At 41.5% G+C, this 57,671-nt stretch carries 51 protein-coding genes and 1 tRNA gene (1 of these 52 only partly in view); 10 read left to right on the top strand and 42 right to left on the bottom strand.

All coding sequences use genetic code 11. The features are described from left to right. Positions 1–292: 292 nt before the first annotated feature. The 3 genes from PHU20_RS03380 to PHU20_RS03390 all read right to left on the bottom strand — a co-directional run bounded on the left by PHU20_RS03380 (position 293) and on the right by PHU20_RS03390 (position 1,968). Positions 293–369: transfer RNA gene (locus PHU20_RS03380), tRNA-Pro, on the bottom strand. 62 nt (positions 370–431) lie between these two features. Then, positions 432–1,346, bottom strand: a complete 915-nt coding sequence (locus PHU20_RS03385; RefSeq protein WP_274823930.1) for an alpha/beta hydrolase — start codon at positions 1,344–1,346, stop codon at positions 432–434. Between the two features lie 16 nt (positions 1,347–1,362). Further along, positions 1,363–1,968 (bottom strand): M15 family metallopeptidase, encoded by a 606-nt coding sequence (locus tag PHU20_RS03390; RefSeq protein ID WP_274823931.1) that lies wholly within the window; start codon positions 1,966–1,968, stop codon positions 1,363–1,365. Positions 1,969–2,175: 207 nt separating this feature from the next. On the opposite strand from PHU20_RS03390, the gene PHU20_RS03395 reads away from it, so the two are divergent. After that, positions 2,176–3,324 carry a glycoside hydrolase family 130 protein gene (locus PHU20_RS03395; protein WP_274823932.1) on the top strand — a complete coding sequence of 383 codons (1,149 nt, stop codon included), beginning with the start codon at positions 2,176–2,178 and terminating at the stop codon, positions 3,322–3,324. Positions 3,325–3,386: 62 nt separating this feature from the next. On the opposite strand, the gene PHU20_RS03400 is transcribed toward PHU20_RS03395, so the two are convergent. The 16 genes from PHU20_RS03400 to PHU20_RS03475 form a co-directional block, all read right to left on the bottom strand. Continuing rightward, complete coding sequence (locus tag PHU20_RS03400; protein ID WP_274823933.1) at positions 3,387–4,268, bottom strand: helix-turn-helix domain-containing protein; 882 nt, start codon at positions 4,266–4,268, stop codon at positions 3,387–3,389. Positions 4,269–4,710: 442 nt separating this feature from the next. Beyond that, positions 4,711–4,896, bottom strand: coding sequence for a YgaP family membrane protein (locus PHU20_RS03405; protein ID WP_274823934.1), 186 nt, complete (start codon positions 4,894–4,896; stop codon positions 4,711–4,713). Between the two features lie 24 nt (positions 4,897–4,920). Further along, positions 4,921–5,226, bottom strand: a complete 306-nt coding sequence (locus PHU20_RS03410) for a hypothetical protein (protein WP_274823935.1) — start codon at positions 5,224–5,226, stop codon at positions 4,921–4,923. 151 nt (positions 5,227–5,377) lie between these two features. Next, positions 5,378–8,572: an efflux RND transporter permease subunit gene (locus tag PHU20_RS03415; RefSeq protein WP_274823936.1), complete on the bottom strand. Its 3,195-nt coding sequence runs from the start codon at positions 8,570–8,572 to the stop codon at positions 5,378–5,380. A gap of 91 nt (positions 8,573–8,663) precedes the next feature. Next, complete coding sequence (locus tag PHU20_RS03420; RefSeq protein WP_274823937.1) at positions 8,664–9,740, bottom strand: efflux RND transporter periplasmic adaptor subunit; 1,077 nt, start codon at positions 9,738–9,740, stop codon at positions 8,664–8,666. A 26-nt stretch (positions 9,741–9,766) separates the two neighbouring features. After that, the gene (locus PHU20_RS03425; RefSeq protein ID WP_274823938.1) at positions 9,767–11,071 is read right to left on the bottom strand and encodes a TolC family protein; all 1,305 of its coding nucleotides are present in this window, start codon (positions 11,069–11,071) and stop codon (positions 9,767–9,769) included. A gap of 137 nt (positions 11,072–11,208) precedes the next feature. Continuing rightward, the gene (gene upp, locus PHU20_RS03430; RefSeq protein WP_274823939.1) at positions 11,209–11,862 is read right to left on the bottom strand and encodes a uracil phosphoribosyltransferase; all 654 of its coding nucleotides are present in this window, start codon (positions 11,860–11,862) and stop codon (positions 11,209–11,211) included. 66 nt (positions 11,863–11,928) lie between these two features. Next, positions 11,929–12,831 carry a hypothetical protein gene (locus PHU20_RS03435; protein ID WP_274823940.1) on the bottom strand — a complete coding sequence of 301 codons (903 nt, stop codon included), beginning with the start codon at positions 12,829–12,831 and terminating at the stop codon, positions 11,929–11,931. Positions 12,832–12,902: 71 nt separating this feature from the next. Beyond that, positions 12,903–13,586, bottom strand: a complete 684-nt coding sequence (locus PHU20_RS03440; RefSeq protein ID WP_274823941.1) for a DUF6799 domain-containing protein — start codon at positions 13,584–13,586, stop codon at positions 12,903–12,905. A 368-nt stretch (positions 13,587–13,954) separates the two neighbouring features. Beyond that, the gene (locus PHU20_RS03445; protein ID WP_274823942.1) at positions 13,955–14,575 is read right to left on the bottom strand and encodes a DUF2202 domain-containing protein; all 621 of its coding nucleotides are present in this window, start codon (positions 14,573–14,575) and stop codon (positions 13,955–13,957) included. A gap of 146 nt (positions 14,576–14,721) precedes the next feature. After that, positions 14,722–14,862: a hypothetical protein gene (locus tag PHU20_RS03450; RefSeq protein ID WP_274823943.1), complete on the bottom strand. Its 141-nt coding sequence runs from the start codon at positions 14,860–14,862 to the stop codon at positions 14,722–14,724. Positions 14,863–14,874: 12 nt separating this feature from the next. After that, positions 14,875–16,332, bottom strand: a complete 1,458-nt coding sequence (locus PHU20_RS03455; protein ID WP_274823944.1) for an NAD(P)/FAD-dependent oxidoreductase — start codon at positions 16,330–16,332, stop codon at positions 14,875–14,877. A gap of 196 nt (positions 16,333–16,528) precedes the next feature. Next, positions 16,529–17,605 carry a cytochrome d ubiquinol oxidase subunit II gene (gene cydB, locus PHU20_RS03460; protein ID WP_274823945.1) on the bottom strand — a complete coding sequence of 359 codons (1,077 nt, stop codon included), beginning with the start codon at positions 17,603–17,605 and terminating at the stop codon, positions 16,529–16,531. Positions 17,606–17,607: 2 nt separating this feature from the next. After that, positions 17,608–18,939 carry a cytochrome ubiquinol oxidase subunit I gene (locus PHU20_RS03465; protein ID WP_274823946.1) on the bottom strand — a complete coding sequence of 444 codons (1,332 nt, stop codon included), beginning with the start codon at positions 18,937–18,939 and terminating at the stop codon, positions 17,608–17,610. Between the two features lie 283 nt (positions 18,940–19,222). Further along, complete coding sequence (locus PHU20_RS03470; protein WP_274823947.1) at positions 19,223–20,197, bottom strand: DUF438 domain-containing protein; 975 nt, start codon at positions 20,195–20,197, stop codon at positions 19,223–19,225. After that, positions 20,197–20,907: a DUF542 domain-containing protein gene (locus PHU20_RS03475; protein ID WP_274823948.1), complete on the bottom strand. Its 711-nt coding sequence runs from the start codon at positions 20,905–20,907 to the stop codon at positions 20,197–20,199. Before PHU20_RS03475 ends, PHU20_RS03470 begins: the two co-directional genes overlap by 1 nt. Before the next feature lie 168 nt (positions 20,908–21,075). Here PHU20_RS03475 and PHU20_RS03480 point away from each other — a divergent pair, with 168 nt between their 5' ends. Together PHU20_RS03480 and PHU20_RS03485 are read left to right on the top strand one after the other, a co-directional pair. After that, a complete protein-coding gene (locus PHU20_RS03480; protein ID WP_274823949.1) occupies positions 21,076–21,417 on the top strand; it encodes a hypothetical protein in 342 nt (113 codons plus the stop codon). Positions 21,418–21,500: 83 nt separating this feature from the next. Next, complete coding sequence (locus PHU20_RS03485) at positions 21,501–23,777, top strand: TonB-dependent receptor domain-containing protein (protein WP_274823950.1); 2,277 nt, start codon at positions 21,501–21,503, stop codon at positions 23,775–23,777. Positions 23,778–23,844: 67 nt separating this feature from the next. Here PHU20_RS03485 and PHU20_RS03490 read toward each other — a convergent pair whose 3' ends face one another. Further along, a complete protein-coding gene (locus PHU20_RS03490; RefSeq protein ID WP_274823951.1) occupies positions 23,845–25,155 on the bottom strand; it encodes an OmpP1/FadL family transporter in 1,311 nt (436 codons plus the stop codon). A gap of 484 nt (positions 25,156–25,639) precedes the next feature. Here PHU20_RS03490 and PHU20_RS03495 point away from each other — a divergent pair, with 484 nt between their 5' ends. The 3 genes from PHU20_RS03495 to PHU20_RS03505 all read left to right on the top strand — a co-directional run bounded on the left by PHU20_RS03495 (position 25,640) and on the right by PHU20_RS03505 (position 28,383). Further along, positions 25,640–26,860 (top strand): sulfite oxidase, encoded by a 1,221-nt coding sequence (locus tag PHU20_RS03495; RefSeq protein ID WP_274823952.1) that lies wholly within the window; start codon positions 25,640–25,642, stop codon positions 26,858–26,860. Further along, positions 26,861–27,346 carry a monoheme cytochrome C gene (locus PHU20_RS03500; RefSeq protein ID WP_274823953.1) on the top strand — a complete coding sequence of 162 codons (486 nt, stop codon included), beginning with the start codon at positions 26,861–26,863 and terminating at the stop codon, positions 27,344–27,346. It abuts the gene before it with no gap. A 158-nt stretch (positions 27,347–27,504) separates the two neighbouring features. After that, positions 27,505–28,383: a sterol desaturase family protein gene (locus PHU20_RS03505; RefSeq protein ID WP_274823954.1), complete on the top strand. Its 879-nt coding sequence runs from the start codon at positions 27,505–27,507 to the stop codon at positions 28,381–28,383. A gap of 22 nt (positions 28,384–28,405) precedes the next feature. Here PHU20_RS03505 and PHU20_RS03510 read toward each other — a convergent pair whose 3' ends face one another. The 6 genes from PHU20_RS03510 to PHU20_RS03535 all read right to left on the bottom strand — a co-directional run bounded on the left by PHU20_RS03510 (position 28,406) and on the right by PHU20_RS03535 (position 33,864). Next, positions 28,406–29,206 carry a carbonic anhydrase gene (locus tag PHU20_RS03510; RefSeq protein WP_274823955.1) on the bottom strand — a complete coding sequence of 267 codons (801 nt, stop codon included), beginning with the start codon at positions 29,204–29,206 and terminating at the stop codon, positions 28,406–28,408. Positions 29,207–29,314: 108 nt separating this feature from the next. Continuing rightward, positions 29,315–30,361 (bottom strand): c-type heme family protein, encoded by a 1,047-nt coding sequence (locus PHU20_RS03515; protein WP_274823956.1) that lies wholly within the window; start codon positions 30,359–30,361, stop codon positions 29,315–29,317. Continuing rightward, the gene (locus PHU20_RS03520) at positions 30,361–30,630 is read right to left on the bottom strand and encodes a cation transporter (protein WP_274823957.1); all 270 of its coding nucleotides are present in this window, start codon (positions 30,628–30,630) and stop codon (positions 30,361–30,363) included. Before PHU20_RS03520 ends, PHU20_RS03515 begins: the two co-directional genes overlap by 1 nt. A gap of 52 nt (positions 30,631–30,682) precedes the next feature. Beyond that, positions 30,683–31,024: a rhodanese-like domain-containing protein gene (locus tag PHU20_RS03525; protein WP_274823958.1), complete on the bottom strand. Its 342-nt coding sequence runs from the start codon at positions 31,022–31,024 to the stop codon at positions 30,683–30,685. Positions 31,025–31,352: 328 nt separating this feature from the next. After that, positions 31,353–31,985, bottom strand: a complete 633-nt coding sequence (locus PHU20_RS03530) for a Crp/Fnr family transcriptional regulator (RefSeq protein WP_274823959.1) — start codon at positions 31,983–31,985, stop codon at positions 31,353–31,355. Between the two features lie 376 nt (positions 31,986–32,361). Continuing rightward, the gene (locus tag PHU20_RS03535; RefSeq protein WP_274823960.1) at positions 32,362–33,864 is read right to left on the bottom strand and encodes an aminotransferase class V-fold PLP-dependent enzyme; all 1,503 of its coding nucleotides are present in this window, start codon (positions 33,862–33,864) and stop codon (positions 32,362–32,364) included. A gap of 282 nt (positions 33,865–34,146) precedes the next feature. Between PHU20_RS03535 and PHU20_RS03540 the strand changes: the two genes are divergently transcribed. After that, complete coding sequence (locus PHU20_RS03540) at positions 34,147–34,827, top strand: hypothetical protein (protein WP_274823961.1); 681 nt, start codon at positions 34,147–34,149, stop codon at positions 34,825–34,827. A 221-nt stretch (positions 34,828–35,048) separates the two neighbouring features. Here PHU20_RS03540 and PHU20_RS03545 read toward each other — a convergent pair whose 3' ends face one another. The 8 genes from PHU20_RS03545 to PHU20_RS03580 all read right to left on the bottom strand — a co-directional run bounded on the left by PHU20_RS03545 (position 35,049) and on the right by PHU20_RS03580 (position 44,005). After that, positions 35,049–35,924, bottom strand: a complete 876-nt coding sequence (locus PHU20_RS03545) for a sugar phosphate isomerase/epimerase family protein (protein WP_420828660.1) — start codon at positions 35,922–35,924, stop codon at positions 35,049–35,051. A 244-nt stretch (positions 35,925–36,168) separates the two neighbouring features. Continuing rightward, positions 36,169–36,999: a DMT family transporter gene (locus PHU20_RS03550; RefSeq protein WP_338040873.1), complete on the bottom strand. Its 831-nt coding sequence runs from the start codon at positions 36,997–36,999 to the stop codon at positions 36,169–36,171. Positions 37,000–37,275: 276 nt separating this feature from the next. Next, on the bottom strand, positions 37,276–37,911 hold the full coding sequence (locus PHU20_RS03555; RefSeq protein WP_274823962.1) for a CatB-related O-acetyltransferase: 636 nt from the start codon (positions 37,909–37,911) through the stop codon (positions 37,276–37,278). A gap of 109 nt (positions 37,912–38,020) precedes the next feature. Beyond that, on the bottom strand, positions 38,021–38,902 hold the full coding sequence (locus tag PHU20_RS03560; protein WP_274823963.1) for an SDR family oxidoreductase: 882 nt from the start codon (positions 38,900–38,902) through the stop codon (positions 38,021–38,023). Positions 38,903–39,098: 196 nt separating this feature from the next. Further along, a complete protein-coding gene (locus PHU20_RS03565) occupies positions 39,099–40,355 on the bottom strand; it encodes a serine hydrolase domain-containing protein (RefSeq protein WP_274823964.1) in 1,257 nt (418 codons plus the stop codon). Between the two features lie 311 nt (positions 40,356–40,666). Further along, complete coding sequence (locus tag PHU20_RS03570) at positions 40,667–41,338, bottom strand: DUF4386 domain-containing protein (RefSeq protein ID WP_274823965.1); 672 nt, start codon at positions 41,336–41,338, stop codon at positions 40,667–40,669. A 20-nt stretch (positions 41,339–41,358) separates the two neighbouring features. Further along, positions 41,359–42,081: a porin family protein gene (locus PHU20_RS03575; protein ID WP_274823966.1), complete on the bottom strand. Its 723-nt coding sequence runs from the start codon at positions 42,079–42,081 to the stop codon at positions 41,359–41,361. 133 nt (positions 42,082–42,214) lie between these two features. Continuing rightward, positions 42,215–44,005, bottom strand: coding sequence for a helix-turn-helix domain-containing protein (locus PHU20_RS03580; RefSeq protein WP_274823967.1), 1,791 nt, complete (start codon positions 44,003–44,005; stop codon positions 42,215–42,217). Between the two features lie 362 nt (positions 44,006–44,367). On the opposite strand from PHU20_RS03580, the gene PHU20_RS03585 reads away from it, so the two are divergent. From PHU20_RS03585 to PHU20_RS03595, 3 genes are read left to right on the top strand one after another with little or no spacing between them, the layout of a single operon-like run. After that, positions 44,368–44,895 (top strand): RNA polymerase sigma factor, encoded by a 528-nt coding sequence (locus PHU20_RS03585; RefSeq protein ID WP_274823968.1) that lies wholly within the window; start codon positions 44,368–44,370, stop codon positions 44,893–44,895. Further along, positions 44,882–45,541 carry a hypothetical protein gene (locus PHU20_RS03590; RefSeq protein ID WP_274823969.1) on the top strand — a complete coding sequence of 220 codons (660 nt, stop codon included), beginning with the start codon at positions 44,882–44,884 and terminating at the stop codon, positions 45,539–45,541. Before PHU20_RS03585 ends, PHU20_RS03590 begins: the two co-directional genes overlap by 14 nt. Next, entirely contained in the window at positions 45,531–45,662 is a 132-nt protein-coding gene (locus PHU20_RS03595; protein ID WP_274823970.1) for a hypothetical protein, read from the top strand. Before PHU20_RS03590 ends, PHU20_RS03595 begins: the two co-directional genes overlap by 11 nt. A 53-nt stretch (positions 45,663–45,715) precedes the next feature. On the opposite strand, the gene uxuA is transcribed toward PHU20_RS03595, so the two are convergent. From uxuA to PHU20_RS03635, 8 genes are all read right to left on the bottom strand, one after another. Next, on the bottom strand, positions 45,716–46,894 hold the full coding sequence (uxuA, locus tag PHU20_RS03600; protein ID WP_274823971.1) for a mannonate dehydratase: 1,179 nt from the start codon (positions 46,892–46,894) through the stop codon (positions 45,716–45,718). A gap of 20 nt (positions 46,895–46,914) precedes the next feature. Continuing rightward, positions 46,915–47,742, bottom strand: a complete 828-nt coding sequence (locus PHU20_RS03605) for an SDR family oxidoreductase (RefSeq protein WP_274823972.1) — start codon at positions 47,740–47,742, stop codon at positions 46,915–46,917. A gap of 109 nt (positions 47,743–47,851) precedes the next feature. Then, positions 47,852–50,554 (bottom strand): glycoside hydrolase family 2 TIM barrel-domain containing protein, encoded by a 2,703-nt coding sequence (locus PHU20_RS03610; protein ID WP_274823973.1) that lies wholly within the window; start codon positions 50,552–50,554, stop codon positions 47,852–47,854. Positions 50,555–50,571: 17 nt separating this feature from the next. Continuing rightward, positions 50,572–52,200 carry a right-handed parallel beta-helix repeat-containing protein gene (locus PHU20_RS03615; protein ID WP_274823974.1) on the bottom strand — a complete coding sequence of 543 codons (1,629 nt, stop codon included), beginning with the start codon at positions 52,198–52,200 and terminating at the stop codon, positions 50,572–50,574. Positions 52,201–52,208: 8 nt separating this feature from the next. Next, positions 52,209–53,642: a sulfatase family protein gene (locus PHU20_RS03620; protein WP_274823975.1), complete on the bottom strand. Its 1,434-nt coding sequence runs from the start codon at positions 53,640–53,642 to the stop codon at positions 52,209–52,211. Between the two features lie 11 nt (positions 53,643–53,653). Beyond that, positions 53,654–54,436: a sialate O-acetylesterase gene (locus tag PHU20_RS03625; RefSeq protein ID WP_274823976.1), complete on the bottom strand. Its 783-nt coding sequence runs from the start codon at positions 54,434–54,436 to the stop codon at positions 53,654–53,656. A 70-nt stretch (positions 54,437–54,506) separates the two neighbouring features. Next, a complete protein-coding gene (locus PHU20_RS03630) occupies positions 54,507–56,753 on the bottom strand; it encodes a hypothetical protein (RefSeq protein WP_274823977.1) in 2,247 nt (748 codons plus the stop codon). A 42-nt stretch (positions 56,754–56,795) separates the two neighbouring features. Beyond that, on the bottom strand, positions 56,796–57,671 hold the 3' portion of the coding sequence (locus PHU20_RS03635; RefSeq protein ID WP_274823978.1) for a sulfatase. Its footprint extends 720 nt past the window's final position; 876 of the gene's 1,596 nt are visible here — the last part of the coding sequence; the start codon falls outside the window, past its right edge — the gene reads right to left on this strand; the stop codon is at positions 56,796–56,798.

Consider the following 57,671-nt stretch of genomic DNA (forward strand, 5'->3'; position numbering starts at 1 on the left):
GTTTGGCAAACCTCCCAGGACAGGATTTAAAGAATCCTTAAAAACCCTCACTGAAAATAGAAAAGTGAAGGCTAGCGCCTTCTCCCTTTTTTTGTCTCCTTCAACTCACCCAAACTGGGTTTGGCAAACCTCCCAGGACAGGATTTAAAGAATCCTTAAAAACCCTCACTGAAAATAGAAAAGTGAAGGCTAGCGTCTTCCTCCTTTTTTTGCTTCCCATGTTCGCACAAACAGGGTTTGGCTCCATTGGAAACAAAAAAAGTGATTTGCTAATGCAAATCACTTTTCTGCTTGGTCGGGATGACAGGATTTGAACCTGCGACCACACGGCCCCCAGCCGTGTGCGCTACCGGACTGCGCCACATCCCGAATTAGGAATGCAAAAATATAAAAGTTAGACAAATTAACATCTATGTTTTATAGAAATATTTTTACTCCTTAAGACTTTCCATCCATTCGAACATACGTTCGGTCCATCCCCTCAGGAGTTTATCCTTAAGTGCCAAGGAAAATCCATGCCCACCTTTCGGATAGATATGCATTGTTGCGGAAACGCCCTTATCCTTTAAAGCTTTGTAAAACAACAAGCTGTTCTCAACAGGTACCGCCCCATCATCGGTGGCATGGAACAAAAAAGTAGGGGGTGTATTTACGGTCACCTGTTTTTCATTGGAAAAATAATCGATCATTTCCGCGGTTGGGTTATCCCCTAACAAAGCCTTTCTGGATCCGGAATGGGCAAATTCACCGAAAGTAATCACCGGATACCCCAAAACCATAAAGTCAGGTCGGGCACTTAAAAGGTCCACATCATCCATCTTGGCATACACCTGATCTTCAAAATGCGTACCCAATGTCGCCGCCAAATGTCCCCCGGCGGAAAAACCGATAATACCTATCTTTTTGGGGTCTATGTGAAAATCCCCTGCTTTACTACGCACCAACCGCATAGCGCGTTGTGCATCCATCAAAGGCACTTTGTACTTCTCCTTTTGTGAGACATCGGACGGAAGCCGGTATTTTACGACCATGGCGGCAATCCCTTTTCCATTTAAATATTTGGCGATATCGGAACCTTCCCAATCATAGGCCAATACCTGATAACCCCCACCCGGGAAAATGACCATTGCCGTACCTATGGCATTCCGTTCTGAGGGAAGATAGACCTCCAACGATGGCTCTTGAACCTTACGTACATATAAAATATCCTTGTATTCCCGTATTTCCCGTTCGTCGAAAGGTATGTGATTTGGAACATTATCTTTTGGCCATAGTGGCATAATGGTGTCTTGGGCTATCATCATATTGAAAAATAGAAATGGAACACTCAGTAATATAGATTTCATATCCCCTTGATTTGACCTAGTTACATTCCCACTTAAAATCGGCCACCTTATCGTTCGAACCTGAGGTAAGGTTATAATGCCACCATTCGGTTCGTATAGACCAAAAGCCATGTTTTTCCATGGTTTCTTTCAATAATTTCCGGTTATCCAATATATTTTGAGGCAAATCCAGATTGTCATGATAGGCCCTTTTTCCAAAATAATCGAAATCCGTACCCATATCCAATTCTTTCCCATCCAAGGTTACCAGGGTAATATCCACGGCCCCACCTTTATTGTGTATGGACCCCTTTACAGGATCTGCCACATATTGGGGATTCGGAACGATATCCCACATTTTGTATTGCACCGAATTGGGCCTATAACAATCAAAGAATTTTATCTTGACCCCTTTTGTCCTAAACTCCTTATTCGCTTTTAAAAGGGCTTTTGCCGTCTTTACACGGGTGTAACATTCGGCACACTCATACACCTTGGCCTTAAGAAAATTATTGGTCGTGGCATAACGCATGTCAAAGGCAAAACCGTCATCAAAATCTGCCAAACGCACAAAGGTAGTATCTGCCAAACCCTCGAAAGACCTGAATTTTTCCGTAACGTCCTTTTCAACTTTTGTGGTCATTTCAACATCCTTTGGAGGTAGGACGGATTCCGTTTTTCCCTTTATTTCCTTACAATTATAAATTAAGATCAAACTGAAAATTAAAAATAATCGACCCATATTGCTGTTTGAAGATTTGATTCCGTTATATTTAATAGATTGAAATAAGAATGTCCAAGTTACATATAATTCTTTGTTCGATCAAAACCGAAAGATATCAAAGTTCTAATGAAAAAACGCGTTCTTAGTGGTCTTGTCCTTATTCTCGCCCTGGTAAGTTTCCTTTCCTGTAAGGAAAAAAAGGTCACTACCGATCAAACAAGTGACCCTATTTCCTTAAATTGGATGCTCGGGTTCAAAAAAACCACCCTAAATCCGATTATGGTGGCCGACGCCAGTTATACGTTCCTAGACCCGATTTCGAACAAAGAAGTACAATGGCAAAAAGCCGATGTCTTCAATCCGGGCGCCATTGTCAGGAACGACACGGTTTTTTTACTTTTTAGGGCCGAAGACAATCCTAAAGCCATTTTAGGGGAAAGAACATCCCGGATCGGTCTTGCATATAGTACTGACGGAATTCATTTCGACAAATTCCCGACCCCTGTACTCTATCCCGATAACGACACGTACAGCCTGTGGGATCATCCAGGGGGCGTTGAGGACCCACGGATCGTAGAAACCCCTGAAGGTACTTATATCATGCTTTATACAAGTTGGAACAAGAAAGTGGCCCGACTCTCGAGTGCAACCTCCAAAGACCTTAGAAAATGGACCAAACACGGTCCTGTTTTTGAAACGGCCCATGACGGAAGGTTTCTTGATATTTGGAGCAAATCGGGATCCATAGTGACCGAATTGATCAATGGAAAACTGGTCGCGAAGAAAATCAACGGAAAGTATCTTATGTATTGGGGAGAACTCTTTGTAAATCTTGCCCAATCGGATAACGGCATCGATTGGGAACCCATACTCGATAAAAATGGGGAACCCCTTCAAGTCTTTAAACCCTCCCCCTACGAATTCGACAGTCACTTGACCGAACCCGGACCTCCTGCCCTTTATACCCAAAATGGTATTCTACTACTGTACAACGGCAAGAATCTGAACGGGGAAGGTGCCACTGACAAGGTACCCGAGGGCACCTATTGCGGAGGACAGGTACTCTTTGACAAAGACGACCCTACCAAGGTTTTGGCACGATTGGAAAACCCATTTATCTGTCCGGATCTTCCCCATGAAATCACCGGACAATATAAGGCCGGCACAACTTTTATTGAAGGTCTCGTTTATTTTAAGAACCAGTGGTTCCTATATTACGGCACCGCAGATTCCATGATCGGGTTGGCTATTAAAAAAAATTCCGTGGGCATATGAAACCGCATGTTCCACGTAGACCATTTTTAGTCATGAACGGGACCAAAAAGGAGGTATGGAATTTACAGGATGCGTTTAATTCCTGAAAAATCTTCCCGGAACTTGGTTGGGGTCCGATTTTTGTTCTTTTTAAATACCCTATTGAAATTGGCGATGCTGTTGAAACCGCATATAAAGGCTATTTCCGAAATGGCCAAATCGCGCTCGACCAAGAATTTGGAGGCATATCCGATCCGCACCTCATTCAAATAATCCACAAAAGTTTTCCCTGTCCTTTTCTTTATAAACCTATTGAAGGACACACTGCTCATATTCACCAGATCCGCAGCTTCGGTCAATGTTATCTTTCGCGCATAATTCTGTTGTACGAACTCGTATAACTTCTTGATTTTCTTACTGTGTTCCAAATTAGGGGGCTCCGGGGTCAATGTGGAAAGTAAGCGTTGGTTTCTTGATATCGCCAAATCATAAAGGATGGAAAGCATTTCCATGAAATTATCCATTCCATCCATTTTTGCGACTTTCAAAATCCTGTCCTTGATCGACAACGACACTTCTTTGGAAAACAGGATGCCGTGTGTACTTCTATCAAACATTTCCCTTATGGGCCTCATTACACTTCGGTGCAAGAAACCCTCTTCAAACAAATCGATTTGGAACTGGATGGTCACTTCCCTGATTTTCGTATTGGCACATACATGCTTTTCCCATACATGATATAGATTGGGACCTACCAAAACCAATTCGACATCATCTATCTCTTCCATACTGTCCCCAATGATCCTACGTACCCCTTTGCCATTTAAAATGAAATTAAGCTCGTACTCCGGATGGTAATGTATGGGATAATCAAAAAATTCCTTGGTCCTGTCTTCAACCAAAAAACTATCTTCGGAAGACAACGTAACGATTTCCCTGTGTATTTTTTTTAGAATATCCACCATACTTAGGCCAATTTTGAATCAATGCATAACCCCAAGATACCAATACCTAAAAAAGGACCTAACTCCTTCATTTGGACAATGTCTTTAATCTTCGTGAGCCTAAGCAATTTAAAGAATTAATCCCTAAATATCGTATGATAGTGAATTTAGAGTCATGGTTTGACAAAATATGATAACATTCCGAGTCTTTTTATAAACCTATGGAAAATGCCCTTTACATGACCGTAAACCCTATGGATCGTAGGCATGACGAAAGGGCGTAGGTATGTACCCTTGATTTTGCAATACATGGGAATTCGATTCATTTGATTACCTCCCCCCTACCGATGAAGGATTTTTTCAATCAACGTCACGGAGCACCGAACCGAGGAAACATGTTTAAACCGGACATCGACTGATGGGACAATCGTCCCAAAAGGTGTACCGAACAATTTTTGCCTTCTTATTTCTTAACCCCAAGTTTCAATAATATCGATTCCAACAAACACCATTTGGTAAAGGCGGATTGTATCATATTGACACCTATGAACGCCGTAAACCACAACCAGTTGATGTTCACATAAATGGCCAATGCAACACTCAATAAAATAAAACAACCTACGATAACCCTAAAATATGTATTCAACATGAGATTCAATTTTTTTGATTTAATTTATATACTTCGCTCAATTGGAACAACGACCGCCTTAATCGGGTTGTCGGTTTCCAAATTTTCATTGAATGCTTTGATCAATTCAAAAAGCACATCGATCTTATCGGCAGCGGTGAATGAAAAAAACAAACTCGACTCTACGCCTCCTTTTACATTCGGAAACCACGTCGATCTCATCACTAGGGAGATGGGGTTCTTATATCCGTCAATATCAGAACCACTGAAGTTCTCGATCCCGGCCTTTTTAAAAAGGTCCATCACCTGCTTTTCATACTGTTCTACAACAGTAACCATTAATAGCTTCATACGTTTACATCTTTTTAAACATTACTAAATGAATCCATCCAAAACAGGGAACGCGCCCTACAGCTGTGCCCTCAATTTAGGAATACCACCTTTCCTATCTTAGGTAACATCCTTACAAAACCCTAACCTAGGAAACTCCATTTTCTTCCTCTTATTTGTAATTCTTACGTTCGATCATATAATACACCAATGGCACCACCAACAGTGTCAAAACGGTCGATACAATCGTACCTCCCATAAGTGAAATGGCCAATCCTTGGAAAATAGGGTCAAATAGAATCACAAAAGCCCCGATTACCACCGTACCGGCCGTCAACAAAATAGGGGTCGTACGTACGGCACCTGCCTCAATGACCGCCTGTTTAATGGGGATACCTTCCGCCAGACGTAGGTTTACAAAATCGATCAACAGTACGGAATTCCTTACCATGATCCCTGCCAGTGCAATCATACCGATAAAGGACGTGGCCGTAAAAAATGCCCCCAACATCCAGTGTCCCAAAACTATACCCACTAAAGAAAGGGGTATTGCCACCATCATGACCACCGGCGCCTTAAAGTTCTGGAACCAACCTACGATCAAAATATAAATAATCACAATGACCCCTAAAAAAGCGATTCCCAGATCCCGGAATACTTCTAGGGTAATTTGCCATTCCCCATCCCATTTTACCGTATAATCATCCTCAAAATCGGGTTGTTTTATATACAGTTCATCAATGGAATAACCTTCGGGCAGGTTAATCTGTTTCAACTTGTCGGTCATTCCTAAAATGGCATATACGGGACTTTCCAATTCCCCGGCCATATCGGCCATGACATAAACCACCCGTTTTTGGTTTTTACGGTATATACTTTTGGCCCTAGTGGTTGGCCGTATTTCAACCAATTCACCTATGGTTATCATCTTGCCCAATTGTGATTTGACCTTTAACTGGGCGATATCACCAATGGTCGATTTTTCCTTTTCCTCCAAGGCCAAAATCAATCCGACTTGATTTACGGCATCTTCGTCGTACAAGGTGGCAACTGCCCGTTCTGACAAAGCCATATTCATCGTATGGGCAATTTGTTGGGGTGACACCCCGTATAACATCGCTTTTTCCTTATCAATGATGAATTCATATTCCACTTGGTCGGCCTCCACCATCCAATCGACATCTACAACATCATCGGTATTTTTTAGAATTTCCTGAACCTGATTGGCAATATCGACCTGCTTGTCGTAGTCGGGACCATAAATTTCACCTACGATAGTCGACATTACAGGAGGTCCTGGTGGCACTTCAACTACCTTTATATTCGCATTGAATTTCTTTCCAATCCGCTGTATTTCGGGACGTAACAAACTTGCAATTTCATGACTTTGTTCGCTACGTTCGCCTTTGTCGATTAAATTAACCTGAATATCGGCCATATTGCTCCCTCCCCTTAGGTCATAATGTCGCACCAGTCCGTTGAAGGTTATCGGGGCGGAGGTGCCCACATAGGTTTGGTAGTTGACCACTTCGGGGCGTGTGGCCAAATACTGTGCAACCTCCTTGGCGACAACCCCCGTCCTTTCCAAAGTGGTCCCCTCAGGCATATCGATGACCACCTGAAATTCGTTCTTGTTATCAAAAGGCAACATTTTCACGGCCACCGATTTGGTGAAGAACAAACCAACCGATGCCAGTAACAAGAAAAAGGTAATTCCCAAAAACATCCATCTTTTGGTCTTATTCTCTATTAAGGGTTTTTCAAACTTTTCATACATGCGATAAATAAAAGAATCCTGCATGGGCTTCTCTTCTTGGGCTTCTTCCCCTTTTTTCTCCTTTTCCCTAAGAAAGATATATCCCAAATAGGGGGTAATCGTCAAAGCGACGAAGAGTGACAACAACATGGCAATGGAGGCACCTATCGGCATCGGACTCATATATGGCCCCATCAAACCCGATACAAAGGCCATGGGCAATACCGATGCGATAACCGTGAAAGTAGCCAAAATAGTGGGGTTACCTACTTCATTGATCGCATATAAGGCCGCCTGTTTAAAGGGGAGTCGCTTCATTTTAAAATGGCGGTGCATATTCTCCGCAATGATGATCGAGTCATCGACCACTATACCCGTAACGAAAACCAAAGCAAAAAGCGTAATTCGGTTTAATGTATAATCGAGCATATAATAACTCAATAAGGTCAAGGCAAAGGTTATGGGAACAGACAGGAATACCACCAGACCACCACGCCAGCCCATGGCCAGCATTACCACGAAGGTCACGGCAATGATGGCCCCGATCAGGTGCATCAATAATTCCGATACCTTATGGGAAGCTGTTTCCCCATAATTACGGGTAACCTCCACATGGACATCATCGGGAATCAAATTCTTCTTCAAGTGAGTTACCTTATCCAAGATGATATCGGAAATCTTCATGGCATCGGCCCCTTTTCGTTTTGCAATGGAAATGGTGACTGCAGGATACTCCGAATTAAAAGCAGCAGCTTTTTCGCTGGCCTGACCAAAACCCAGGGCCACATAATCCTTAGGAATCTCAGGACCATCTTTGATACTTGCTATTTGCTTTAGGTAAATTGGCCTATTCTGCTGAATACCAACGACTAAATCCCCGACATCTTCCATGGTTTCCAAAAATTTCCCTGTGGTCACCATAAATTCAGTATCACTTTTATCAAAAGAACCCCCGCTCAATTGCTGGTTATTCGCCTTGATCATTTGGGCCACGGTAAGGAAATCCAATCCGCTCTCGGCCATCTTTTCCTTATCCAATACTACCCGTAATTGCCGACTTCTACCCCCGATTTCCTGGGTTGCCGAAACGTCATTGATCTTTTCGATCTCATCGGTCAGTTCCTGTGCAATCTGTTTAATACGATAATCATCGTAAGTTTCGCTCCATAAAGTAAGCGCAAGCATCGGCACATCATCGATAGCCCGTGTTTTCACCAAAGGAAACGTAACGCCCTCTGGCATGATATCCATATGCTTATTGATTTCGTTATAGAGTTTTACGAATGAACGCTCAATATCCTCCCCGACATAAAACTGGACAATGACCATGCCCTTCTCTTCCATCGAGGTCGAATAGACATATTCAACTCCCTTAATATTGGAGATGAGCTTTTCAAGGGGTTTTGTCACCCGGGATTCGACTTCGGTCGGACTTGCCCCCGGATACCCCACAAAGATGTCTGCCATGGGCACATCGATCTGTGGCTCCTCTTCCCTTGGAATTAAAAAGGAGCTATATACCCCGATGACCATGAATACGATCATCAAAAGGACCGTTAATTTGGAACCTATGAATAATTTGGCGATTTTACCAGCTAATCCTTCTTTCATGCTTTTGATTATTAAGTTTTTTGGCGTTCCCTTTTGAAAGGAACCCCTAAATGGGCTTGATTCCCGTCATTTTACGGGCCTTGCGCATTACCTATTGGATATTGATCCTCGCTCCGTTATACAATTTTCCTTCCGAGGAAATTATATATTGTTCCTCTGGTGACAAGCCCGATAGCACTTCTACTTGATCCCCTATGGTCCTTCCCAGCCGCAGCCATCTCAATAAAGCCGTATTGCTCTGGCTCACCGTGTAAATACCGGTCAATTCCCCATTGGTGACAATAGCCTCTTTCGGTATCATCACGGATTGTACATTTTCTTTTGGGGCCAAAGGAAAACGTACCGTAGCGTACATTCCCGATAATATTTTCCCATCGGTCTTATCCAAGACCACTTTCACCATATATTGCCCTCCGGTATTTTTGGCCGAAGTACTGATCTCCATCACTTTGCCCTTTACCGTGGTATTCAAGGATTTCAATACCACCGCTACCTCGGTATCGGGTTTGATATTCAGGATTTCGGATTCGGGCACCATAGCCAATACTTGGAATTTTCCAGGAGACTCAACCTCCAACAACGGCATTCCCGGGTTGGCCATATCACCCTCTTTAATAAACTTATTGGTCACTATCCCATTAAAAGGTGCTCGGATATTGGCATATGAAAACTGTGCATTCACCTCATTTTTCATTTGCCTGGCAGCTTCCAACCGAGCTTTGGCCATATTGTAATTTGCCGTTATGTCATCGAGCTCTTTTTGGGAAGCACTATTTTCTTTGAACAAGGCCGTATAGCGGTTATAATCTTTTTCAGCATTGTCATACGCTGCGGTAGCTTCGGTAATCCCCGCATTGACCTGGGCTAATTTCGCAGACAGATCCGCTTCACTGATACTGATCAACTGCTGTCCTTTGTTGACCCTATCCCCTACGTTCACATAGATCTTATCGACAAACCCCATCATTCGGGTACTCAAATTGGCACTGTTCACGGCCTCTACCTTTCCACTGGTGGATAAGAAAGTAGCGCTGCTTTCATTTGATACCGAATTAACCGAAACATTCACTGCCGGTGAAGTATCGGCCACGGCCTTCTTATTCCCGTCTCCACAACCGGACATTATAACTGAAAGGGAAAACAATCCTATGATTATTATATTCTTCATTTTGATCTTTATTTTTTGCTGTTGAATTATTCTTTGGTTAAAAACCTTACATATGCCACGGCATAATTATGTTGAAAAATGGTTGCATAATATTCCAATTGTTTTTGGGCATATTGTGTTTCTGCCATTAATAGATCCGTGGTTTTTTCCAGACCCTGTTCAAATCGATTGGTCCGAATACGAAGCGATTCCCCGGATTGTGCTAAGGCCAGAGCCGTAAGCTCCAAGTTGTTTTTCGCATCTTGAAGCATACGTTTGGCCCTATTCAGCTCAACCTGACTTTCTGCTTTATATTGATTAAGTTCCAATTTCGATTTTTCATACTCGGCCCTACTTTTCTTTACTTTACCAAAGCGTTTAGAACCTTCGAATAGATCCCACTTCAGCTGGGCTCCGAACATATAGCCATCGGCATCCCCTTGAAACACTTCATCGTCATGCAGTTCATAGGTACCAAAGGCATTCAATCGTGGCAAAAAGCCCATTTTATCGGACCTATACATTTGTTTATAGGCTTCTGCAGCGGAAGACATGGCAAGAACGTCCTTCCTGTTCTCCGGCAAGTTCTCAAAATCGACCTCATGGGCGATAATGGTCAGGGAATCTACCGGTTGTAAAATCCGGTAACTCACATCGTGCATCAAAACCGAAAGTTGGTTCGATGCGTTCATTATATTACTTTGTGCATATTGCAATTGGTTATCGATTTCGGTAACCCGGACCTGAACAGCCAAGACATCCGATTTTTGCAAGTAGCCTTGCTTAAAACTGTTATCCGCCAATCTTTTATTCTCGAGGGCTGCCTCCTTGGCTTTTTGTAAGACCTGTACCGTTTTATAGGACAATTGCAACTGCATATAGGCCTTATCTACCATTAACCGTATATAATCCTGTTTACGTTCTGCTTGGAGTTGGGTGGCCGTTAATTTGGCCTTCGCGGCTTTACGCTGATACAATCCGTCAAAATTCAACAGGGGTTGCTGTACTTCTATCCTAGTGGCATAATCCTCTATTTGGGATGGATCATTGAGCATTTGTGGGTCAAAATCGGCTTGGGTCAGTATTTCTTGGTTCAGTTTTGAACCAAAGGCCATTAGGGGGTTCGTAGTCGCCATGGCCGTGTGCGAGACGCTGATATTAGGGAGTAAAACGGCATTGGTTTGGTTATAATCCCCTTTGGCAGCCAAAACCTCTTGTTCGGATATTTTAAGGGTGTGGTTCCCTTTCAGTACATTGGCAATTACTTCATCCTTGGTTATCAAAACGGTTTCTTGGGCTTGTACCCCCTGAAACGCAATGATAAAGGCAATTATAAAAAGTATGTTCTTCATTACACCATTAATTTGGCGTAAAATTATAAGTAGTCAAAGGACCTGGCAGTAACTTATGTTACCTTGATTTGTAACAAATGTTACCTACGCTGGCTTGACAAGAATCAGCTACAAAGCTGACGCCAAAAAGTATGGGTTTATAACTTAACCCCAAAAGACAAATCACCTGCATCCCCTATACCGGGAAGTATATATCCTTTATTCGAAAGTTGATCATCTATGGCCGCAATCCATAAATGCGTACCTTCCGGAAAGACTTTCTTCACATACTCAACCCCACTCCTGGAACCGATTACCGAAATGATATGTATTTGTTTAGGTTCACCGTGGGTCTTTAATACCTTCAACACATTCTCCAAGGTCTTGCCCGTGGCCAACATCGGGTCGGTAAGTACCAAGGTCTTGTTGCCCAAAGAGGGGGCCGCGAAATATTTGACGATGACTTCAAAGTCGTCCCCACCATTGGGGTGATGTCGATAGGCAGAGATAAAGGCATTCTCAGCACGGTCAAAATAATTCAATAGGCCTTGATGCAATGGTAATCCGGCCCTTAACACCGAACAAAGCACAAGATCATCAATAGGTAAAGAGATATCCTTGGTACCGAAAGGGGTCTGTACGGTTTTGGTATCGTAATTCAGGCTCTTGCTCATTTCATAACAAAGAACCTCCCCAATGCGTTCAATATTCCTTCGAAATCGCATAGGGTCTTTCTGGATTGCGACATCACGGATTTCGGCAACAAATCGATTCAATACGGAAAATTCCGATTCAAAATCATGCAATATCATACACTTAGTATTTAAACCCTAAAATACGTCATAATCGGTAGTTTGCCTTTACAAAAAGGAAAAAAACTACTTGCCTTTATTTGTAAGGAACCAGTAACTGATACCTGCCGACCAATAAAACACATTGGTCAAATCCTCTTCAAAAACGGCATCGTCAGTAGTAAATGTTGCATTACCCTGTGGAAATGCCCATGCAGGGGTAAAGGAAAAAATGAATCGATCATGATAATATTGGATAGGTATACTGATTTCAAAATTCAAAAGCTTAAATTGGGATGCTTCCACCAATTCCAAATTTGTTGCGGGATTCGAATCGGAGGCCATTGTTCCAAGCCCTTTCCCTTTTCTGTTCCCCAACCGACTTGTAGCATAATACTCTTGGTAAAAATACTGGGACCCCATATGGACGCTCATTGTGGGATCGATCAATAAATCGTTATCCACTGCATAAAAAACCCGATCTATCTCCAATCCGGTAAAATAATCCGGTGAACTTGATGTATTGAAATAGCTACTTGCTGTCAGGGTAATTTCCAAAGTTTTCAAGTCGCAACCCAATATTCCCGTAATATCACCGATAGTTTCGGAACGTACGTTATAACTGTTCCCGTTAAAGAAATAAGCCGTTCCTGAAATACCTCCACTCCATTTTTCCGAATCGAAGGTATAACCGGTGCTTATTAAGAAAAGATCGATACGCCCCTCCTCCGATCGGGTCAAGTAAGATGCCGATGCTTGACCAAAAAAGCCCGTAGCATCGTAATATCCCATTGAAGGGAAAATGTAAGGCGCGGAAATCGAATCCCGCCTTCCCATAAATACCGCATCACTGATATAACTTATATCGGCAAGGAAATATGACTGGTCCCGGTTGGATTTATCCGCGGCCATTATCTTATTATTCTGTGCCAATAACGCAATTGGAAGTATGGTAAGAACAAGCAAGGAAACTATGCCCTTCGTTTTCATTGTTCATGATTTTTTTTAATAATAGGGGCCGCCTCATCGACAATTTCGAGGCAGCCCCCCAGAGAAAATCCTCAAGTACTTTTTTTACCTTTCTTTTTCGAAATCACCGGTTTTTTAATACTTGTTTTCTTCATCATTTTTTTGTTGGTCATTTGATTTTTTTGAACCACCATTTTTCGGTACTGCAATAAGTTCCTGAACTTCTCGCCTTCCATATTCAAACATTCCCCCTCTTTCAATTTCATTTGCTTACGGTTTTGTGTTTGATAGGTACCATCCGGATTTACATGGCCGCCATCCGCAAGGTCGATTTGATGCTGTAGTCGATGTTGGTATTGGTTTTGTATCCTATACAGTTCCCCATCGACCATTGTGTACAGTACACGATTGCGATTACCTTCCTCTATTTGGTTTTTTGCCAAGCCACTATTCTCTTCGTATACCTTATATTGAAACTGATATTCATTACGGTATTTTATACCTTCACCATCCAAGCATTCGCCATTTTTTAAGCGTAAACGTTCCCCTGCCATGGTTTGATAAGTACCATCGGGATGTATTATAGTACCATCGGCCAAGGTCTCATTGTCGATTAATCGCAATTGTTCGCGATTTTGGATCTGCAGCATCTCCCCGTCAACCAAGACCAAATTGGTGCGGTCCCGATCTTGAATACGATCCTGATCCCTGTCTTGGGCATTTATCAAAGTGATTCCCAGAATCACCAATACCGCTAAAAACATTGTTTTTTTCATGATATTTATTTTTAGTTAAGAACATTACAAAGTAAGATGACACTACTCAAACCAAAATGACCTTAGTCATGTAAGAAACTTATCTTCAACTATTTAAATCCAATCTGATTATAAACAAAAAAGCACCCATCAAGAGACAGGTGCTTTAATCAACAACCAAACAAAATTGACCAATGGGCACTGATCAATTTATCATTCAAAATCCCAATATATTGCCTTATTGGAACAAGGTGTAAATAATCCCAAGGGTTTACAGTTACATTTGTTACATAAAAAAGACACTTACATAAACTTTGCAGTGCCTTTTTTTCAACAACAAAACAAAGAAATATTATCGGTCATTACCTTTTTAACCTAACCAATTCACCCTATTGACCGCATTGCTCGTTGGCCGCTTCAATTATTGCCGTATATGCTTCCAAGGTCAAAAATAGGGGTTCATAACTTCCGTTCGCACTTTCCAGGGCACCCACGAAACTTCGCAGGTGGTTGCGGGAGCCACATTGCAGGTTCTCGAATACCGCTATCACATTGGTGTTAGTCGTTACATCAATAAACTCCTGCAGATCAACGATATCCAGATCTTCTATGGTCGCACCAACTTGAAGTGCATTTATGGCATCGATTTCCCCTTTTTCTATCAGCTGATCGTACAATCCCTGTAATTCTTCATTTTCAAACTCCCCATACGCCCGCAGGGTATAATCAATTCCATACCAATCCAACAAATCGGCAACGGCATCCATATGGGATTGTTCACTCAATTTAATGCTCGAAAATTGGGTAATTCCGTATAGACCACCCAAATAATCATAGGTATCCCGTGCCATTTTTTCTTCCTCCAACATAAACAGCAATGCCTTTTCATCTTCATCCAATAGGGTACCGACCACTACTTCATCAGTGGTACCATCCGATTCATCATCACTACATGAGAAGCACAGACCGAGAACGACGACGACAAGTGCGCCTATTTTAAATTTCCCCATTATTTCCCGAATGATTTCCATGAATATAAAGTTCCTAAAAACATCTATTCCAGACAGTTACTTTTGTTACACAAAAAAGGCACTTACAGAAAATATGCAAGTGCCTTTTCATCAACAACCAAACAAATCAATGAAAAACAAGGGGGTCATTGATCAACCCTACGGGTTCCCCCATGGCCACCAGCAACAATGACCAATATTTTTAAACTTAAATAGATGAACTTAAAGAATTGAATGATGGGGTTCATCATTATAAATCGTTTAGTCTTTGAAATTCTACGTGTCATTTTGGATATATTTTATTCTGGAATCAGCCACCAAAAAGGCTTCATCTTTGCTTTATATAAAAACGCAAAGTGTAAGGCCAGTTTCAACCAATGTCCGGCCAAACCTATTTCACCGAAGGTTTTGCCCAAACGTCGGCCATAAGTATCCGGGTATTTATTAAAATCAGGAACTATCGGGAATGTCGTAATACTAATACCACTACCTTTGGTCAAACCATACCCGGAAGACGCTATACAGGCGGCCCCCATATTCCCCATTGAACCTTTGTGGCGTAGTGACGGCTTCTTGTTTTTTATGGTGTCTATAATATTATCGGCGACCAATTTAGCCTTAATACCCGATGGCATCCCGGTACGTGGTGGCGATGGCGATATTGGTGTACCGTTTTTACTGACCCTGGGTTTGGAAATGGCATGAGGCGGGGCGAATGCGATGCCTGGAGCGAAGATATTACCGTAAGATGGATTCTGGTAGGTTTCCGGCCAATCCTGCACCGACCATTCCTCATAAGGTTTTGGAGTGTAATCCGCATCAACGATCATGAATCCTTTAAAGAGTTTGTCGGTAATATCTTTATTCTTCTTGTCGAAAGCTTTGAATCCATGTCCTGAAAATGCGGGAATCAACATGGCAAAATCATAGGTTTCCGTGTGGTATTCCCCATCCAGGGTTTCATAATGGGCGATTCCATCCTCAATTTTATTAACACCTGCCCCAATGATCCATTTAATACCACGATCTTCGAACACCATCTCGACTAACTCACTCGACTTCATGATATTACTACCATAGCTGAGCAACATTCCGTCCATACCGAAATCCCCCAATTGGGGTTCGTTGGCAATCCAAGTCAACGCTGCCATATCCCTTACCCCGTGCCTATTCAATTCTTGCTCAACATTCAGTATGTATTCGAAAGCAGCCCCTTGGCAGGTAGATTTGGCATGACCGGTCCCGATCAATATTTTCTTCTTTTTGCCTTGTTTCATCTCTTGGATCAATAGATCCAAGGCATGCCATGCTTCCGTGGCATGGGTATAGGTACATACGGAATACGCTTTATTCGTACCGGGTTGTAGCCCTTGGGTCATATCAAATGCCAATTTTGGGCCTGTGGCATTTATAAGATAATCATAGGGGACCTTTTCTGTAGTTCCGGTACGATCACCGGCAACATATTGGGCCATTATATAGGGGTCTTGGGTTTCCATATCCCCTTCGGGATGAAAAGTGACCGCCTTGGCCTGTTTAAAGGCTATACCTTTCTTTTTATACAAGGGAGCCAAAGGGAAAAGAATGTCCTTGGGTTGCATTCGGCCGATACCCACCCAAATATTCGAAGGAATCCATTGATAATTGCTATTGGGAGCTACAACTGTGACAGTATGTTCCTTTGATAGCTTTCTGCGTAAATGACTCGCAGCGACATGCCCGGATATACCGGCACCCAAAACAACGATTCTAGCCATTTTTGATTTTTGTTCAATAAAATTAATCCCGTTTAAAAATAAATGCCATGATTACGATCATGTGTACCATCCATTCCTATACCGTAAAGATTATATTTTAATTGAACTCATACTGCCACTTTTGTTACACTGATAACCCTATTCCGGATTTTGGCAACAAAGTCGGTGAATAGGTTATTACCGTACTACTCTTGGATTAATGTTCGCCATAGCCTACATCGTCCATTTTACCTTTAAATACACGGTATTGGACCACCATATAGACGATAACCAAAACCAAAGCGATAAAAAACCAATTCATACCCACCGATAACCCATATTCATGGGCGGCCATATTAAATAGGGTCAATGACGGGTTCACCGTATTGGTTGAAGGTAATAATTTAGGGAAAATCGAAGCTACGGTCGATGCCAATCCCCCGAAAAGAAACAGGGAGGAAAACAAAAATCCCATTCCGTCCTTTTTGAATGTCCTTACTTTGAACATACCGAACAACCCAATGAATGTAATTATCGGGAACAACCATAACATCGGATGCTCAAAAAAATTGTGAAAAGGGTTCGGTTCAATGATATGCCAACTCAATAAGGAAACAACGACCAAGGCAAGCAATACGAAATTCAGGACAAACACTACCTTTTTCAATTTACCATTTAGGCTGGAGTTGGTTTTGTATATGATCCAATTGGCCCCATGTATGGTCAATGCGACCACACTAACGACCCCTAGGAACAAAGTAAACCAATCGATTATGCCCAAATGTTCGGCTTGTGGACTGAATTCAGGATTCCACAATGGCAAAAAGAAATAATGGGCCTCTTGGGTAGATACACCATTTTCAACCATACCTAAATTAACACCTCGGACCACATTCCCTAGGGCGACCCCAAAAAACAAGGCCAATAGCAAACTGGCTACTCCAAAAGCCCTATCCCATATCAATTCCCATAAAGCATTATGGACCTGTCCGCGTAACTCCAGACCAATAGCCCTAAAAATGAGCAACCATAAAATCATGATCAATGGCAAATAAAATCCACTGAAAGAGGAGGCATACAAGGTAGGAAATGCAAAAAACAACACCCCACCTGCCGCGATCAGCCAAACCTCATTGGCATCCCAAAAAGGACCAATGGCACTGGTAATGGCCTTCTTGTCCTTTTCGGTTTTGGCAAAAAACAAGTGAATGATCCCTGCCCCAAAGTCATAGCCATCCAAAATAACATAGACGGCCAACATGGTCACTAAAACGATATACCAAAATAATTCCATAATTACTGTTTTATGATATGGGGTCCCTTATTGATTATTTTTCCGGCGAGCATTAGAAATAAGAGCCCCAGTAGCAAGTAAAGACCGATAAATCCTAGCAAAGTGAACAACGTATTCCCGGCCGACACCGTGGGGGAAGCCCCTTCAGTCGTACGCAACAGGTTGTAAACCAACCAAGGTTGCCTTCCCAATTCGGAAGTATACCACCCTGTGGTATTCGCGATATATGGAAATGGAAGCATAAACAACAATGACCACAATATCCATTTCGTTTTATATAATTTCTTTCGATATAATTGAATGGCAGCCAAAAACATCAGTCCTATGAAAATGGTTCCCAACCCGACCATTATATGGTAGGAATAGTAGAGTCCGGGAACATTGGTCGGGTAATCCTTAGGGTCGAATTCGTTCAATCCCTTGATCTCGGCTTCCCAATCCTGATAGGTCAAAAAACTAAGGATATTGGGTACCGCGATTTTATTATCCAACTTTTTCTCCAACATATTGGGTTGTCCTATCAGCACGATTTCGGATCCCCCTTCGGCTGTCTCAAAAATACCTTCCATGGCAGCAAAAGTCACCGGCTGGTGTTTTACCACGTTCTTGGCAACCATATCCCCCGTTGGGAAGGCAACCAGAATACTGGATACAAGTCCGAAAATAACACCGGTCTTTACGAACAATTTACCAAACTCACTATGCTTATTGTTCAAGATGTAAAAAGCCCCTATGGCAGCAACCACGAAAGATGAGGTAATGACCGAAGCCAATTGGTTGTGCAGGTAGGAGGGCCACAACCAGGGATTGGAGAACAGGGCGGAAAAATTATTAAGAACGAATTTCCCGTTTTCCATTATTTCATAACCCACCGGGAATTGCATCCAGGAATGTGTGGCTATAATCAGGAACCCACTGGCCCAAGAACCTAAAAAGACCAAAAAGCCCGATACAAAATGTAATTTATGTCCTAAAAGTTTTTCCCCAAAAAGGAACAATCCCAAAAAAGAGGACTCCAAAAAGAAGGAGAACATTCCTTCCATGGCCAAGGTCTGCCCGATGATACCTCCGGTCAGCTCGGAAAACTTCGCCCAGTTGGTACCGAATTGAAACTCCATCGGAATTCCGGTAACCACGCCCATGGCAAAATTAAGGGCAAAGATCTTCATCCAGAATTTGGCAGCTTCGTTATACTTTTCCAGTTTGGACCGCAAGAACTTCCATTTGAAATAGACGATCATCAGGGAAAGTCCCATGGTCAATTGGGGAAAAAGATAGTGAAAGGTAATCGTGAACGCAAATTGCATCCTATCATAAAAAAGCATGTCTTCCATTCCGGGGATCATTAAAAAGGATTAGTGGTTTCATTCTCCATAGGATGATACCGATGGTTAAATTTCCGATACTTGAAAAAGAATAACCGTAACCCTTGTTACATTGGCGCAAAATTATAAAAAGTTACCCTAGATTATGTCCTCAAGCCTGTTAATTTGAAAATAACTTGGTAAATGCAGAAGATATCAAAACCTCAGGATAAAAGAAGCCCCGTGAAACAAATCACAGGGCTTGGCATCATCGATAATAAATCCTATTTAAAACGAAACAAGGAATAAACACTCAATCCCAATCCAATAATCTTTTTTGTCCTTCCAACTTTTGTATATCGGTAATGTCCTGCGACATTTCAATAACCCCTTTATAGTTTTTATCCGTATCGCGGATGGCAAAGTACCTGATATGTATGACCCTACCTTTAAAATTGAACCAAAATTCAGCGACATCTTTGGTGCCCGCCTTAAATTCATCGACAATTCTAAGCACCATATCAACACTCTTGGGGGGATGACAAAAACGCACTTCCCTTCCTATAATGCCTTTACTTCTAGCAAAAACCCGATCATCGCCCCTATTGTAAAAGATCACTTTATCGTTTTCATCTACATAAGTAATGTCCACGGGTAGAAAGCGCAACAATAAATTAACCTGTTCCGGGGTCATATAACCTTCATCATAATGAAAGGTGTTCTCCAAGGAAAATGATAAATCGCGTTTTTTGGTGTCCTTACTAGGATGTACATAGGTTTCTTCTACAATTGGATAAGGGGATGGCTTCTCCAACAACATCCAACCAATTTCCTCATCCCCTTGATAAAATTCCTTCCATTCATCCTCTGTCAACAATTCCATTGCCGTAGGGAATAAACGCATATCCTCAATACCCATCAATCGCTTTATCCCATCGATAAGGTACGGAAGGTTATCCACTATTTTTTTGGTATTCCTCTCAGCATTGTATGTATTGATCAACCGAATTTGATCTCTTAAATTGTCATGAAAAGACCACATGCCCTGGCTTGGACCATTCCACCCGTGTTTCTCCAAGTAAGGGAATAACTGATTTTCCTTACGTGCGAAACGTTTTTCTATAGTGGTAAGTTGATTGTAAATATTGAAGTACTTCTCAAAATCCGCTACGGGATCGGCTTCATAAATTTCCAATAACAGATCATTGATCAAGGCTCCTTCCTCGTAATAGACTTTTATGGGGTGCCCGTCGGGCAATGTTTCCACAGTGGGTAAAAATGAATTCATTATTCGATGATTTTTAAAGATTTAGGTATTAAAACATGTTTTTCGAAGTGTATATACTTATGTACTTCAAAGTCTAATTGTTGTAGGTTTTGGTATAATGACCTATAGGAATTACAGGCGTCTTCCGGCACGGTATAGTTTGATGATAGGTTTGCTATTTTATTGAACAGATCCACAAGCGGACTTTTTTCAGCAGTAATCACGTCTATTGCACCCCTTAGTGTTTCCATCTGTTTAAAAGTAATTTCGGCACTGGGATTATCCAGACTCAATATATCGTCGATTGCCGGAAAAAAGCGATCCAAAGTACTTGCAATCGTCCTATCGGTCTGTTTTCCCGCCTCCTGAAGAAGTTCGTTTATGGTGATTACCTCACTATGGTTTTCACCATGGACATTGGCAACTTTGGAAGCCAATGGTAGTATTTCCTTAAAACTCCGTTCAATAGTTGGGTGGTATTCGGTTTTTGCCAACTGCATTAAAGAACCGAGGTCATGATCGGTTAAGCTGGGCATACCGACGATTTTATTGTTCAGCGACTCAATCTCGTGCTTTAAGGTCTCAAAGGCTATGCCTTTTTCCTTACATGCAGTTTCCAAGGTCACTCCTCCCCCACAGCAAAAATCTATTTTATATTTACTGAAAATATGGTCTGAACCCAATTTTTTGGAAACCACTTCGGCAACTGTATTTTCCTTTACTATCCCCATAATATGTACAATGATATTCCCTATTTAAGATTAAAAGATATTATTATCTTGTTTACAAAAGTAAAAGTCTGTACAAACCTGAATTATGATAAAAATCAGTTTATGAAGAAAAAGTTGCATTAACTTTGTATTGTGAGCAATCATCCGAGAACCATAACGACTTTTTTCTTGGTTTTAACCCTCGCCAGTAGTTTAAAAGTTGCCGGCACCCTTAGCTATTATGCCTTGTTCACCGATGATTTCATCGACCGATATTGTGTAAACAAAGAACGTCCTGAGTTACACTGCGATGGCAAGTGTTATTTGGCCAAAATGCTTTTACAGGAGTCCAACGATGATCATCCGCCAATAAATATTGAGCTTTTAAAGAATGAGACGATTCTATTTTTGGAAAAAAGCCCTGCCTTTGAGATTATCAGCAACCAAGGATCTGCCATTGCCAATTATCAGTACAATGATCGTTACGAATACTGCTACCTAAAAGAAGTTACCCACCCACCCCGTTTATAACATACATTGCTTTTTATGCTGAACGATACGATCCACCGTATCCTATTTCGGCTTTATCTAAACTTTAATTAAAAGAATCAACAATGAATGTTAAACATTTAATGGTGATTACTTGTACCTTGTTAGGTCACGCAATCAGTGCCCAAAACTTCAAGGGGCAGGTATTCTCCCAAAAAGATCATACACCCGTACAGGAAGTACATATAACTTTGAACGACAAAGCCATTGGCTATACCGATGTAGAAGGATATTTTCATATCACCGTTCCTGAAAAAGGGGCTGAATTAACCATATCCCATCTGGGATTTCATCCGATTAAAAAATTCATAACCCCACAGGAGAAGGTGGACTATTTCTATCTAAAAGAAGCTCCCCTTCAAATTTCCGGAGTGATCGTGAGTGGTGATTCCAAACTGGATCCCGTATTTGCCCTGGAAACCAATGATTATGTAAAGAAAATAGTACAGCCAAGAAATGTAGCCGATCTCTTTAATGGCATAAACGGATTTGCTTTGATAAAAAGGGGCAATTATGCCAATGACCCTAGTTTTAGGGCTTCCCAATACGAACAATTGAATGTTCAGTTTGATGGGGGCACCAAAGCCATGCATGCCTGTCCCAATAGGATGGATCCCATTACCACCCATGTCATCCCAGAGGAAATCGATAGGATAGAAATCATTAAAGGCCCTTATACGGTTCGCAACGGTGCCACCTTCGCAGGTATCGTGAACATGGTAGCCCATTTGCCCGATGCCAGTGATTATGGCTTACATGGCAGTATACAAAGTGGTTACGAGAGTAACGGGGGCTCTTTGGTCTCCATGGCCCGGTTGCAACAAGCCACCGAAAAATATGACGTAACGGGAAATGTCGGCTTTCGGGATTTCGGCAATTACGAAGATGGGGACGGCACTGAGATCCCTTCGTCTTTCCGAAGTTTGGATTACGGACTTAAAGTGGGGTACAATTTCACCCCGAACCAACGTTTACAAGCCCACTGGCGACAATCTTTCGGCAGGGACGTTCTTCATGCCGGTCTACCCATGGATACCGATCTCGATGATAGCAGCATTCTGTCATTGGATTATAAACTATCCGGTTTGAACGGTACCCTTCAGAATATTGAAACCAAACTATATTATAGTTATGTAGACCATATCATGAGCAATACCAACAGGCCCAGCTATATGATGACCCATGCAACATCGGAAATCAATGCCACAACAGCAGGGGGCAAAATCGAATTTAAACTGAAACCCAGTGAAAAATCGATACTCTACACCGGCCTGGATGCCATGTATGTCGCCAGGGATGGGGACCGAACCCGCATCGTACAAAGCTCAATGACGGAATTCGAGGATAAGATTTGGCAGGACTCCTACATCAACGATTTGGGACTTTTTGTTGAGGGAAAACAACCCCTAACGGAACACACCATCCTTACCGCAGGTTTGCGGTATGACCTGGTCACTTCGGAAATAAAGGATCCTGAAGATGACTTTGCAGCAATGTACCCCGATTTGGACAAACGAAACGAACATAACATAAGCGGTACCTTATCTTTGAAATACGTTCCTAGTAACCGGTTTACCATGGAACTTGCCTATGGACGAGGGGTTCGTTCCGCCAATATGATCGAAAGGGTAATCAATCATTTTACCGTTGGTCAAGACTCCTATGAATATATCGGCAACCCCAATTTGGATGCAGAGGTCAACAATCAATTCGAAATCGGGTTTTCGGGTAGACTACCCTTCTCCGATCAGACCAATGATCGTTTTAATTATAGCAGCTCATTCTACTACTCTTTTTATGACCATTATATCGTGGCCGTGATCGATGAAACCCTGACCCGTAAGTACATGCCCACTTCCGAGCCCATCAATCCCAAGGTTTTCAGGAATTTGGACAAGGCCTATAAGACCGGATTTGAAATTTCGGCTGGAATCGACTTTTTCAATGATTTTAATTTTACAACGGAGTTGGCCTATGTCTATGCCAAGAACAAGGATTTGAACGAATCGCTCCCCTTGGTACCCCCCTTGACCACCAGTCTTAAATTGGGGTACGAAGTAGAACGTTTTTGGGTAAATGCAAACTATAGGATTACGTCGGAACAGGATAACATCGCCGCCTCTTTTGGAGAAACGGTTACCCCTGGCTATGAGGTCATGGACCTTCGTCTGGGTATAGTACCTTTAAAGAACTTGACTTTGGGTGTAGCGGCGCTCAATGTTTTTGACGTGACGTATCATAACCATTTGAACTTTTCATTCAATAATCAGGAAGATTTTTCACAAATTCCGATCAACGACCCGGGTCGTAATCTTTCGGCCTTTGTGCAGTACCGATTTTAAAAAATGGAAACGGGGGCCAATGCCCCCGTTTCCTTTATCCTAATTTAAAGGGATCCTTAAAACTATTTTATTTGGCAAACGTATAACTCAAACCTATCTGGATCATAGACGTTGTCATATCATAAGACACGGATGACCCTGAAATGGCCCCATAAGGATTACTTGATGATATCATCATTGGACTTAATAATTCCCCTTCTGTTTCACCATTGCTATCCCCATAATGGTACACAGCATCAAAATTCCATTTGTCACTTATTTCATAACTGAATCCAAATTGATAGGCATTTTTGATTATTGCAGTAGCGGGAATATTAAAAAACGCCACTTCTTCCGGTATAGGGTTCGAACTATAGGTATAGCCAAAACGCAATGGCAGTTTGTTTATTCCCTTGTATTGAAGTCCGACCGATAAAATGGAGATATTCTCCCATCCAAAACCGGCAACCGATGCTGTTTGTGTCCATCCAGTTTCAGAAAAACCGTCGGTATTTTCATAATCCACCCTTCTAAAATCAACAGCTAAATCAACATCCCCTGTTGAATATCCAAAACCAAGGGATAAAATCGCCGGATAATCCATTTGAAAATTATTATTGGAAGTACTACCGTCTAAATACGTATTATCGAACTCAAACTCCCCAAATTTTTGGATTGTTTTATACGAGGCTCCCAATTTTAATCCGAGACCGGAATCATAGAATACCCCAAACTGGGCCCCAAAACCAATGGCTGAAGCTTTATCCGTGTTTGGATATCCGGCCGTAGTTGGGCTTGCAGTTGGGTTAGGCGCCAATTCCAATGCCGCATAATCCAAGTTCGGCTGGATCCCGATAGAAATCTTATCCGTGAGCTCATACGCATAGGATAAACCTACCTGTAATAACATATAATCGGATTCTATACGACCAAAACCACCCATACTTTGTGGCATATTGATAGGGTTGGTCGTACTCTCGGGAAATGTTACCCCAAAACCACTGATTCCAAAGGCAGAGGCCCCAAAGGTGTGTTTACTTCCCTCCTTGCCCCAGACCATGGCCAAGGCAGGCATAGGGGATACACCGCGATCATCTTCAGTGGTACCACTATAAAAATTCCCTGTTTGTTGTCCACTAGTATCAAACTCCGGTACAGTGGAATAAAGTTGGGGAGAAGAAAAGAACAACCCTAAATCAAACTTGATGATTTTATCATCAAAGGTTGCCATAGCGGCAGGATTCCATTGAATGGCTCCTGAAATATCCAAGGGTTGGGCCGTAGCCGCACCTCCCATAGACATATTAACAGCTCCCACGCCCTGCATGATATGACCCGACTGGGCCATTACGGCAGAAACAAAGAACAAGAAAAAGCAATTAACGATTGAATGTTTCATAGAAGTTAGTTATTTAGTGTACCGACCAATGGCAATGGCACTCCACGTCATGGATTGCTGTCCATCATCACCGGTCGATGGTTCAGTGATATATGGATTAAATTTAAAAAACACAACCCTCTGAATTGATGACATTTATCATAGACCTGAATTTCAGGCAATCAATCCCCCGAATAGCCTTATTTTAATGGTATTCCGGGAATCGCTAATAAATGATTTTGGGTTCAGGAGATCGGCAAGTAGAACATTTTTGTAACAATTGTTACAAAAAATATCGCCATATTACAGCCCAAAATCCTGGTTTGGGGTATCGGGCCGTAACCGAATCTAAATGTCTAACCTTTGGGTATGGTTTTAGGTCAATGAGGTAGGTCATAACATAAAATTTATCAACTAGTTACATTTGATTTCCTGTGTAACTTTTGTTACAGAGTTTGGCCTTAAAATATACGTATCTTAAAACACAGAAATTTCAATTCATGCGATGAAAAGAAGAAATTTTATTAAAAGGACTACTTTAGGTTCATTAAGTACTTTGATCGGGGCAGAAATCGTTTTTGCCGATACCATGCCAAAAGGGTATCTCCCCTTGGCTTTTCAGGACCCCGACCCTTTCAAAATGTTCAACAAAAACAAGGAAATGGAAGTGCTCAACGACAAACCTTGGAACATTGAGGCCAAAGCCCATTTGTTGGATGATAAAATTACCCCGAATTCATCGATGTTCATTCGAAACAATGGTTTAATTCCGGAGCAGATCGACGCCAATACCTGGACGTTGACCATAGATGGGGAATCTGTGGACACACCGAAATCCTATACCTTGGAGGAATTGAAAACAAAGTTCAACCAACATACCTATCAATTGACCTTGGAATGTGGCGGTAATGGCAGAAGTGAATTCGATCCACCGGCCAAAGGGAACCAATGGACCGTAGGTGCCGTCTCCTGTGCCAGTTGGACCGGAGTTCGTCTTCGCGATATCCTGGAGGATGTTGGGGTGAATAACGATGCGGTTTATATCGGATACCATGCCGCCGATGTACACCTAAGCAGGGATCCGCAAAAAGAGCCTATTTCACGGGGAGCACCCATGGCCAAAGCGATGCAGGACGAAACCCTTATCGCCTTTCAAATGAACGGTAAGGATATACCCTTGGCCCACGGTTACCCCTTACGATTGGTTGCCGGTGGCTGGCCTGCTTCGGTCTCAGGTAAATGGGTCAACCGTATAAGTGTCCGTAATATCGTTCATGATGGCACTAAAATGACCGGTACCGCATATCGGGTACCCTGTAATCCCGTTGCCCCGGGTGAAAAAGTAAAGGATGAAGACATGTGTATCATCGAATCAATGCCCGTGAAGTCGTTGATCACCTACCCCAGATCGGGGGCAACGATCAAAGAAGGAAAAGCCTTGGATATCCGTGGCCATGCCTGGGCAGGTGAATTGGAAGTGTCCAAAATGGAATACTCCATCGATTTTGGGGCCAGTTGGAACGATTGCCCCATTGAGAAGCCCTATAATAGACTGGCTTGGCAACATTTTGCGACCAAAATCGACTTTCCTAAAAAAGGGTATTATGAAGTATGGGCCAAGGCTACCGATTCCCGTGGTATAAGTCAACCAATGTTATTACCCGGATGGAATCCGAAAGGATATTTGAACAATGCATGCCATAGAATCGCCATAAAGGTCGTATAGATGGAGGATCAAACGAAATTCAAACTACAGGTCAAGGCGATATATCGAATGCTGTTAGGCATCTTTGGCATATTCGCCATTGCCGCCTTTACCATACTGGTTCTTTTGTCTAACCCTCAATTGTTGGTAAAATCAAAACCAGGGGTGCAAGCATTGAATGAAGGGTATTCGTCGGTTCCTGCAGAAGACGATTATGATAAAATAGAAAATGGGATCCATGTGCGCACCGGTTTGGTAGATGCGGAGGGATTAATGACCGTAGTGAACAATTGTACCAACTGCCATTCCGCAAAATTAGTGACCCAAAATAAAATGAATGAAGAACGGTGGATATCGACCATACGATGGATGCAAGAAACCCAGAATTTATGGGATTTAGGCCCTAATGAGGAAATTATCGTCAATTACTTGGTCACCAATTATCCCCCAACAAAGAAAGGCAGAAGGGAAAATTTGAAGGACATTGAATGGTACACCTTAAATTAAAGGCAGTACCGCAAGTTTTATTGAAACTTTCGGTTTTCGCCACAACATAAAAAATATTAAAAAATATCGGCAATCCTTATATGATCCGTATGATGCGTAAAAGTATCCAAACGGTCAAATAAGGGCCAAGAATACAGTTCAACTTAAATTAATATGCTATGGAAAAATATGTAGATGCTTTTGTAAACTCCTTTTTAGGAAGTGTTGAATGGACCTGGAAATCCATTATATTCGAAGTTCCTTGGTACACGAATTATTTCTGGGGTTTGACCGTTATATCATTAGTAGTTTGGATTCTCGAAATCTCCTTCCCCTGGCGAAAGGAACAATCGATATTCCGTAGGGACTTTTGGTTGGATGGGTTTTATATGTACTTCAACTTCTTCCTATTCGCCATAGCCATAAGCGGATTTTATAAATTACTGGGGGTACTTTTCAAGGATGTCGGGATTTCATCCAAAAGCCTCACCATTATAGACCTTTCCTCCATACCCGTTTGGGGGCAATTGTTGATTTTCTTTATCATTCTTGATTTTGTACAATGGTTTACCCATGTATTGCTACACAAGTATCCCTTTCTATGGAAATTCCATAAAGTACACCATTCGGTAAAGGAAATGGGCTTTGCCGCCCATCTGCGGTATCACTGGATGGAAAACATCATTTATAAACCCTTAAAAACCTTGGGGGTTATGGTCTTGGGCGGTTTTGAACCCGAACAAGCCTATATTGTCCATTTTATAGCAATTGCCATTGGCCATTTAAACCATGCGAACATCAAGATAACATGGGGACCGCTGAAATATATTTTCAACAACCCAGTCATGCATCTCTATCATCATGCCTATGTATTGCCCAAAGGGTCTTATGGCGTGAATTTCGGAATAAGCCTGAGCCTATGGGATTATATTTTTAAAACAAATTATATTCCGGAAGACAGTGGTACCATTAAACTCGGGTTCCCAGGGGATGAAAAATTTCCCCAAGATTTCTTCCACCAGAACATTTATGGGTTTGGTAAAAAGAATCAGGATTGATGGTCTTAAATACGCCCCATAACTAATTGGCAGTAACAAAGAGTTGTCGACCGTTGTGGGGTTGTTCGTTCCTATAATTATTTATGGGCATCAGGTTCTTTAGGAGATCTACCTGTTCCAAGGATACCGTAATGGGTTCTTTGAAAATATACCAATTTACCCCTTCGGTACATGGGGGCGTGGTCAAAGACCCCGTATAAAAGAAATAATCCTTAAGCTCGGGTAGATTGTCATTCATATTGAAAGGTCTGTCCACTTTTTTACTTTCACCGGCCTTAAGTGGTAAAAAACTTTCCAAAAAATCAAAAGGGATACTGCCCTCACCTTCTTTGGCCATAACCGAAATAACGGTGTACTGTCCGGAATCATCCATATGGACCAGATGCATTTCCAAGGGATATCGAACCCCGTCGATGGTATGCTCCGAAGGTTCATGAAAATGTACCTGTTTTAAATCGTATTTCAATCCGTTGACCAAGATATAATCCCCAGTTTCGAAGTTATATTGGATACTATGTCCGTTATTGGTAACATCATGGATCCTGGTCTCATCGGCATAGTAGAGGTCTATAGCCTTTAAATTACCGTTCTCTTTGTATTTCACAATATTGATGGGGGATTGAAACTTACCGTTGCAATCCGAATCGACCTCAATTTCGGCCCAATGCTCCGGACCCGTTTCCCCTGAATAACTCCAATGTTTATGGGCCTTACCATGTTCAGACCCTTCCATGTTGGAAGTACTTTGATGGTTGATCGACTTATTTTCTTTACAGGCAACTAGAACCGAAAATACAATTAGGGGAAAGAAGGAATATTTCATTGGGTAAAATGGTATTGGAACGAAGGCCATTTTATTTTAAGGAATGACCACATGTTTTAAAATCGCATCGAAATTAAAACTAATATTTAAGTATTTAAAGCGAGACGATTACTTTTTATAAAAAACAATACTCCACATACCCCTAACTTGGTTTTCGGAATATCCCAAGGCCTGATCGTTGGGATATAAGGCCTTTAAAGTACGTAAGGTTTCAGGGGTTACATTTTCATTCGGTAGGCCATGGCATTGAAGGCACATGGTATTTGTAGTTATAGGGGAATAGTAATGTACCTTATCATCGATTTCATCGATTATCGGGCTTACCTTATTTCCCTTTTCCACCGTATTCTTAAAGGCCGCAATATACTCGAGCTCTTGGGAATCTGCCTGGTTATCGGGATTCCTCGGTTTATCGGAAACCCTTTTGATGTTTACGCCTTGTACTGTTGCCATACTATCGGTCAACTTTATGGCCCTAAGGTTACAAAATTGAACAGCCCCGACGGTGCCCTTCTTTTCAATAGCGGTAATAAGGTTTTTACCTAACTGCGCTTTGGTGGCAAGGGCATACTTCATTCCCAAGGCATTGTAATCGGTAGGGGTGATACCCTGTCTTGTATCCAAGTTCATCGGTCTGCCCATTCCACCGCCATTCCCTTGACCTCTACCTTTACGCATACCCTGTCCTTGGCCCATACCTTGACCCTGGGAGTTCTGCCGATAGTGCTCTTCAAACCAATCCGGTTGATCAATTTCATTTTCATAAAGATATTCCGCAATGAGCTTTATATCTTCCTCTGGGTAAGGAAGAAAGGGCATTACCCCAAAACGCTGAACGGCCCCGGGCATTTTTGATCTTTCCAATGTAGGGTCTTTCGACCAATCGATGAAATCCTGTATAAAGGCATTCTTGTCCCTAACGCCCATTACGTAACGCCTTTTAACGGCTGCCATGGGAGGTGCCAACCTATTTTCCTCCGGGGTGGTAGCATCATGGCAAGCATAACATTTGGTTTCCATGATTTTCTTCCCAGGATGTTGTAAAGCCGATATATTGGTTTCGGTGGTTGTATCCATAGCGGTTGTTTCCGTGTTTTTCGCATCCTTACAACTTGCGAAAACAAACACTAGGGCCACACAATACAGGAGTTTCATTATTTCGCCATTTTACCCGTAGCACAACTCACAAAGGATTTTGCCTTTGAAGCAAGGGTGTTTTTATTATCTACCGATGGGTAACCCAAATTGATCAGTCTTTCCTTGACTTTTGATAGGTCGTCGGAGGTATTATAGGCAAATGTTACGGAAGATTCTTCAGGAACGACCACTACTTCAGAAATGTTCTCCATTTCGGATAATTTGTTGGTAATGGTTCGTGCACATCCGCCACATTTTAAGTTCTGTACGATTATGGATTCTTTCATGTTCAATATTTTTATTTGTTCGGTTGTTTTAATTTTTCAATCTATATAGGGCTTACCACTGCATATACCCGCCTTTTAGGTCGTACACTTTTTCAAAACCCATATCCAAAATTTTTCGTGCCGCTTTTCTACTCCTTGCCCCTGATCTACAATAGAGGTAAACGGGTTTGCTTTTATCCAATTTCTCAAAGGAAGGTTTAAAACTTCCACTTTGGAATAAGTCGATATTAAGTGCTTTTCCTATATGCCCACTATTATATTCCCTTGGGGTACGAACATCCACCAATTGGACTTTCTTATTTTGAATGGCCTTTTTAAAGGAATTTTTATCAAGTACTTCGAACTTATTGGGATCGAGGCTACTACCGCCGAAAAGAGAACTTAGGAATGACATTTGATTTCGTTTAATTGCTAATTTATTGTTTGTGTATTAAAACAAGGGAATGACAGGAATCAACCTGTCGTCCCCTTGTTACCCTAGTTATAACTAACTATTTTAATGTATGTTCAGAGTGCCACGGGCGTATCCAAAAAATCCGTGTCCTTGCATTCCGACCCCCATCTTCCAAGTAACGGTTAAAATTATAATCGTTATATGGATTTTTAAGTAACATTGGTTACATAATGTATCGGAACGTAGGTCATCAACACATATCGATCAGCCGAATATGGAGGTTTTATTGAGACGGGATCAAGACTTCACCATTTGGAAGGTCAATCCCTTATGCATTCACCAATTTAATTTGATTTCTATATAGCTCGATCTCACCGAGGTTTTCCAATTTTTTCAACAATCTTGAAATGACCACCCTAGAGGTATGCAATTCATAGGCAATTTGCTGGTGTGTGGTACTGATCTCATTGTCTTTGGTTACTCTTGCCTTGTCCCTTAAATACTTTAACAGCCGGTCATCCATCCTTAAAAATGCAATGCTGTCTATGGTTTCCAACATTTCATTCAGTCTATTGTGGTAACTGAGCAGGACAAAATTGCGCCAACTCGTATATTTTGCCAACCATTCCTCCATTTTTTGGATTGGGATCATGATCAATTTGGCATGGGTTTCCGCAATGGCCCTGACTTCACTCTTTGTGTGCCCCATACAACAGTTCAAAGTCATGGCACAGGTATCCCCATGTTCCAAAAAATACAACAATAATTCATCACCATCCCCGTCTTCCCGAAGCACTTTTATCACTCCGGAAATCAATAAAGGCATGGACTTTACGTATTCCCCGATTTCCATGAGCTTATGGCCTTCATGAACTTCCCTATATGTACCGGTCTGATTAATTTCATTGATCAGTTCCTCTTCAAAAATATGTCCGTAATTGGCTTGCAGTTCTTTTATCATACGATTATTGTCGAGATTTCATTTGTATACTAGGAGTACTTCAAAAATAACCCTCAAATCTGAAATTATGAACGATTAAATCGAATACTTTTAAAAATCTTCCATTTTTTAACCATTCTTCTTAAAAAGCTTGAAGGTGTATGGTTTGAAGCTTTAAAACAATCCAAAGTACAGCCGAATAGCCCGCGAATAATCGCCAATACAACGATGCCGGAAGCCCCCCTTCGCTGAACGCAATATCCAAAGGGTCCATTCCCTTTTTCGGTAATCCCTCAGCTTATGATCGGCAATAGTATGCTCGGGAATGGATGGTCTTATCGGCATTTATGGAACACCGACGGAAAATTTTCAAACCGCTATGAAAAGGGCAGGGTCATTAATCATCAAACCAAGTTTTGACCAAGCTTTGCTCATTTTGGCTTCCTTTACTATGCTCAAATTCATTCTTGGCCAAGTTATGGGTATAATCCCTACCCCATTCTTTATGGTTTAGGGCAACTTGAGCAATGGCATCACAAATGAAATCAATTTCGGCATTGGTCATGGTTGGGTGAATGGACATCCGGATCCACCCTGGTCTCTCCATCAAACAACCTTCCAAAATCTTTTTTTCGATGGCTTTGGATGTCAATTGGTCTACATGCAAAAGGTAGTGCCCATACGTACCTGCACAGGAACATCCTCCCCTGGTTTGAATTCCGAAACGATCATTCAATAACTGAACGATCAAGTTAAAATGGGCATCGTCAATATAAAATGAAAAGATGCCCAGCCTATCTTTATGTTCATTGGCCAGGATATGGAGATTGTCGATTTCATTCAATTGCCCGAAAATCCTTTGATTCATTTCATGCTCCCGCCTATGGATATTGTCAACCCCCATTTGTTCTTTCAACTTTATGGCAAGGGCCGTTCTTATCGCCTGTAAAAAGCCAGGGGTACCCCCATCTTCCCGAGTCTCGATATCATCGATATAATCATGGTCGCCCCAAGGGTTGGTGTATGTAACGGTACCTCCCCCCGGATTATCGGGTATGAGGTTTTTATATAGTTTTTTATTGAAAATAAGTACGCCACTTGAGCCAGGGCCTCCTAAAAATTTATGGGGGGAAAAAAAGATCGCATCCAAATATTCCTCTTCATTTTCAGGATGCATATCAATATCCACATAGGGTGCCGAACATGCAAAATCAACAAAACACAACCCATTATTGGCATGGATCATTTTGGCGACCCTATGGTAATCGGTCTGTATACCCGTAACATTGGAACAGGCCGTTATGGAAGCTATCTTCAAGGGATGGTCCTGATATTTTGCCAATAATTTATCAAAGCTTTCAAAACAGATCAACCCTTGATCGTTACAGGGGATGACCTCAACCTTGGCAATGGTTTCCAACCAAGAGGTTTGATTGGAATGGTGTTCCATATGGGAGACAAAGACAATCGGTCTCAATGCTTCGGGAATTTCCGTATATGGTCGTAGGTTTTCAGATACTTTGAGTCCTAAAATACGTTGAAATTTATTCACCGCACCGGTCATACCACTACCTACGGTAATAAGCACATCGTCCGAATTGGCATTTACATGCCGTTTTATCTTATTCCGAGCTTCGTGGTAACCCATGGTCATCACCGAACCTGTAAAGGAGGTTTCCGTATGGGTATTGGCCACGAAAGGGCCTATTACATGGGATAATTTATCCTCGATAGGGCCATATAACCGCCCACTCGCCGTCCAATCCGCATACAATATCCTTTGTTCCCCATAGGGGGATGTAAAAGTCTGATCGACCCCGATGATATGTGACCTGAATTGTTGAAAGTAGTGTTCCAAACCTGAAGCTGTCTCCGTCATTTTTATTGTAGATAATCCCATGATACATTATTAGCTTATAGGTGAAAAATCCCTTTATAGTACCTAAAATAGCAGGATATAAATCAAAATCACCAATCAGATTTTAAAAATAAGCAAAACTTTTAAGCTTTTATTCGAGTAAAAGTACTTAACCCCGATAATATCGGACCCCACACACCAACTACCGGGAAAAAACCATTTATAATACCTTGTTATTGTGTTATTTAAATATTGGAATTGTAACAATTGTTACATATAAAAAGGTCTGTTTCCCATAAATTGAAGAAATCAAAAGACAAAATTATGAAAAAAGATTTCGAAACAAAAATCATCGGTTGGGCCTTTATCGTATCGGCCGTTTTGCTTTGGGGGGGATGGTTTTTTTCTCCCCATCATTTGGGGGAATATATTGTAGCCTCCGACTTTACTGAGATCAATAAAAACTTATGGACGTGGATATGGATCTACCGTATGCACATTTTTGGTTGGGTGATCATGGGGATCGCCATGTTCGCCTTAACCGGAATAGCCACCAAAAAACCTTACCGTGTATTGATCTATCCAGGAACCGGAATGATAATCGTGGGCACCTTTACCTTGGCCATCGCAGCGGCTTTCTACTATACGTTCGGAGCTTGGGGGGTTGGCAATACCATGGGAAAATCCCCTGAGGAAATCCAGGAAATCATGGATGGCCTACTGTTCACCAACCATTATGTTACTTGTTTTGTACGATTTGGACGTGTATTCTCGGGGGTCGGATTGGTTATTTTAGGAGCGGCCTTTGTAAAATGGAGTATCCTGAACAAAGGACTGGGATGGTTTACCATTCTTTTGGGTATCGCTGCCATGGGCATTATTATGGGAATCCCTGATAACTTCGAAATCTATAAACCCATATTCCATCTTAAGGTCATTTGGCTGGTATTGATGGGGTTGACCTTATTGACCAAAGGGATAAACCTTCCCGATGAAAAAGAATAGATCTCACTACGGTCAAGGTTAAAACAAGCAACGTCCCGAATTAATTTTCGGGACGTTGCTTGTTTCAATATCGAATCAAAGTGGGCGGAACAAAATCATACCCATATTAAGGGTTATTTGTTTACCGTTACCCTTTCATCCTCGATTACCCTGCTTCGGTTTATCGCAAGGGCGAATTGCTTAACGGTGGATGGCATACCCCCGGCACTCAGGTTGACCCTCTATTTGAACCCTATGTTTTTTAACCCCTTGTGGCTTACTTTGATGGCCTCGAGAGGTCCCATATTAAAAGTCTTATCCTGTTCCACCATATAATATTCCATCCCTGATAATTTTTTATTGGCCAAAATCCTGGCAAAATCTATATTACCATTACCCACAGGTGCGAACCTTCCTTGATCGTCCATATCCTTAACATGCCAGATTTTGAATCTTTTGGGATATTTATTGAAATATTCCACTGGATCGGCACCGGCCTTCGTAACCCAATACAGGTCCATTTGGAAGTTTACATATTTCGGGTCACAATTTTCCAACAAATACTCTATGGGTATTATCCCGTCGGCATCTTTCTTAAATTCGAAATCATGATTATGGTAGAGCAATTTAAGTCCGGCCTTTTTCGCTTTCTTGCCCAAGGAGGTTAAAATACCGGCCAAATTTTCAACTCCTCCCTTCATCCCCATCATCCTGGTCTCCTTATCAACCGTAAAAAGCCCCATTGGAGGCACTGGAACCACAAAATACTTGAAACCGGCAGCCTTTACATCGGCCATCATGGCATCGGCATTCTCCAAGGTCACGGATCCTTGGTGCGTACTGATCGGATGAAGTCCGATTTCCTTGACATAGTTTTTAAAGGCCATAGGGGTCATGTTATAGAACTTACCGTCGGCATATCCTGCCGCTTCTATATTTTTATATCCGGCATCGGCCACGGCCTTAAGGGTTTCCTTAGCGTCCTCCCCCATAGCGTCACGGACGGTATATAGGGCCAGACCACCAAATTTTTCTTGGGCATAGGTCGTAAAAACACCTAAAAACAAAAAGCATATGAGCATGCTTTTAATGAAACGGTCGAGACTTGATTTTTTCATATTCGTAATTGTTTAATATTGATTAGCATTCTAGGTTCTAGTATCATCTTCAAAATACTTCCTTAAAGATAAGAAGGTTTATAACAAAGTAAGAACTAAAAAAGAAAAACGATCATCCGTATAGGAATTACGATATAAGTAGAATGCCCCATCCAATGCATGGCCCTCGGTATGACATAGTGTATGGCACCCCTCGGAAAACAAAAGATACCCGTCGGACTATTTTTAAAGTAAGATTTAACCGTTAATCCTTACTAACAAATACGTTGGCGACAAGGGCCCCTACGATCATAAGGATGCCCACTAAGCTCCAAATCGAATAGAAATCCCCAAACCAAAGAACACCAACGGTAAGGGTAAAAATAACTTCGATATATTTTAATGGCGCCACCAAATTGGTTTTTGCTACCTGAAATGCCTTGGTCATGAATATTTGTCCGAAAAACCCGAATATCCCCAAACTCAAAAACAGCCACCAATCAATGCCTATAGGTTTTTTCCAATTGAATATACTTAGTATACCACCAATTACGGTTCCCACGAACATAAAATAGTTTACGATGACAATCGGTGAATCGCTTTTTCCGATCCTCCTGATGGTTACATATACCAAGCCACTGAATATAGAAGCGGCCAAAATCAGAACCAGCCCCGTATTATCAATCGCCCCATCGAAACCCTTTAGGACAAGCACCCCTAAAAAGGCCATAAAGAACAAGGGCCATTGAAGTGGCCTTAATTTTTCCTTCAACAATAAAACAGCAAAAAAGGTAGCAAATATGGGGGATAAATACCGTAAGGATACGGCTGTACCAACAGACAGATATTTCAAGGACATAAAGAAGAGACTCATAGCGGTCAACCCTATAATGGACCTCACCAGCATCAATGTCCTTTTATTCCCCCAAATATCGATGCCTTTATATAAGATATACGTTGTTCCCAGAACAAAAGAACCCAATGACCTAAAAAAAACAATCTCAAAGGTTGGAAAACCGGAAAGATATTTTACCACCGAATTCATTAACGTAAATGAAAAGGTACTGATAATCATATAAAGGATAGCTTTCTTCACAATTTCTGCTTTGGGAGACCGGCCTAATCCATTTGATATACAAATAGGCAGGATACATGACGGGATTAAAAAAACAAGCCTTAAAATTACTGCAAATTCCCCACTTGTCCGCACCCTATCCCATATTTTGGAAATATGATAAATTCTTGCTATTCCATCTATTATACGTTAAAAAAAGGAGGGGTTATTTAATGAAAAACCATTCCCGCCCGTTAAGGGTTGAATTATTCCGGTACCAATCCAAAGGATTGGGAACACCACTTCCGATAGATCCCCTTACCCATTAATGCTTTTTAAAAGCTCTTGGATTCGATTGCCCGTTAAAGTTGAAGCATAACGGGTTATTTTCCCAATAGGCCAGTCCCACCATTTCAATTGCAGTAAAGCTTCTATTTCGGACGCTGTAAAGCGCTTTCGAATCAATGTTGCCGCATTGCCGCCCACTATCGAATAGGGTTCCACGTTTTTGGTTACCGTTGCATTACTTGCTATAATGGCCCCATCGCCTATTTGTATACCAGGCATTATGGTCGCGTTATATCCTATCCAGACATCATTACCAATGACCGTATCCCCTTTTGACGGATACGATTTACCTGCCATCGCATCTTTCCAATCCCCCCCGAATATGGCGAAGGGATACGATGAAATGGCCTCCGACAAATGATTGGCACCGTTCATAATAAAGGTTACCCCAGAGGCAATCATGCAGAATTTACCGATTATCAATTTATCGCCCACAAAATCAAAATGATACTTGACGTTTTTTTCAAAATTACCAACACTCTCAAAATCATCATAATACGTATAGTCACCTACACTGATATTCGGATTTTTGATCATATTCTTTAGAAAGCAAAGACGGTCATAGCCCACAAGGGGAAACGGATTGTTTTTATCTGGAATACCCATAGCTGTTGTTTTAATTTTTATTGAAGTATTGAATATAAGAAGAAGGGGTGAAACTACCGAGTACATGAAATTACGCAACCCAATACCCGACTGTTTCCGATGTACTTGGTCATTTCTTTTTTATGGTATCCATCTCCGATTGAAAAAAAGTACCCAACCGATGACTTCCATATCTTGGTGCGATCGCATCTTCGGCCATCAAGGTCAGGAAAAACTCTATCGGGCCATAGGTCTTTGAAGAGGTAAAGGTACGTAATATCCAAACGATAGATTTTCGTAACCCATGGGGCAAGTGTGATATTTTGACAGGGTTTCCGCAAGCCGTCAGGGCCATTTCGGCCACTTCGTTTTGGGTTAGGATGTCCGGTCCCCCAATATTGATTTCGGTTTGGTCGGATTCGATGGCATCGACACAGGCAATGGCAAGATCTTTCCCATGAATGGGATTGAACTTTTGTTCCCCACTACCAAAAAGGTAGACCTTTCCCCTTTGGGCCATCTCTAAAAAATCCTTCATATCGGAGAAAAAACCATTGGGTCTAATGATGGTAAATTCCAATCCCGAAGTTACCAGTTCATCTACAAATGACTCCTTGGCTTCCAGGATTTTAAGGTTTCGGTGAAGGTTACCGTTCAAAACAGACACATAGATGAACTTTCTTACCCCGGAAGCCATGGCTTCCTTTAACAAATTAACATTGGCTTGGTAATCCACATCCCAATAAGTAAGTCCGTCTTTCTGACGGGTAATCCCAACGGTTGAAATTACCGTATCCACGTCGTTAAAGTGCCCCTTTAAGGTTTCAGGGTTCGTAACTTCTGCTTTGATTACCGTAGCCGATTCCGAACTGAGCCCTTTCGCTTTATTTGTATTACGAACCAGTATTTTGGTTTGCAAAGTACGTATTTGGAGTTCTTTGGCGATATGTCTCCCGAGATATCCGGTTGCACCTGCCAATAAGACCGTATTCTTAGTTTTAATTGCCTTCATTGTTTTGTATTTAGGTTACATGGAATGACCATTGACCATTACCTATTGTATAAATTATGCCTTTAAGGGAATTTCCCTTTACACTTAAAAAGCTTATTTACGTCCAAGATCGTGATATGGCAGCTTACCATTTAAGGAGAACCAAAAATCCATGGGGTCACTCTCCCCACATATATAGGGGATAGGTCATCGGGGATCAATCTGCCTGTAAAAATTGCCCGATAGCCGTGTCTATTTTCGAAAAAATGCTTTGGTACTGCTGCATGTTCCCGTTAAAAGAGGCGTCTATATTCGAAAGGAAAACGTATCCCGAATTGCCGTTCCCATGCAGCTCCAAATGTGTTGAAACCCCAAGATCATTACCACCATGCATTACCTTGTCGTCTTTCATGTACCAAAAAAGTCCGTGGTTTTCAGCAAAATCATTGGGAACGATTCCGTTTTCGAGATGGGCATTGAACAGGTTGGCATACCCGGCTTGTGAAAATAGAGTGGATGAAGCCCCATTGACCCCATTGACCATATCCAACAGGTATTTCCCCATATCCTCATTGGTGGAATACAGGCCACCTTCGGGGTAAGAATCGTTGGCATAAAATGGCAAAGGGGTGGCATCGTTGATATAAGCCGTGGCCATTTCCTCCATATCAACCGCTTCGATAGCATAGGTAGAGGCATTCATTTGCAAGGGTTGCAAAATATGCTCCTTAACATACGTATCAAAAGATTGTCCGGTCACATTTTCGATGATCAGTCCGGTCAAACCGGTTGCCAAGTTGGAATAGGACCACGAGACTCCTGGTTCGATAGGCGCGAAATTATCCAAATCGTACATGGCGCCATCTTCCAAAAAGTATTCGGACAAGAATTCACTTAGGGCATACTTTTCCCGCTGTTGCATCCCCAGATCATCCATTAAAATGTGAGCACCTGCGGTTGAGGTATCCTCCCCGGGTAAAATATAATAGTTATGGGCCAAATATACCTGGGGGTTGTCCAATAGTCCCGAAGTGTGGGTTACCAAATGCTTGATTTTTATTTCCGCATCCGGCTGTTTGGGATTCGTAACCGTTACAGGCAGCAGATCGTTGATATCGGTTTCCAACGTAAAATACCCCTGCGCTATGGCCTTGGCCACAGCCGCCCCTACAAATGTTTTACTTACCGAGGCTATTTGGGTTACTGTCTGATTCGTATAGGCCACTTGATCGGCAATATTCGCATAACCAAAGGCTTCCTGGTATACAATGGTTCCATCTTTTACGATACTGACCGCAAATCCCGGAACGTTTTCCTGCTCTGCCATGGCATCAAGATAAGCAGATAGCGCTGTAGCAGATGTAATCCCGGATGGATCCTGAAGAACGATATCCTCCCGATCGTCATTGGTACAGGAGGATAAAAGCATTACCGTAATAAGTGTTGAGATGATGAATTTAATTAATGTTGTCATGATTGTCGGTATTTATGATTCTTGGCATTTTTATCCTGTACCCATTTTTAAATGGCCGTGATGGTACAGGACGTTACTGGTTTAATGAATACAATGCGTTGTGCATATCAATAACCGTGTTTCCGGTATTGGGCCCAACGGACACGTTTGCTATCCCTAAAATTTGAAAATATCAGATGCTTTCTTGATACGGTGGGCGACTCTTTTGTCAAAAGTTTCATAATGATGTTTTTTTTAATGATTACTGATTTTGATGCAAATATTCAATGAAAAGGGATGCCGGTCGTTCGGTTTTATGATTCGGGACAATTTTAAAAAGTTCTGGCTTTCACCCCTTTAACCAATAAGAAGAGGCAAAGTGAAAACTCCCCCAAATCGGCAGGAAGGGTAATAAAAGCAGTTAAGGTGGCATCATCGGTAAAAAGAAAATGGATCACAAAGTCTGTCAAATACCCTACACAGCCTACCATCAACAGTATTCCTATGAGGTTGGGAAACAACTTCGAACGGTAGACCAAATACCCCAAGGGGAACAACCAAAAGCCGAAGAATACTTGGGCAATATGATAGCCCTCCTTATGTAACCTTAAATAAAAAAGCACCTGTTGCTTCAATTGTACTGAATTGAAACCTTCTTCTGGAATCAATAGGAGTGGCGCATAATGATTCAGCATATTAGTGCTCAGGATGGCCACGGCCACAGAAACGCCCAAGACCATTGTTTGGGCCATCCACTTGTGGGTATCCTTAAAAATACGGTACAATACCATTGGCAATAAAAAATAGGCCAATAGCATGAATAGGTCACTGATAAAACCCAAACGGAACAGAAATACATTCTCCGTTATATTCTCAATGGTCTTACCGCCATCGACCACATCCACTATGGTGGTGCGTACGTACTTTTCCGCGAAAATACCGCAAAGGATCAGAATAAGATACAATGCTCCTGCTACCCTTGCGGTTGATTTGATTGATTTCATGATGAATAAACCCGTTGTTTTTAGTTGTTGTGAGCAGCAAATGGTCGATTATCGGCCTCCCCCCACAATGCCATATCCTTTTGCCTTGCTTTGGCCAGTGGATCTTTTTTCCATTTCTTCGCTAAAAGGACATTCATGTTAAAGTAACGATTGTAGATATCCGTTCCATTACCCATATCGACCATACCATAATGGTAGCGCAGATCAAGGAGTAACCTTGATCGCTTCAGTTGAAATTCGTACCCCAAACCGAATTGTATCCCGGCATCCCACCTGCTGTAGGTATCTGCTTCGGTACCGAAGTCCATCTTCTCCTTACCACCCAATAAAGTCCCATTGGCTTCGGTTTTTACACGGCCCCCCAAGTTATAGCTGACTACGGGACCTGCATTGAGATACACATTACATACATGTAGTCGGGCCATTACCGGCAAATCCAAGGTATTAAAGCGAAAACGGGTTTCCTGTCCGGTAAGCGGGTTATTGTCTTCCAGGCGCGAACCTTTCATTACAAAGTACAATTCGGGAACCACCGAAAAATAATCGGTAACCCCCATTTGAAAGGATGCCCCTACCTGAAGGCCCCAATACCCTTCTTTAAAATCTTTTAACGCTTTATTGTTTTCACCGAAGTCCATCGAGGTTGGCGTGTAGTTGATGACCACATCCAAATAGGTTTCTTGTGCAGTGGCTCCCAATGCCATCAACACCATTGCCATGAATACTAGAAATTGATTTCCCATCTTGTCCGATTGTTTTTAGATTAATGATGGGACAAAGATGAAAATGAAGCTAGGGCGAAACGCCCGAACTTATGAATCGGAACATTTTAATTGAAATACCGAACTTTATTCCACGCCATGAAGGAGAACACCCTTAAGAATTGGCCTTGACCCATTGTTTTGGGGTCATGCCCGTTTCCTTTTTAAAGAAGGTATTGAAAACGGTCTTGGAGTTAAAACCACTATCATAGGCCAGTCCCAATAAGGTAATGTTCCTGTTTTCGGGAGCAAGGGCCAGTCGTTGGAATTCCTTGATGCGGTATTGGTTGATATAGTCGTTGAAATTCTTACCAAAATGATTGTTCAATAACCAGGAAAGCTTATTCGGATGCAGATCAATATCTGCCGCCAATTGTTTTAAACCGAGCTCAGGATCGGTAAAACGCTTATCATCCCGCATGACCATTTCAATTGCATTGGCATAGGTTTTCAGTTGGTCGGCGGTAAATGGGGACGAATCCACTTTTTTTCCCGATACTACAGCCAATTCAGGTAAATCAAAGGATTTGAACACAGCATCCTCAATTTCCTGGTATTTCGCATAAGTGCGTATGGGTTCCAAAAAAGGGTCATTCCTGAAATTGAACAATTGTCCCGACCTTTCCGCAATCCTTGTCTCAAGAATGTTCATGGCATTTTCATGATGCCCTTTATAAACTTCAAGATATAAGTCCCACGAACGTAAATTCTTCACCTCTGAATGTTCCCGCTCTTGGGCAAGTTCCGCATCCGTAATATTAAAAGAACCCTTTTGGTGCATAAGGTCAAAAATAGCCAAGTAGGTTTTTGGGCGTTCCAACTGGGGGGTTGATTGGACAAAATCCCACAGCGTATCTTTTTGACCGTCCAAAATAAGGGCTGCCGCTTTCATCTCCAAAGCCAATGGAAACGTGGAGGTCAATGATAGGGCCTTATCAAAAAGTAAAATGGCCTGTTTATAGTCTTTTTTAAAATACACCATATTCCCCTTCGTAAAATGGAGGTTTGCGGATAATGGGTTTATTCGTAAGGCCAATTCATTGGTGGCCAGGGCATCGTCAATCCGTCCCATACCGGAATAGCAATCGGCCAAAGCATCCCGCACTTCGGAAAGATTAGGGTTGATTGCTATCGATTTATGTAAATGTTCGTAAGTATCCTTATAATTCCAATATCCCCAAAAACTGATCGTGGCCTTCACGTAATGGCCCATGGCCGAATCCGGATTCAATTTCAAGCCAATATCTATATACCGATTTGCTTCCTCAAGTCCGGGTTCCCGTTCCAAATAACCCCAAGATGCCAACATACCTACACACCATCCTTTTTCCAAATATGCATCGGCATAAGAAGGGTCAAGCGTTATACTTTGATCCAAATAGGTAATCGCTTCCTTTACATCTTTGGAATTCCACCGCATTCGAAGTTCACGTGCCTTCAGCAGCAGTTTATACGCCTCGATATTTTTCGTTGGGGCATCCACCAAGTGCTCCTGAACATCAAAATGACCGAAATTCTCCCTTATTTTATCGGCGATCAGCAGACTGATTTCATCCTGTAGTTCAAAAATATCGGAAAGGTCACGATCAAAACGTTCCGACCACATATGAAAACCATTATCGGTACGGATCAATTGGGATGAGATACGGACACGCTCATTGATGATCCTTACACTCCCTTCCAGAAGCGTTTCCACCCCGAGTTCGTTACCTATATGTCGGGCATCCAATTGTTTGTTTTTATAGAAGAATGAAGATGTACGGGCGGTCACCTTAAGGCCTTCGATTTTTGTCAAGGCATTGATAATCTCTTCCGAAATCCCATCTGAAAAATACTCGTTCTCGGGCTTTCCGATATTCACAAAAGGTAATACTGCGATGGACTTTGAATTAAAAGTGGTTTTCACGAGCCTGAATAGGGTTACTTTCCCAGAATAAGGGAAAAATGCACTTAAAAATACCAATTTTTATGAATAACCGGAACAAATGGAAATATAGAACCTTTAAAGGATCATCAGAACTTTTACCCGCTTGTGATCGGGTAATTTACACTCCATATCCAATGAAATAAAAAAAATACGGTTAAGGTGTGATTTTTTCCAAATTCCACGAATCATATACCAAACGATAAAAATTAAACGATCATGTACCGGACATTATCGCAGCCCATGGGAACATCGGCAATCATCATTCCCCAAACAGGGAAGCCTTGAGCCCCATTTTATTGAATAAATAACCATACATTACAATAGCCTTAGTATATAATACCATGCCACTAAGTAAAAAAGACAGCTTTATTAAATTGATCGATGAGCACAAAAAAATCATCTATAAGATCGTGAATTCGTACTGCCCCAACCATGCTGACCGCAAAGATCTGGAGCAAGAGATCATGATCCAATTATGGAGTGCCTTCGACTCATACAATACAGACTACAAATATTCGACATGGATGTACCGCATCGCATTGAACGTGGCCATTTCATTCTATAGAAAAGAGAAAAAATGGTCATTGAAAAGTGATTATTATAATGAAGAATCCATTTTCATTTATGGGGAGAACAACCTTGAACGGGAATTGGAATCGGATCAAAACCTGAAATTGCTTCAGCAATTCATCAATGACCTAAAAGAACTGGACAAAGCTTTGATGTTGTTGTACCTAGATCGTAAAAAACACGAAGAAATAGCTGAGATCCTGGGTATTTCAAAAACAAATGTGGCAACCAAAATCGGTCGCATAAAAATTAAACTAAAAAAGGAATTTGAAAAAAATACAGATTATGGAAACAAATGAACTACAAAGAATTTTGGAAGCCTACGATGCGAAATTGGACAGCAGTATACAATTGAACAAAGAAGCCCTAAAACGCATACAGCTGGAAAAGTCGGAAAAGAAAACCCGGATCATTCTTATTTATCGAGGTATCGAACTCCTTTTTTTCGGTATCGTGGTACTCTTTTTGGGTAATTATGTAGTATCGCATTGGTCCCATACCCATTTGGCCATTAGCGGCAGTATCGTCGGGGTATTTGCATTGATTGCCTTAACCGGAAGCATTGGGCAAGTAGCGTTATTGCAACAAATTGATTTCTCAAAGCCCTTAGTGGACATCAGAAAGAAAATCGAATTGGTGAACTCCCATAATTTACTTTTTATAAAATTGATTTTTCTTTCAGCCCCCATTTGGTGGGCCTATGCATTGGTGGCCCTTGATGTTTTCCTTGGTTTTGACCTTTATCCCCACTTAGACCAAGATTTCGTCCTAAGATATCTGGTTTTCAATGCCGTAATCATCGTTCCGGTCAGCTGGTTGTTCAACAAATTAAGCTATAAGAACATGCATATTGATTGGGTTCGGAAAACCATTGGTTTTTTGAGCGGAACGAAAACCGGAAAAGCCATGGAGTTCTTAAATGAAATCGAGGAATTTGAACATTAAAATGCGAGTTGCCCATTGGATCGGCACCGATTTTAATGATAATATAGCCCATGAATATAAAAAGACCCCGTTCAAGACCTTGGCAACATATTCGTCGCCTATGGAATTGAACGAGGTTTAGTTTTGGATAACCGAAATGGGGCTTACGATTAAAACCCCTTCAAATCAATTTAGCTATACCAAACTTTTGGAAATACCGAATTCCAGTCCCCTCAACTCGGCCAATCCCCTTAGCCTACCGATACCGGAGTAACCTGGATTGGTTATCTTATGTAAGTCATCGAGCATTTGATGGCCATGATCTGGACGTACCGGAATAATTGCATCTTTCATTCCCAGTGCCTTTCGCCTTCTTTCTTCAATTACCGCTTCTTTTACTACGCTGAACATATCCACATCGCCCTCCAAATGGTTGGCCTCGTAAAAATTACCTTTTTCATCACGTCTTGTACTTCGCAAATGTAAAAAGTGGACACGATCCGCAAACCTTTTGAAAATTTGCACCAAGTTATTATCGGCCCGTACACCTAAAGAGCCTGTACAGAATGTGATTCCGTTGGCCCTATCGGGAACTTCCGAAAACAAAAAGGCATAATCCTCCTCTGTACTTACTACCCTGGGTAGGCCTAAAATGGGATACGGTGGATCATCAGGGTGAATACACATCAACACCTCGTTTTTAGCTGCCACGGGGATGATCTCTTTTAAGAAATCAACTAAATTCCCCCTTAATTTTTGGGCATCAATATCCTTATACGTATCCAGAATGGTTTGGAACTGTTCTAAGGTATATCCTTCTTCCGCTCCTGGCAATCCTGCAATAATATTATTTACCAATTGTTGCCTTTCGGTATCGGAAAGTTTTTCATAATAAGCTTTGGCTGCAGCTTTTTCCTCTTCAGAATACCCTGCCTCTGCCCTCGGTCGTTGTAATAAATAAAGTTCAAAAGCCGCAAAGGCAACGACATCGAAACGTAGGGCTTTGGAGCCATCCTCAACTTCAAACCCCAGGTCTGTCCTAGTCCAATCCAAAACCGGCATGAAATTATAACATACGATATGGATGCCACAAAGCGCCAAATTTTCGATACTTTTCTTATAGGCCTCGATATAGGTCTTATAATTCCCAGATCGAGTTTTAATGTTCTCATGCACAGGAATACTTTCCACAACACTCCATGTGAGTCCGGCCGTTTCAATAAGCCCTTTACGTTTATTTATTTCGTCGACCGTCCATACTTCCCCATTAGGGATATGATGTAATGCCGTAACGATTCCGGTAGCACCTGCTTGTTTTATATCCGATAATGATACGGGGTCTTTGGGTCCGTACCAACGCCATGTCTGTTCCATTATTCTCTATTTAAAACTTATTAAACACCACTGAATGCACTAAATCCTCCGTCGATGGGAATAACAACGCCCGTAACAAACGAAGATGCTTCGTCACAAAGGTAAAGGGTCGTACTGATTAAATCTTCAGGTTCACCAAACCGTCCCATTGGGGTTTGGTCGATTATGGTATTTCCCCTTGGCGTTAGATCTCCGCTTTCGGTCGTCAACAAAGTCCTATTCTGATCCGTTAAGAAAAACCCCGGTGCCAAGGCATTTACCCTTATGCCCACTTTTGAAAAATGGACCGCCAACCACTGGGTGAAATTCGAAACCGCAGCTTTTGCCCCACTATAGGCCGGGATTTTCGTTAAGGGCGTAAAGGCGTTCATTGATGAGATATTCAAAATACTACAGCCTTTTTTACCTACCATATCCTTTGCGAAAACCTGAGTTGGCAATAAGGTGCCGATAAAATTCAGATTAAAGACGAATTCGATGCCCTTGGTATCCAAATCGAAGAATGTTTTAAAGCCCTCGGTAGTATTCAACAGGTCTTCTTCCAATAAATGTGGATTTGAGGTTGTCCCCAACGGATGGTTACCGCCCGCTCCGTTGATTAAAATATCACAGCTTCCCAATTTACTGTTGACTTCCGATTTAGCGGATTCCAAAGACTCCTTTTCCAGAACATTCGCAACGACCCCGATGGCCGTCCCTCCTGCTGCAATAATTTCATTCGCCACCTTCTCGGCCGCTTCTTTCTTTAGATCCAAAACCGCGATTTTGTGTCCTTGTTTTGCCATGGCTTTTGCCAGGGTGCTGCATAAGACACCGCCAGCCCCGGTCAATACTACTACTTTACCCATTTGTGTTTATAATTAAATTAGTCATTTTTATCCTATGATCTTATTTTTACACTTATATACAAAATGATTCCCCAGCCTATTACCATCAAGGTCAATCCTTTGACCGGTCTTAAGATCGTTTCCTGATTTGAATCGTATTCAATATCGGATTACCTTTTATCGCCTCAAAATCTATTTGTATACCTTCTTTACCGGTTACCAATACCGTATATTTTTTCATGACCGCTTTTTCTGCCTCAAACCGCTCTGTGGGGTTTAAATTCTTCTCCACATAGGCGCCATTGATCAATACATTGAAAATACGGTCCGAAACAACTTCTGAAACCTTGTCGTTTCCTAAGTTATAAACCAATTTTTCATGTTCAATATCGGATTGCAACTCTGCCCATCCCAAGGAAACGGTATATTTCCCTTCCGGAACATCAAATTTAAACTTTTTAATCCCAACTCGCTGTGTTTGATAGATCGGATCGTTCTCCGAATCCAAAATATCCAAATCGGAGCTTGGTAAACTACCGTATTTGGTTTTGGGTCGAAATGGTTGGCCCCCAACATAGCCCCAACTTCCCATAGTATATTCCTGTTCAGGTATCCATACGATGTCCTTTACCTTATCTTCGTACATTCTTTGGGTACCAAGAAGTATGTTCAATGAATAAAAATCTTCATTGAAATCTAAAAATTTATTCGGTGCCAACCTAAAATCGACCTCCAGAACATCGGTATACACTTTTGAACCAATGGTACTCTTTGCTACAAATTTGTTTCTTCCATTGACAAACGGTACTGAGAACCGAGCTATATGATCGACCACCTTAGCGTTGTATTCGGTATCATTATGTGACAATTCCACGGATTCCCCATTGGAATAAACAGTTAACGGCTGCCTACAAAAGTTCTTTCCCGCTTCGGCCACACCTCCTCGAATAGTCCATTGATTCTGGCCAAATTTTACAATGGGTTCTTTGGATAAGAATGTCTTGTACAACCACCAAGTGTCTTTTTTCTCCCGATCTAAGGTGGTAATTCCCTTTAAATTAGCCCTAGGAAAAGCATACCCCCTCGATTCTGAATAGAAATCGTTCAAATTCCAAATATTGGCACCTACAATATAAGGCCTCTCCATTATTCCTTTTAGATAATGTTCATGGTACATATTCCCGTATTCCACCGTATAATCGAACCTTTCCGGGTTAAAAGAATGAAGTCTTGGGTGCACATCGGCCCCATATTCGGTTATTATAATGGGTTGATCAGGAAAGAGACTATGAAGCTCATCCAGATTTTCATCGAAAGCGGATAGTTTTCCTGAATACCACCCTTGATAAAGGTTCCAACCGAGTATCATGGGTACCTCTGTCAAACCTGCATCTTTATACCTACTTATCGCCCCGTGGTTCGGAATCATCGTATAACGACTTGGATCCAATTCCCTGATATGTAGCTCTATTTCACTGGCCAATTCAGTTACGTTATCCGCATATGTTCGGTAGCGTTCCTTTTCCGTTTTTTGATTATAGGGCAATCTCAAAAGTACCTCATTCATATAAGCCCAAATGATCAAAGAGGGGTGGTTAAAGTTTTGCTTCACCATTTCTTCTGCCATAAAAAGGGAATTTTTGGTGAATTCCTCCGATTCGGTAATGGCATTTACAATAGGAATCTCTACAGAAGTGATGATGCCCAATCTATCGCACATTTCCAAAACCGTAGGATCCTGTGGATAATGGGAAATACGTAAAAAATTACCTCCCATATCCTTAAGCAATCGAATGTCGCGCACATGCATCTCATCCAATAGGGCATTGCCTTTTTCCTTATAATCCTGATGTCTGTTGGTCCCTATCAATTTTAAATATTTTCCATTAAGGAAAAAACCCTTTTTTGGGTCGAATTCAAACCAACGCAATCCTAAAGGCTGTATGGATTCATCCAAGACCCGTCCCGTTTTGGCATCTTTTATACGAGAGATGATATTGTATAAATATGGATTTTGAGGTGACCATAAATTAGGGGTTCCGATGATCATTTCCTGTGAAACAGAAATGCTCTTATGGCTTTTAGCTAGCTTTTTACGTTGATTGTTCTCAAGAACGGTATTACCTTCCCGATCCACAATACGATGCGAAACGTCTACCGTTATATTTCGATCGGTCCCATTGCTCAACAAAGACCTGACCTCAACTTTTGCTTTTTCTTCGGTAACCGAAGGAGTCGTAATATAAATCCCTGAAGAACTGAAATCATCCATTGAAAAATGGACATCATTCATCTTTATAAGAAATACATCGCGATAAATACCACCGAAAAACGTGAAATCCGCCGATAACGGAGGTATGTCCGTATTATGGCTATTATCTACTTTAATGGCAAATACGTTGTCTTGACCGATTTTTAAAAATGGGGTTATATCAAAATGAAACCTCGTATATCCGCCTTTGTGTTGCCCTACCCATGAACCATTCACATAGAGATCGGCGACTTGGTTAGCCCCTTCAAAATAAATCAGCGTTTTTGTATGCTGACCCTCCTCTTCTATGAAAATGGTTTTTTTATACCACCCAACACCTCTATAATACCCAGCCTCATCGTCTATAGCATCCAAGTTATTCCAGGTGTGTGGCAAGTTCACTGTTTCCCATTCTTCAATATTCCCCCAAGAAATACCTTGAACACCCCCGTTTTCAATAACATTCAAATCACCCTTATGGAACGTCCAATCATTATTGATGCTGAAGCTCTGTCTAGATTGGGATGAAACACCACAAACCGATAACAAGGTAAAAAGTAAAATGCATAATCTTGTATTCATTATTGTAATCTATTTTATTAATGTTGAAATTCGAAAGCGCCTCTATCCGGTTTACCGATTATGGGGTTGCCTAAAAAATCCTTCATGGGACAACCTTCAATTTCGACTCCATTGTCCACTTCCGGAGATGCTGTCTTTAGCATAAACCTCAAATACGATTTCCAATTCGTTTTTGAAGCAACCGCGCTTTTAAACATGGGATTTTTTTTACTCTTCCCTAAATCCTTAGGTTCGTTTTTTATGTCACCATAAAAGGTGTTTGCTTTGAATACCGTATTGGTGCTTTCCCCAAATTCGAAGAAATTACCTTTACCCAAGGAATAGAAAATATTGTTTTTATAAGTAGTTGTATCCGGAAATCCGCCCCAATTCTTATGGTACAACAACTGAACGGAGTCATTTTCCATCCCGGAAAAGAAAACATTGTTATAAATGCTTGTATTGGTCGTTGTACCGGAATTCCTTACGACATGATGGTTATTACTTTCAAAAATATTATAACGGACTATAGTACCATCGTTAAAACTTGTCTTACTGCCCCCATCACAACAAATAAGGATGCCCCCATGACCATTGTGATGACTATAATTATATTGAATAACTGTATTCTTGCAGTTCCAATCACTATCAAATCCACCTGCATCCACATCGGGCTTGTGGTTCCAACTATTTGCTGCGGTATTATAAAAGGTAAAGGAAGCTTCGTTATATTGAAAAAGCGCATCATCACAATTAAAAGGGAATGAAGCATTTCCACTACCCTTTAAACCATTATGCGTAAATACACAATATTCAACCAAAGGCGATTTCGCCACCCTAACGATCAAGGCATTCGCACCGCATTTTTCGAATCTATTATTTCTAATAACAACGTTTAAACTTGGATACCAATTGTGGGATTTACCGTTCGCCAAGGTTTGCCCCCAAGTACTAACCAAAGACCTATTATCCCAAACAGAAATATTGGACCATCCCGTCCTGTCGACATCATGAATATAACAACCTTCAAGGTACAACCCATCAAAATTCGATTTCACCCTTTTGGCAGCCTCCCCATTCCAGGTGATTTCCGCAAAAACACCTCCATTATGTTTGGTACTCATATCCCCATTAACATCGCAAATCTCTAAATTGACCAATTGTATATCATGCAACGTTCCGCAATCCTTTCCTTCGATATAAATGCCCATTTTTGGCGCATTTACATATGCTACCGCATTTTTCAGAACAAGTTTTCGGGGTGATTCAGCAGGGACATGATTCTTGATTTTCATGTCGCGGATTTCTATGTATTCCTGATTGAACAATCGGATGGTATACGATACGTTTTCGTTGTGGGCAATTTTGCCCTTTGCATTCAATACAGGAGCTTCCCCTGAACCATAGGCCCCAATGACAATTCGATTTTCAAGGGCACCGCTACCACGTGGAACCAAGTTGCCGACCCATTGTCCTCCTCTTCTAAAAAGAACCGAATCCCCAGGTTGAAGATCAATTCGATTGATTTTAGCCAAGCTTTTCAAAGGAGCCTCAACCTTGATCCCCGTATTGGCATCGTTTCCCATCAAATCATCAACAAAATAGGTGGTTTGACCTAATAGTATTACACTAAAGAGCTGTATAAAGCACGTGATCAATTGTTTCATGGTTGTTGTTATGAGGGAATATTTTCAATGGGAAAGTCATCCGATGTTTTAATAATCCAATCCTTCAACATCTGCCTGTGTTGAGTGATTTCTATTTGATGTTTTTTCGAATCGATCAATGGCTTAAGCTCTTGCGGGTCATTTTTCAGATCAAAAAACTGTTCTGGATTTTCACCGCCATCAAAAAGGAAGTACTTATACTGTTCGGTCACGACCATTCTTCCTACAAAAACCCGACCTCCTGATTTGTTTTTCTCTTTCTGGATAATCTCTGAAACAACATAATTCCTGGCATTTACAGGCTTTTCTGCACTTTCAATCACATAATCTTTTAGATTTTCACCGGGTAATGCCCCGTCAATGGGCACCCCTGCTAATTGACATAGGGTAGGATACAAATCCAATCCGCTCGTCGTTAATGTCTTTGTATCAATAACACCGGCCTTGGTATGCCCTTTCCATGAAATCACAAAAGGTACATTGACCGATTCCTCATAGAAATTCATTTTCTGATTCCATTCGTGTGAGCCATGCCCATCACCATGATCTGAAGTATAAAAAACGATCGTATTTTCCAAGAGTCCGTTCTTTTCGAGGGTATTGACAATACTTAAAATATGATTGTCCATTTTCTCGACCAAGCGATCATAACCGTATATATACTGTCGCCATTCTTCTTCTGACCAATACTTGACAGGGTGCTTTCCAAAATTCACCTTGTCGGTAGAATCCGGTGTTCTTCTGGTATAAAATCCTTCGGCTTCCCCATCGGGAATATTAAAATTATCGGGTAATGGTGGACATTGGAGTACATCCATGTCCTCTTCAACCGGGCCATCGTGATAATCGTCCCCCAATCCTGAAATATTACGTGCCAACTCACAACAATCGTGTGGATTTAACAGTGAAGTAACCAGAAAAAATGGCTTATCGTGCTTTTGTTCAATAAATTCCATAGAAAGTTGAGCCGTCTTCGAATCATTGTATTCCCTTTTATAGGTTTCAAAACCATGCCATTCGGGAACATCCTTGATTTTAGTGTTTGACACATGCCATTTACCAAAATAGGCGGTTTCATAACCTGCTTCATTCATAGTTTTACCCAATGATTTGTAGGCCATTAGGTCGGCATTACTTTTACTTGGCATAAACCCGGTCATTAAGGAAGCACGTGAGGGCATACAAACCGGATAAGTACAATAACTACGGGTAAAGGTTACTCCCGCTTCGGCCAATTTATCGATACCGGGTGTTTTTACGAATTCGTATCCTGTTTGGGTCATGACCCTACCCGAATGCTGGTCGGATAGTATCACCAAAATATTAGGGCGTTCTTGTACGTTCGCCCCTTGCTTGTTCGCTTTTTTAGTGTTTTGCCCACATGAAAACAATGATGTGAACAGGACAAAGCACACAAAAATCCTTAATTGATCAAATTTCATTTTATACATTTCTATTGTGATTTAAGTTCTATTAATCTCAACATTTCCTTTGCGTAACGCTGCCCTAAAAGTCTTTGACCAGCACTATTAAAATGCGTATTATCTATGGTTTCGGTGTTTTCGGAAGTAATTACTCCGGTATTTTCAACCGTATTTGGCAATTCTAAAATCATCTTGTTGAAATTGATGCGCTTTGGTTTATCGGTTGATAGTTGCCCGGCCACGAACGGCAAATCCGGATCATTCAAATCTTTCCGTAATGAAGCGATCAGAAACTCGATTTTAGGCATGTATTTATCATATCTGGAAACATTTGCTTCCCCTTGATGCCAAACAATTCCTTTCAACACGCCAAATTCCATTGCTTTTTTAGCCTGACTCACAGCCTCATTATAAAGGGAGTCTCCAGGGTGCCATTCCTCTATGGAGGTCCCTCCCCTTGCGTTTACGATCAACCCAATTTCCTTTCCTGGCATTGCTTTGGCCATTTCCTTTGCAAAACTGTAGCCTGGGCCAAGTTTTTGCAATGACAACTTCTTTCTTACCGTTGAATATTCATTAAGCGGGTTAGCTGCTTTTTCCCATGGTTTTTCGGCATCTCCGGTAAAAAGGAACACGTTGGGTATGGTATCCCGATCCTGTTCCTCAATGGCTGCACGACCTGCCATATTCGATTGGCCGATCAATAAATAAAGCTCCATTTTGTTCGATTCGCTGTTGGCCGTACTGTCGGTTGATTTACATTGATATAATAGGCCAATGCATAATAGTACGCTTATTTTAAAGTGTTTCATTTTTTGGTTTGGCGTTATTTGTTCGTTCTTATCACATTACTATCCTTTATGGATTATTTCTTGAAAATCATTACAGTAGTTGAATCCCATACGTTCCTTCGGGTACGTTAACACTAACCCGATTTGCCCCTGAATTAACAAAGGGAATACTTCTTCCATCTAGTTTTACCGAAGAAATACCTGAAGCGAAAAAGGTCACTTTTGTTCCGGAAGAAATAATCTTACCACTAATTCCTTTCCCTTCAATCGCAGTTTTCATGTATAGAGCAACCGGATCTTCCGATTTAAAACCGGTTTGAATCCCCTGTCCTGATTTGAATAATGTACCTTTTACAAAATAGGAGATGAATTTTCCAGAGGCTTTCCTGTACAGAATATTTTCTCCTTGAAACGTTTCTGAACCATATTGTCCTTTAGCGTAACCATTAGAAGTAAGTGCAACATCGACAACGTGTTCTTGGGTAATTTCATTACCAGTATAATCATCAGCCGTGATTCTTGTGAAATTTCCTGTTTTGTGGGTGCCGTCTCCTGGAAAAAGAACGGTAAGAATGCTAGCTTGTTTATTGATCGGATTATAATTGACATACATATAATCCGCGGCATAACCATAGCCCGACCTTGCCTGATTTGCGGTTCTCTTTATTTCTACTGAGGCTGGAGCCGTACCTAAAAAGGTTGTCAATGTTGCTTCATTTTCAGCATACAAGCGGGGCCCTGTATTACCTTTTTCCATTTTGATTTCAGAAAAGTATTCTGCAGCGTATTGAATTGTATTTAAAGTTGCTGCATTGGGGTGCCATACAACATTAACATTATCTCCGGCATTTTCGGTACTTACATGATCCAAAACAAGATAGTAGGGGTTAACACCATTTGAGGCTTGCACAAAAACAACATCCCTGAGATGGGTTCCAGCAATAGCACTTGAACTGGAGCCCCTAAAATATTCCACATCCTGACCTACAAGTCCTTCAACAATACCATCACCCACTTTTGAGGCATGTCTTTTTCCTCCTATCATCACAGTATTCGCAGATTCCGAATCTGAATGCATAAAATCGAAAGTGGCCGTTACACCATCTATCGTTACATCCACATTTGGTCCGTCGTACCCAGCATTTCGCAACAATATCTCCCCATATCCTGCCATGGCCAGTGCATTGACTTCATAATGGGTATGGTATTCTGTATTTCCCGTTAAATTCAGCATACTCATATAAAGCGCATTGGTTGACGGTTCTCTGGATTTTAAAGCAGCATAATTCTTAAATAAGAAACTGGGAGCCAATTCCGCATCGTCGGTATTAAATTCGAGGGGATTATTATTTGTAGCAGTACCTGCCATAATGATGTAGTTGGGCAAGAGCCCCTTTATGCTTCCCTCGGAAACCCCAGCGCCTTCCCGTAATACCCACATCGCATATTTGTAGGCCTTGGGCGAAAAGCGGGCAGCCGATACGATATGAGGGGACAAAATGATATTTCCATCCTCAATATCCCACGGCTTCTGACTTTCAGTGTTCCGAGAATCACCATAGAGTAAAATTCGTCCAAAGGGAGCTACGGCATAACCATACATAAATTCCTTTAGCCCAATAATACCCGGGTTTGAGTAATATTCGTTGTATCCCATATATTCCATAATATCGGGTGTTGTGTTTTTTGCTGCACGTTCAATGGAGTTCCACCGTTGCACACAGTATCCGTTACCTGCAGGCGAAACCCCGTCGTTGGGCATATAATGCTCTGCTAGTCCAAGATCAAACTCTTTTTTCGCTACATGAAACTTGGCTTCATCCCCCATGTATTTGTACCACAACATGCGCATGGCCCAAGCATGGGGATCCCATTTCCCGATGTATAATGCCATTATTTTCTCCTCAAGCCAGCCCTCATATTTCGAACGTACCGCATGATCTATGTCATCCCTAATAACATCGAGAGCCAGAACGGCATAAAACAATTCATGTGAAGGAACAGATGAAGTAGCAGCACCGGTCCCGATTTTCATAGACCGAATTCTGGTTTCGAACTTATTTTGAATATTGGCTATGTAGGTGGCCTTATTCTCCGGGTCGAGGATATAGGCCAAAGCATTTGCCCCCAAAACATCCCGGCTTGAACCTGCTTTTTTAGCCGTTTCCAGGGCACTGGTTTTCATGGCTCCGAACATTTCGGAAGTCCTTGCCAGTTTTCTCCAATAAGCATAGTCGGTGGTATCTATAATGTTTCCGGAAAAACCTTGAAATGGTATAAGTGAAAGAATGAAAAACACACCTAAAACCAATCTATCATGGACATCAGCTATTTTCATAGGGTCATGCGTATCTATTATGAGGTCTATTGTTCCAATAATTCATCTTAACCATACTGGAATAGAATCGTTATCGATCCATTCTTGGACACGTTTATCCAATTTATCCCCTTTCCATTCTGTTGCACCTGCGGGTATGGCATTGGTTTTTGGCAACCATTTTTTATGTTCTTCGATAATACTGGCATATTTTGGATCCGCCGCTAGATTGATATGTTCACCGGGATCTGTGGTATGGTCATACAATTCCTCCCCACCATCCCTATAACGTATATACCGATAATCATTACTTCGTACAGCGTGGTTTTCATAATACCAGGTAGTTAATACAGATCGGTCTGATTCTGTTTCTGGAGCATTAATTAGGGGGACTATACTTTCTCCTTCTAATTTAGGTAATTCTGGAAGGTTGCAAAGTTCTGATAAGGTTGGATAAATATCCAAAAGACTAACCACCTGATGGCTTTTTTGTCCGTTGCTTTTATTGTTTGGTACTTTAAAGAATAAAGGAACCCGGGTGGCTTCTTCCCAAAGGGCTTGCTTTCTAAAATGACGTTTTTCGCCGAGATGCTGTCCGTGGTCAGACCATAGGACAATGATGGTATTATCTGCATAAGGACTTTTTTCTAAAGCATCAACAACCTTTCCTATTTGCTCATCAACAAAAGTAACACAGGCCAAATACGATTGTATGAGTTCCGGTAAGATTTCTTTTTTAGCCGATACATCGCCCCATCCTCCTTTGGGGGTATAACCATAAGCAATAGCTTTCCCCATAATTGGAATATCCTCCATTTCGTTTTCTGGTATTTCTGGCAATACAATATCTTCAATAGGATACATGTCGAAATACTTTTTAGGTGCCGTATAGGGTACATGAGGACGAATAAAACCAACGGCCATAAAAAACGGTTTATC

Source organism: Maribacter polysaccharolyticus (genome assembly GCF_028882255.1).
Classification (GTDB): Bacteria; Bacteroidota; Bacteroidia; order Flavobacteriales; family Flavobacteriaceae; genus Maribacter_A; species Maribacter_A polysaccharolyticus.

Bases quoted from the DNA above. Each gene is read 5' to 3' on its own strand.
- PHU20_RS03605 (WP_274823972.1), bottom strand. From the start codon at position 47,742: ATGGGTAAAGTAGTAGTATTGACCGGGGCTGGCGGTGTCTTATGCAGC.
- PHU20_RS03560 (WP_274823963.1), bottom strand. From the start codon at position 38,902: ATGAAGGCAATTAAAACTAAGAATACGGTCTTATTGGCAGGTGCAACC.
- PHU20_RS03590 (WP_274823969.1), top strand. From the start codon at position 44,882: ATGGAAACAAATGAACTACAAAGAATTTTGGAAGCCTACGATGCGAAA.
- PHU20_RS03385 (WP_274823930.1), bottom strand. From the start codon at position 1,346: ATGAAATCTATATTACTGAGTGTTCCATTTCTATTTTTCAATATGATG.
- PHU20_RS03575 (WP_274823966.1), bottom strand. From the start codon at position 42,081: ATGGGAAATCAATTTCTAGTATTCATGGCAATGGTGTTGATGGCATTG.
- PHU20_RS03475 (WP_274823948.1), bottom strand. From the start codon at position 20,907: ATGGGGATAGTAAAGGAAAATACAGTTGCCGAAGTGGTTTCCAAAAAA.
- PHU20_RS03410 (WP_274823935.1), bottom strand. From the start codon at position 5,226: ATGAAGCTATTAATGGTTACTGTTGTAGAACAGTATGAAAAGCAGGTG.
- PHU20_RS03610 (WP_274823973.1), bottom strand. From the start codon at position 50,554: ATGAATACAAGATTATGCATTTTACTTTTTACCTTGTTATCGGTTTGT.
- PHU20_RS03545 (WP_420828660.1), bottom strand. From the start codon at position 35,924: ATGAAAAAATCAAGTCTCGACCGTTTCATTAAAAGCATGCTCATATGC.
- PHU20_RS03535 (WP_274823960.1), bottom strand. From the start codon at position 33,864: ATGGGATTATCTACAATAAAAATGACGGAGACAGCTTCAGGTTTGGAA.
- PHU20_RS03450 (WP_274823943.1), bottom strand. From the start codon at position 14,862: ATGACACGTAGAATTTCAAAGACTAAACGATTTATAATGATGAACCCC.
- PHU20_RS03405 (WP_274823934.1), bottom strand. From the start codon at position 4,896: ATGTTGAATACATATTTTAGGGTTATCGTAGGTTGTTTTATTTTATTG.
- PHU20_RS03540 (WP_274823961.1), top strand. From the start codon at position 34,147: ATGAAAAAAGATTTCGAAACAAAAATCATCGGTTGGGCCTTTATCGTA.
- PHU20_RS03525 (WP_274823958.1), bottom strand. From the start codon at position 31,024: ATGTCATTCCTAAGTTCTCTTTTCGGCGGTAGTAGCCTCGATCCCAAT.
- PHU20_RS03585 (WP_274823968.1), top strand. From the start codon at position 44,368: ATGCCACTAAGTAAAAAAGACAGCTTTATTAAATTGATCGATGAGCAC.
- PHU20_RS03520 (WP_274823957.1), bottom strand. From the start codon at position 30,630: ATGAAAGAATCCATAATCGTACAGAACTTAAAATGTGGCGGATGTGCA.
- PHU20_RS03515 (WP_274823956.1), bottom strand. From the start codon at position 30,361: ATGAAACTCCTGTATTGTGTGGCCCTAGTGTTTGTTTTCGCAAGTTGT.
- uxuA (WP_274823971.1), bottom strand. From the start codon at position 46,894: ATGGAACAGACATGGCGTTGGTACGGACCCAAAGACCCCGTATCATTA.
- PHU20_RS03630 (WP_274823977.1), bottom strand. From the start codon at position 56,753: ATGAAAATAGCTGATGTCCATGATAGATTGGTTTTAGGTGTGTTTTTC.
- PHU20_RS03615 (WP_274823974.1), bottom strand. From the start codon at position 52,200: ATGAAACAATTGATCACGTGCTTTATACAGCTCTTTAGTGTAATACTA.
- PHU20_RS03490 (WP_274823951.1), bottom strand. From the start codon at position 25,155: ATGAAACATTCAATCGTTAATTGCTTTTTCTTGTTCTTTGTTTCTGCC.
- PHU20_RS03570 (WP_274823965.1), bottom strand. From the start codon at position 41,338: ATGAAATCAATCAAATCAACCGCAAGGGTAGCAGGAGCATTGTATCTT.
- PHU20_RS03435 (WP_274823940.1), bottom strand. From the start codon at position 12,831: ATGAAAACGAAGGGCATAGTTTCCTTGCTTGTTCTTACCATACTTCCA.
- PHU20_RS03420 (WP_274823937.1), bottom strand. From the start codon at position 9,740: ATGAAGAATATAATAATCATAGGATTGTTTTCCCTTTCAGTTATAATG.
- PHU20_RS03395 (WP_274823932.1), top strand. From the start codon at position 2,176: ATGAAAAAACGCGTTCTTAGTGGTCTTGTCCTTATTCTCGCCCTGGTA.
- PHU20_RS03510 (WP_274823955.1), bottom strand. From the start codon at position 29,206: ATGAAATATTCCTTCTTTCCCCTAATTGTATTTTCGGTTCTAGTTGCC.
- PHU20_RS03625 (WP_274823976.1), bottom strand. From the start codon at position 54,436: ATGAAACACTTTAAAATAAGCGTACTATTATGCATTGGCCTATTATAT.
- PHU20_RS03485 (WP_274823950.1), top strand. From the start codon at position 21,501: ATGAATGTTAAACATTTAATGGTGATTACTTGTACCTTGTTAGGTCAC.
- PHU20_RS03555 (WP_274823962.1), bottom strand. From the start codon at position 37,911: ATGGGTATTCCAGATAAAAACAATCCGTTTCCCCTTGTGGGCTATGAC.
- PHU20_RS03455 (WP_274823944.1), bottom strand. From the start codon at position 16,332: ATGGCTAGAATCGTTGTTTTGGGTGCCGGTATATCCGGGCATGTCGCT.
- PHU20_RS03465 (WP_274823946.1), bottom strand. From the start codon at position 18,939: ATGGAAGACATGCTTTTTTATGATAGGATGCAATTTGCGTTCACGATT.
- PHU20_RS03470 (WP_274823947.1), bottom strand. From the start codon at position 20,197: ATGAATTCATTTTTACCCACTGTGGAAACATTGCCCGACGGGCACCCC.
- PHU20_RS03620 (WP_274823975.1), bottom strand. From the start codon at position 53,642: ATGAAATTTGATCAATTAAGGATTTTTGTGTGCTTTGTCCTGTTCACA.
- PHU20_RS03415 (WP_274823936.1), bottom strand. From the start codon at position 8,572: ATGAAAGAAGGATTAGCTGGTAAAATCGCCAAATTATTCATAGGTTCC.
- PHU20_RS03400 (WP_274823933.1), bottom strand. From the start codon at position 4,268: ATGGTGGATATTCTAAAAAAAATACACAGGGAAATCGTTACGTTGTCT.
- PHU20_RS03425 (WP_274823938.1), bottom strand. From the start codon at position 11,071: ATGAAGAACATACTTTTTATAATTGCCTTTATCATTGCGTTTCAGGGG.
- PHU20_RS03505 (WP_274823954.1), top strand. From the start codon at position 27,505: ATGGAAAAATATGTAGATGCTTTTGTAAACTCCTTTTTAGGAAGTGTT.
- PHU20_RS03530 (WP_274823959.1), bottom strand. From the start codon at position 31,985: ATGATAAAAGAACTGCAAGCCAATTACGGACATATTTTTGAAGAGGAA.
- PHU20_RS03445 (WP_274823942.1), bottom strand. From the start codon at position 14,575: ATGGGGAAATTTAAAATAGGCGCACTTGTCGTCGTCGTTCTCGGTCTG.
- PHU20_RS03390 (WP_274823931.1), bottom strand. From the start codon at position 1,968: ATGACCACAAAAGTTGAAAAGGACGTTACGGAAAAATTCAGGTCTTTC.
- PHU20_RS03500 (WP_274823953.1), top strand. From the start codon at position 26,861: ATGGAGGATCAAACGAAATTCAAACTACAGGTCAAGGCGATATATCGA.
- PHU20_RS03565 (WP_274823964.1), bottom strand. From the start codon at position 40,355: ATGACAACATTAATTAAATTCATCATCTCAACACTTATTACGGTAATG.
- PHU20_RS03495 (WP_274823952.1), top strand. From the start codon at position 25,640: ATGAAAAGAAGAAATTTTATTAAAAGGACTACTTTAGGTTCATTAAGT.
- upp (WP_274823939.1), bottom strand. From the start codon at position 11,862: ATGATATTGCATGATTTTGAATCGGAATTTTCCGTATTGAATCGATTT.
- PHU20_RS03440 (WP_274823941.1), bottom strand. From the start codon at position 13,586: ATGAAAAAAACAATGTTTTTAGCGGTATTGGTGATTCTGGGAATCACT.
- cydB (WP_274823945.1), bottom strand. From the start codon at position 17,605: ATGGAATTATTTTGGTATATCGTTTTAGTGACCATGTTGGCCGTCTAT.